Genomic DNA, 56,476 nt, shown 5'->3' with positions numbered 1-56,476 from the left:
TTGCGCGCAAAGAAAGTGACACCCCCCCGCGGTCGCGGAAATGACATCACCGGGAAAAGCAGGCCGCCGCTACAACCACCCCTTCTGCCGCGCCAGCCGATACGCCTCGATCCTGTTGGCCACGCCCAGCTTGCCGATGCATTCGGACAGGTAATTGCGCACTGTGCCGTGTGACAGCCCCAGCTGCTCGGCGATCTCGCTGGCGGTGCGGCCCTCGCCCGCCAGGCGCAGCACGCGGCGCTCGCGGTCGGTCAGCGGATCGGCCTGCGACCACGCATCCAGCGCCAACTGCGGGTCGATCGCGCGGATGCCCTGCTTCACCTTGCGCAGCGCCTCGGCCAGGTTCTCGGCCGGTGCATCCTTCAACAGATAGCCCAGCACGCCTGCTTCCAATGCACGGCGCAGGAAACCGGCGCGGGCGAAGGTGGTCACGATCACCACTTTGATCGGCAGTTCATGGCGGGCGATGCGCTGGGCCAGCTCCAGCCCGCTCAGCCCGGGCATTTCAATGTCGGTGACCAGGATGTCCGGCTGCAGCTGCTGCAGCATGCGCCACGCGGCTTCGCCGTCGGCTGCACTGCCCAGTACCTCGATATCCGGTTCCAAGCCCAGCAGCGCCGACAGCGCGCCACGCACCATCGCCTGATCCTCGGCCAGCAGGATGCGGATCATGCCGCGCCTCCCTGTGCCAGCGATGCCGGCGACAGCGGCGTAGTCGCGGCCACCAGGGGCACGCGCACGGTCAGCACCGTGCCTTCCCCGCGCGGCGACTGCAGCGTCAACTGGCCACCCAGCGCCGCTGCCCGCTCACGCATGCCACACAATCCATTGCCTTCGGCCTGCACGCCGCCACGGCCGTCATCGCGTATCTGCATCGCCAACTGTCGGTCCTCAAGCATGAAATCCACCTGCACCCGGGTCGCCTGCGCGTGGCGCACGATGTTGGTCGCCGCCTCGCGCAGCACCAGTGCCAGCCCACGCTCTACCTCCACCGGCATCGGCGGCGGCGGCATGTACTGCAGGTGTACCTGTTGGCATTCCAGCAGCAGGCGTGCCGAGGCCAGTTCGCCGGCCAGGTCGCTGGCGCGGATGCCGGTGACCGCACTGCGTACCTGTGCCAGCGCCTCGCGGGCAATGTCCTCGGCCTCGCCGATTTCCTGCCGGGCACGCGCGTCATCGCGGTCGTACAGCTTGCGCGCCAGTTCCAGCTTCAGCGTGATCAATGACAGCGTATGCCCCAGCAGGTCATGCAGATCACGGCCGATGCGCTCGCGCTCGGCGGTGGTCGCCAGGCGCCGCACCTCATCCTGGGACAGCTGAAGGGCGACGTCGCGCTGATGGCTCAAGGCCTCCACGTTCACCACCAGCCCGACAATGAACGACACCGCCGGCATCCACACCATGGCCTGCCACGGATAACCGAAGTAGAGCGCGGTGCTGCAGAACAGGAGATTCAGGCCAGTGAGCTGCAACAGGTACACCCACCAACCGCCGCGGCTGCTCATGCGGATCATCACGCAGCCGAACACGAAGTAGCTCAGTCCCGACGGATACCACGGCAGCAGTACAAGGGCCATCGCAATCATGGCCAGCGCGTAGCGCCAGGCGTGGTGCCGTGGCGCCAGCATCACCTTGGCATAGAACAGCAGGAACAACGGATAGCTGGCCAGCGTCAGCAACAACCAGCGCAGCGTGAAGCCATTGCCGAGCACCGGGGTGAGGAAGATCCAGACCGACCACAGCAGATGGATCGCACCACTCCAGGGCGACTTGCCCCGCCGCAGCAGTTCGGCCACCGCCGAATCCGGTGCGGGGCGCAGCAGGGACGCAAGCCAGCTCGGTGGCACGGAAGATTCCAGGCGGGGACGATCGCTGCCGATCATGCCAGTTCAGCCGACCCGGCGCAGGCGGCGACGCGCCAGCAGCAGTGCGACCGCACTCACACCCAGCAACACCAGCAGATGGCCAACGGTGCCGCCACGTGCCGGCTGGCCAAGAATGGGCAGGGCCAGCTGCGCCAAGTGCCAGGTCGGCCACAGCGGCGCCATCGTCGAAAACACCGTCGGCAACGCCGACAACGGTAGCCACAGCCCCGACAACAGTGCCAGCGGCAGGTAGACCAGGTTGACGATGGCCGGTGCCGCGCTGGCGCCGACATGGCTGCCGATCAGCAGGCCGATCGACCCCAGCGGCAATGCCGCAAACGCCGCCACGACCAGCAGCTGCAGTACCTGCACCGCCTGCAGCTGCACGCCGCCGAAGAGGCACGCCACCGCCATCAGCATCGCGGCGATCAGCACCGCGAACAGCAGGGCCATTGCCAGCCGCGCCAGCAGCGGCGCTGCGGCAGGCAGCGGCAGTGCGCGCTTGAGGGTCAGCAGACCACCTTCGCGGTCCAGCGCCAGCTGCACGCCGAAGCCAAACAGCGAGGGCGCCATCGCGCCGAACACGCAATAAGTCGCCAGCAGATAAACCGGCGCGTGGCCACGGCCCAGCAGTACGCCGAACAACAGGTAGAACAGCACCGGGAACAACAACGAGGGCAGCACGAACGACGGCGAGCGCCAGGCGCGACGCAGCTCGGCCAGCAGTTCGGCGCGATACGGACGCAGGGCACGCCAGACCGAGGGCGCGGCACCGGCGGCGGTGAGACGGGTCAAGGTGTTCATGCGGCCTCCCGGGTCAGGTCGAGGAAGGCGTCGGCCAGTGCCGCGCCCTGTACTTCCAGTTCTCGCAGCTGCGCATCGGCGGCCAGCAGGCGCGCCACCACCGGCTCGGCCGGGCTGGCCAGCACCTGCAGATGTTCGCCATCGCGCTGCACCTGCTGGACGCCGGGCCAGTGCTGCACCTCATCGGCGGCCAGCGTGCTGCGGCAGCGGATGCGTCGCGGGCGGTCGGCCAGGCGCAGTTCGGACAGCGGCGCATCGGCCACTACCCTGCCCTGCTCCAGCACCACCACCCGTTGCGCCAGCGCCTCGGCTTCTTCCAGGTAGTGGGTGGTCAGCAGCACACCGCAGCCTTCGGCCACCAGCTGCCGGATCGCCTGCCACATCGCCTGCCGCGCCTGGATGTCCAGGCCGGTGGTGGGCTCATCGAGGAACAGCACGCGCGGGCGGCCGCAGATGGCAATGGCGAACTGCACGCAGCGCTGCTGCCCGCCGGACAGCTGGCCATAGCGACGCCGGGCAAGGTCCTGCAGGCCCACACGCTGCAGTACGTCGCCCAGCGGCAGCGGATCCGGATAGCAGGCACTGGCCTGCGCCACCAGTTCATCCACCTGCAGCATCGGCGGCAGGCTGGTGCTCTGCAGCATCACGCCGAGGCCGAGCCGATGATCGCGTTGCTGCGGATCACCGCCCAGCAGCTCGACCTGGCCGGCGTCGGCGCGACGCAGGCCCAACAACACGCTGATCGCGGTACTCTTGCCGGCACCGTTGCGGCCCAGCAGGGCCAGTACCTGGCCAGCGCGGACCTGCAGGTCGATGCCGTGCAGGGCGGTATGGTCGCGGTAACGCACCTGCACCTGCTGCAGGCGGGCCAGCGACGGAGCGATCGGATCCATGGGCAGTACCGGTAGCGGGGACGTTGCCATCCTGTGCCGCCGTGGTCACATTTCGCAGTTGCCGCCGTCAATGACATCGGATGACAGCTGTCACTGCCATCGCCGATGCACCTGCCTTCATGCTGTGCCGCACGCTCCACCGCCGGAACCGCCGCTGCCTGCCCTTCCGGTCACACCCGCCCGAACGCCTGTGATGGAACGAATGAACGCTTCTGCCGAGCTGTTGAAGGAACTCCGTATTGACCGCAAATCGCCGCCGCCGGCCTCCAGTGGCGGCAGTGGTGGCCGCCGCTGGCTGTGGATCGCCGTGGTCGTGATCATCGTGCTGCTGGCCGGCGGTGCGTTCGCACTGTTCGGCCGCGCGCCCACCGTGGAAGTGGACACCGCGCCGGCCGTGGCCATCCAGCAGGGCAGCGCCAGCAGCTCGGTACTCGATGCCAGCGGCTACGTTGTCGCCCGGCGCATGGCCACGGTGTCGGCCAAGATCACCGGCAAGGTGCGCGAGGTGATGATCGAAGAAGGCATGCGGGTGGAACAGGGGCAGATCATGGCCACCCTGGACCCGATCGATGCCGACGCGCAGCGCAGCCTGTATGCCTCGCAGCTGCAGTCCGCGCGCAGCCAGGTGGCCGGCCTGGAAGCCCAGCAGAAGCAGGCCGCCGCCGAGGCCAGCCGCCTGCAGGCACTGGTCGGCCAGCAGCTGGTCTCGCGCTCACAGTACGACCAGGCTGTGGCCCAACGTGACAGCCTGCGTGCGCAGCTGGAAACCGCACGACGCAACGTCAAGGTTGCCAACGACCAGCTGTCCATCGCCGACCTCGGCGTGGACAACAACATCGTACGCGCGCCGTTCTCCGGCGTGGTCACCGCCAAGGCCGCGCAGCCCGGTGAGATCGTCTCGCCGCTGTCGGCCGGCGGTGGCTTCACCCGTACCGGCATCGGCACCATCGTCGACATGGAATCGCTGGAGATCGAAGTCGAGGTCGGTGAAGCCTTCATCGGCCGCGTGCAACCGAAGATGCCGGTGGAAGCCACGCTCAACGCGTACCCGGACTGGAAGATCCCGGCCGAGGTGATCGCCATCATTCCCACCGCTGATCGCGGCAAGGCCACGGTGAAGGTGCGGGTGGCACTGAAAGTGAAAGACCCGCGCATCGTGCCGGAGATGGGCGTGCGGGTCAGCTTCCTGGAACAGGCGCAGCCACAGGCGGCGACCAAGCCGCAGGGTGTTCGCGTGCCGGGCGGTGCCGTGGTCCAGCGCGAGGGCGCGTCGGTGGCCTTCGTGCTGGGCGACGAGAACCGCGTCCAGCAGCGCACGGTCGAAGCCGGCCAAGCGATGGGCAAGGACCGCCAGATCCTCAAGGGCGTGAGCGCGGGAGAGTCAGTGGTGGTCAACCCGCCGGACACCCTGCGCGATGGCGCCAAGGTGCAACAGAAACAAGCGCAGTAACGGCCTGGCGCCGACGGGCGCCGCCGGCAATACCGCTCGACGCACGCCCGCGGCCTCCGCCGGTGCGCTTCCCCGTTTCCCGCCTTTCGTGGAGAACCACCCATGTCGACCCTGGTTTCACTGCGCAACATCACCAAGACCTACCAGCGTGGCCCCGAGAAGGTGCAGGTGCTGCACGGCATCGACCTGGATATCGCCAGCGGCGATTTCGTCGCGCTGATGGGCCCGTCCGGTTCCGGCAAGACCACCCTGCTCAACCTGATCGGCGGCCTGGACAACCCCACGGGCGGCGAGATCAGCATCGAAGGCGAGCGCATCGACCAGATGAGCGGCGGCCAGCTGTCGACGTGGCGCAGCCATCACGTCGGCTTCGTGTTCCAGTTCTACAACCTGATGCCGATGCTGACCGCGCAGAAGAACGTGGAACTGCCGTTGCTGCTGACCCACCTCAGCGCGGCGCAGCGCAAGCGCAATGCCGAGATCGCGCTGACTCTGGTCGGCCTGGCCGACCGCCGCAGCCATCGCCCCAACGAACTGTCCGGCGGCCAGCAGCAGCGCGTGGCGATCGCCCGCGCGATCGTCTCCGACCCGACCTTCCTGATCTGCGACGAACCGACCGGCGATCTCGACCGCCAGTCCGCCGAGGAGATCCTGGGCCTGCTGCAGCAGCTCAACCGCGAACACGGCAAGACCATCATCATGGTCACCCATGACCCGAAGGCCGCCGAGTACGCCACCCACACGGTGCACCTGGACAAGGGCGAGCTGGCTGACGCCCCGCTGGCCCACTGACGGAGGCCACAGCGATGAAATACTTCTCGTTGGTCTGGGCGCAGCTGTTCCGCAGCCGCACCCGCACCCTGTTGACCCTGTTGTCGGTGGTGGCCGCGTTCCTGCTGTTCGGCATGCTCGACTCGGTACGCGTGGCGTTCTCTTCCGGCGGCAGTGTGGAAGGCGCCAACCGGTTGGTGACAGCCTCGCGCTTGTCGATCACCCAATCGCTGCCGATCCGCCTGGAAACGCAGATCCGCCAGGTCAGCGGCGTGCGCGATGTCACCTACGGCATGTGGTTCGGCGGCATCTACCAGGACCCGAAGAACTTCTTCCCCAACTTCTCGGTGGCGCCGAACTACTTCGATGTCTACCGCGAACTGCAGATCGATCCGGCGCAGCTGCAGGACTGGCAGCAGACCCGCACCGGCGCGATCGTCGGCGAGACGCTGGCCAAGCAGTTCGGCTGGAAGGTCGGCGACACCATCCCGCTGCAGGCCACCATCTTCCCGCGCGGCGGCAGCAACGACTGGCCGCTGGAACTGAAGGGCATCTACCGCTCGAAGGATCGCGCGTTGGCAGCCAACGAAGAACGCCAGTTGATGATGAACTGGAAATACTTCGATGAGTCCAACGACTACATCAAGAACCAGGTGAGCTGGTACACGGTGACGCTGGACAACCCGGATCAGTCTTCGCGGGTGGCGCAGGCCATCGATGCGATCTCGGCCAACTCCGACCACGAAACCAAGACCCAGACCGAGTCGGCGTTCCAGCAGGCGTTCGTCAAGCAGTTCGCCGACATCGGCATGATCGTCACCTCGATCATGGGTGCGGTGTTCTTCACACTGCTGCTGTTGACCGGCAACACCATGGCGCAGGCGGTGCGCGAGCGCGTTCCGGAACTGGCGACACTGAAGACGCTGGGCTTCAAGGACAGCACGGTGCTGACCCTGGTGATGGTCGAATCGGTGCTGCTGATCGGCCTCGGTGGACTGCTCGGCATGGGCCTGGCGGCGCTGATCCTGCCGGCCATCAGCCCGAAGAGCATGGGCATGCTGCCGCCGCACGTACCGACGCCGACCTGGCTGGTGGGCATCGTCCTGATCGTGGTGATCGGCATCGTGGTCGGGCTGCTGCCTGCACTGCGTGCCAAGCGCCTGAAGATCGTCGACGCGCTCGCCGGCCGCTGAAGAGGACACCGACATGAACAAGCTCAAGAAGTGGCTGGGAAACGCGGTGACCGTGCTGTTGCTGGCCGTCGGCCTGGCCGTGTGGATCGGCCTGCCGTGGATCGGCGTGCTGGCCATCGCGGTGCTGGTGGGGTTGTGGCTGGCGCTCACCCGCAGTGGACGGCTGGCGCTGGCCGCCACCCGCATCGGCATTGCCAGCCTGCCGCAACGCTGGGGTGCGTCCTCGGTGATCGTGGTCGGCATCGCCGGCGTGGTCGGCGTGCTGGTGGCGATGCTGGCGATGGGTGAAGGCTTCCAGGCCACGCTCAACAACACCGGCGATGACACCACCGCGATCGTGCTGCGCGGCGGTTCGCAGGCCGAGACCAACTCGGTCATCACCCGCGAACAGGTCCCTACGCTGTCCACCCTGCCCGGCATCACCCGCGATGCGCAGGGACGGCCGCTGCTGTCGCCGGAGCTGTCGCAGGTGGTCAACCTGGTGTCCAAGGCCGATGGTACCGACGTCAACGCGCAATTCCGCGGCGTCGGCCCGCAGGCGTGGGCCGTGCATGACAAGGTCAAGATCGTCGAAGGCCGCCGGTTCGCCGCCGGCCTGCGCGAGATCGTGGTCGGCCAGGGCGCGAAGAGCCAGTTCCGCGACATGGACGTTGGCAAGACGCTCACCCTGGGCAACCAGACCTGGACGGTGGTGGGCGTGTTCGCTACCGGCGATGCGCATGATTCGGAACTGTGGACCGACGCCGACACGCTGGCCACCACCTACCAGCGCAGTGCCTGGCAGTCGATCAGCGTGCGCACCGATGGCAAGGCCGGCTTCGAGCAGTTCAAGGCCGCCGTCGCCGCCGATCCGCGCCTGAAGCTGGACGTGGAAACCACCCGCGTCTACTACAGCAAGCAGGGTGGCGGGCTGACCAAGCTGATCGATATTCTCGGCAAGGTGATCGGCACCATCATGGCAGTGGGTGCGGTGTTCGGCGCGCTCAACACCATGTATGCCGCCGTGGCCACGCGCGCGAGAGAGATCGCCACGATGCGTGCGATCGGCTTTCGTGGCCTGCCGGTGGTGACTGCGGTGATGCTGGAAACCATGCTGCTGGCCCTGCTCGGTGGCCTGCTGGGGTGTGCGGTGGCGTGGCTGCTGTTCAACGGCTACAGCGTGTCCACCATCGGCAGCAACTTCAGCGCGGTGGTGTTCAAGTTCCATGTATCGCCGGAACTGCTGTGGAGTGGACTGAAGTGGGCGCTGGGTATCGGCCTGGTGGGCGGATTGTTCCCGGCGCTGCGCGCGGCACGGCTGCCGATCACCACGGCGCTGCGCGAGACCTGAGCACCAGGCATTGATTGAATGAGCGTTGCGCAGGGGACGGAGCGAAGGCTCCGTCCCTTTTTGTTTGCGCGCCATCCACGCATGGCGTGGATCTACTGCGGGCTATCCACGCATGGCGTGGATCTACTGCGGGCTATCCACGCATGGCGTGGATCTACTGTGCGGCTATCCACGCATGGCGTGGATCTACTGTGCGGCTATCCACGCATGGCGTGGATCTACTGTGGGGCCATCCACGCATGGCGTGGATCTACCGATGTGGCGCGTGCGGGATCCAGTAGATCCACGCCATGCGTGGATGGATGCATGCGCACTCGCATCGCTACAGATTGCGCGAACACCGCCGCTATCGATGCCTCTGCCCATCGCAGACACAACGCGCGTGACGTTGCGCACAGTGCACCTGTGGATTGTTGGTTGCGATTCATTTTCGCGGCGTTACAGCGCGCGCGGACAAACAGTTACCAATGAAAACACTCTAGAATCCGGCCCCCACGTTGGTTTGCAGCACCCCACGCGTCCATAGAACGGACGCATGTTTTTTCTGAAACACGAGATTTCACGGATGTCCCTGAAGACCACCCCGCTGCGCAACGCGATCGTCATCGCGCTGGCCGCCAGCTGCACCACGCCCGCCTTCGCACAGGAAGCCGGCGATACCCCCACCAACCTCGACCGCATCGAGATCACCGGCTCGCGCATCCGCCAGGCCAGTGTCGAGACCGCGCAGCCGGTGGTGGCAATCAACCGCGCCGACATCGAGAAGAAGGGCTACGTCAACGTCGCCGACATCCTGCAGGACGTCACGGCAGCCGGTGCACCGAGCCTGAGCCGTTCGTCCTCGCTGAGCTCCTCGCGCGATTTCGGCGGCATGTATGTCAGCCTGCGCAACCTCGGCCCGGAACGCAGCCTGGTGCTGATCGACGGCCGCCGCATGGGCGTCAGCGCCGGCGGCTATTCCGACCTGGCCTCGATTCCGTCCGCCATCGTCGAGCGCGTGGAAGTGCTGACCGACGGCGCTTCGGCGCTGTACGGCTCGGACGCCATCGCCGGCGTGGTCAACATCATCACCCGCAAGAACTTCGACGGTGGCGAAGCCAGCGTCTATGTCGGCCAGTACGGTGAAGGCGACGGCCAGAAGCGCTCCTACAGCGCCACCTTCGGCAAGACCTTCGACCGCGGCTGGTTCAGCGTCGGCGCCGAGCGCACCAAGGAAGACGAGATCCTCGGCGATGCGCGCGAGTTCAGCCGCTATCCGGGCGGCCCGCGCCACGCCGACGACGTCGACGCGCTGAGCCCGACCACCCAGTGGGGCACCGTCACCGTCGGTGGCAAGCCGCTGACCGTCGGCCCGGGCGGCGACCCAAGCAGCGCCGGCAACTTCCACACGCCGAACCCGGCCGACGGCGCCAACGCCAAGACCAACATGAGCCTGCTGAGCGGCCTGGAGCGCACCTCGGTGTTCGCCAACGGCGGCTTCTCGATCACCGACAACCTGCGCATCGTCGCCGACGCGCTGTACAGCAAGCGCGAGTCGACCAAGCACCTGGCCGGCTACCCGTACTCGGTCTCGGCTGCGCAGTCGCGCAACGGCACCCGCGCTGCCCTGTCCAAGGACAGCACCTTCAACAAGTGGGGCCAGGACGTGCTGTTCTCGCACCGCACCGAAGAGCTGCCGCGCGGTACCGAGAACACGCTGGAAACCAAGCGTGCCAGCCTCGGCCTGGAAGGCAGCTTCGAAACCGGTTCGCGTTACTGGGACTGGAACGTCAGCTACATGTACAACCGCAATGAAGGCGAGCGCGTTGGCACCGGCAGCATGTACCAGCCGCACGTCAACCTGGCCGTCGGCCCGTCCTTCATGGACGGCGGCGTTGCCCGCTGCGGTACGCCGGGTGCGGTGATCGCCGGCTGCGTGCCGTGGAATCCCGCTGCACCGATGGGCTACACCGGCCCGGGCTCGCTGGGCAACCAGGACGTGCAGGACTACCTGTTCACCCGCTTCGTCGACAAGATGCGCAGCACCACCAAGGTCGCCAGCGCCAACATCTCCGGCTCGCTGTTCACCCTGCCGGCCGGTGACATCATGGGTGCGATGGGCTTCGAGCACCGCAGCGAAGAAGCCAGCTACACCCCGGACCTGATGGTGCAGAAGGGCCAGATCGCCGGTACCACCGGCCAGCCGACCCGTGGCGATTACTCGCTCAACGAGGTCTACCTGGAAATGCAGGTGCCGCTGCTGGCCGACATGGCCTTCGCCCGCGAGCTGTCGCTGGACCTGGCCGGTCGCTACACCGACTACAACACCTTCGGTTCGACCACCAACAGCAAGTTCGGCCTGAAGTGGAAGCCGATCGACAGCCTGCTGGTGCGCGCCACCTACGGCACCGGCTTCCGTGCACCCACCGTGGACGATCTCTACGGCGGCGCGGTTTCCAGCCGCGATTCGTTCACCGACCCGTGCGATACGAAGTTCGGCATCGCCGCCAGCAGCCCGACCGTGGCAGCACGCTGCCAGGCGCTGAACGTGCCCGCCAACTTCCGTCAGCAGACCGGTTCGGACGGTAACCTTGCCAACCGCCCGGGCCAGCAGGCCACCTCCGATTTCAACTCAGGTTCCAACCCGGAACTGAAGCCGGAAACCGCCAAGACCTGGACCGTCGGCCTGGTCTACAGCCCGGAATTCGTGCAGGGCCTGGACGTCAGCCTGGACTGGTGGAAGATCCGCATCGACAACGCCATCGTCGGCGAGTCGGCCACCGACATCCTCAACCAGTGCTACGTGCAGGGCGTGGATTCGGCCTGCGGTCGCTTCACCCGTTCCACCGCTGCGGCCACCCGTGGCCAGGTCTCGGCGCTGGATCGCTCGCTGGTCAACGCCGGCTACCGCGAAACCGCCGGCTATGACATCGGCGTGCGTTACCGCCTGCCGGAAACCGCGTACGGCAAGTTCGCCATCAACTGGAACACCACCTACACCGACTACCTGGAGCAGCGCAACGACAGCGCCGCCACCACCCCGGTGGAGCAGCGCGTGGGCTGGGCGGGTGACTTCCGCGTGCGTTCGACCGTCAACCTGGATTGGCAGTACGGCAACCTGGGCATCGGCTGGACCGCCCGTTATTACTCGGGCATGAAGGAAGCCTGCTCGTACGATCTGGGCGGTGGCCCGGACTGCAACATGGCCGACTTCGTTTCGCCGTATACCGATGCACAGCCGAGCCGCAAGGTGGGTTCCAACACCTTCCACGACCTGCAGGTGCGTTACAGCCTGCCGTGGGATGGCACCGTGTCGCTGGGCCTGAACAACGTGTTCGACCACCAGGGTCCGATCATGTACAGCCAGCCGAACAGCAGCTTCACCTACTACGGTGGCTTCGATATCGGTCGTTTCATGTACATGAAGTACCAGCAGCGCTTCTAAGCCTGCAACCGCGTTCCCGCCCCGGCCAACTCTCTCCTGGCCGTGGATGGAAGCAGAACGGCGCCCCTCGGGGCGCCGTTCTTTTTTTGCGGGGTCGGACCCCTTCGCTCCGCGAAGGGCTCTGACCCATAGGTTCGCCGGGCATGGCCCGGCGCTACCGCTACCGCTTGGCGGCGCGCATCGCACGCACGTTGTCTGCGACGAACAGGATCAACCCGGCCCAGATCGCCGCAAAACCAATCGCCTTGCCGGTGTCGAAGGCCTCGTGGAAGAAGAACACGCCCAGCAGCAGCTGCAGGCTCGGTGCGATGTACTGCAGGATGCCAACCAGCGACAGCGGAATCCGCTTCACCCCGTAGGCGAAACCGATCAGCGGCACCGCCGTGACCACGCCACCGAAGATCAACAGCAGATCGTTGCCCCAGCCCCAGCCACCGAAGAAGCCGCCGCCATGGCCGTTCTCGGCCCACAGCGCAAAGCCCAGCGCCGGCAGGAACAGATACAGGCTTTCCACCCCCAGCCCCGCCACCGGATCGACTGACACCAGCTTGCGCAGCAGGCCGTACAGGCCGAACGAGCAGGCCAGGCCCAGCGCGATCCACGGCGGCGTACCCGCATCGATGGTCAACCAGGCCACGCCCACCGCAGCGATGGCCACCGCCACCCACTGCACGCGGCGCAGGCGCTCTTTCAGCACCAGCACGCCCAGCAGCACGTTCACCAGCGGGTTGATGAAGTAACCCAGGCTGGTCTCGATCACGTGACCGGCGTTGACCGCCCAGATGTACAGGCCCCAGTTGAAGGCGATGGTCAGGCTCGATACCGCCAGGATCGGCAGCGCGCGCGGTTGCGCGGCGATCTTCTTCCACCAGCCCAGCCGCGAGGCGATCAGCAGCCAGGCCACCACCAGCACCGTGCTCCAGATGATGCGGTGGGCGATGATCTGGAACGACGGCACCTCGTTCAGCAGGTGCCAGTAGACCGGCACCAGCCCCCACAGCACGAAGGTGGACGCGGTGACCAGCAGGCCGCGGCGTTGTTCTTTCTCGTCCATGCTCATCGCTTGCGTGTCCTTGCCATCGTCAGTACCACCACACCCAGAAGTATCACTGCCATGGCCAGGAAGTCGCGCCAGCCGAAACGTTCGCCGTTCAACGCCGCACCCAGCAGCACCGCGATCACCGGATTGACGTAGGCATAGCTGCCGGCCAGCGCCGGGCGTACGTTCTGCAGCAGCCAGACGTAGGCGGTGAACGCCACGATCGAACCGAACACGCACAGGTAGGCCATCGCCAGCAGGCCACCGGTATCGGGCAGCGTGGTTGGGCGCTCGCCGACGACCAGGCCGATCAGCACCAGCAGCACACCACCGCAGATCATCTGCCCGGCGGCCGTCATGAACGGGCCCGGCAGGTCCTGCCCGCGTGCCCACACCGAGCCGAACGCCCACCCGACCGGTGCGATCAGCAGCAGCACCAGCCCGGTGGGCGAGGCAGTCAGGCTGCTGCCCGCGTTGAGCCAGACCACGCCGACGAAGCCGACGGCGATGCCCAGCCATTCACCCTTGCTGGCGTGCTGGCCACGCAGGGCCGAGAACAACGCCATCCACAGCGGCACCGAGGCCACCGCCGTGGCGGCCAGGCCGGATGACACCTCGCGCTCGGCCAGCACCACCATGCCGTTGCCCAGCACCAGCATGGTCACGCCCATGATGGCCAGGTTGCGCCACTGCCGCAGGCTCGGCCGCGGCATCTTCCAGAACAGGCGCAGTGCCAGGTACATCACGCCGCCGGCAATGATGAACCGGCTGCCGGAGACCATCGTCAGCGGCAGCGCGCCGCCATGCAGGGCCTTGGCGATACCCAGGTAGGTCGAGCCCCAGACCACGTAGACCAGCAGCAGCGCCAACGCGACAAGGCCACCCCGGGGGGCAGCCGCAGACGGAACGGGGGGAGCCGACATGACACACCAGGGAGCCGGGGGAAAACGGATTTTAGGACGTTTTGGTTATGGTCCGGCAGCCCATGTGGTGGCACGCTGTCATCCATCCATGTCCCGCCCGCCCTTCCGGCACCCGGCGTTGACGTGGGACGCAGTACCCAGGAGGCTGGCCGGCAGCGCACTGCGCGCCCCTGGCACCGATCTTTCCCGCATGGACGCACCGCATCGAGGATTCCCACCCAGATGAGCACCACGTCCCAACCCGCCGTACCCGCCAGCGATGGCGCCGCCCTGCGGCGTTCCATCTCCAACACCCTCAAAGGCTCCGCCGGCAACCTGGTGGAGTGGTACGACGTCTACGTGTACTCGGTGTTCGCCGTGTACTTCGAATCGCAGTTCTTCTCGCCTGAAGACAAGAACTCCACCATGTACGTGTGGGCGATCTTCGCCGCGACGTTCCTGATGCGCCCGATCGGCGCGTGGTTCTTCGGCCGCTTCGCCGACCGTCATGGCCGTCGCCTGGCGTTGACCGTGTCGGTCACGCTGATGGCCTTCTGCTCGTTCATCATCGCCATCACCCCCACCGCTGCCAGCATCGGCATCTGGGCGGCGATCATCCTGCTGTTCGCGCGTCTGCTGCAGGGCTTCGCCACCGGTGGCGAGTACGGTGCCAGCGCCACGTACATGTCCGAGGCCGCCATTCCCGGCCGCCGCGGCTTCCTGTCCTCGTTCCACTACGTCACCCTGGTGGGCGGCCATGTGCTGGCCCAGCTGACCCTGTTCGTGATGCTGACGTTCTGGGCCAAGCCGGAAATCTCAGAGTGGGGCTGGCGCATCGCCTTCGGCATCGGTGGCATCGCCGCCGTGGTGGTGTTCTGGCTGCGCCGTGGCATGGACGAATCGCTGTCGGAATCCTCCATCGAAGCCGCGCGCGAGGGCAAGGACAAGAAGTCCGGCTCGATGTACGAACTGTTCGTGCACCAGTGGCGTCCGCTGCTGCTGTGCTTCCTGATCACCGCCGGTGGCACCATCGCCTTCTACACCTACTCGGTGAACGGCCCGAAGATGATCCAGAGTGCGTTCGCCGGCAACGATCCGATGACCGGCACGCTGATCAACCTGGGTGTGCTGGCCTTCCTGATGGTGTTGCAGCCGGTGGGCGGCTGGCTGTCTGACATCATCGGCCGCAAGAGCCTGCTGGTGTTCTTCGGCGTGGGCGGCGTGCTGTACAGCTGGTACCTGATCACCCAGCTGCCGCACCAGCACGATGCCACCCTCGCCTTCCTCACCCTGGCACTGGGCTTTGTCATCCTCACCGGCTACACCTCCATCAATGCCGTGGTGAAGGCAGAGCTGTTCCCCACCCACATCCGTGCGCTGGGCGTGGGCTTCGGCTATGCATTGGCCAACTCGCTGTTCGGCGGCACCGCGCCGCTGCTGTACCAGGGCGCGTTGAAGACCGGCCACGTGGACTGGTTCGCCATCTACGTCACCGCGACGATCGCGGTATCGTTGGTGGTCTATGTATTCTTCCTCACCAACAAGGGCCCCAACTGGCTCGACGGCACCCGCAAGTAAGCGCGCCGTAGTGATCGCGGCCACCGGTGCAATGCCGGTGGCCGCCGCTTCTCCTGCCACGCCGCTGGTGTGGCTTGCACTGGGTCTGGGCGCAGCAACCCTGCTGGCATGGCTGATCCGCCGGCCCGGCGCCCAGGCGAGTTGGCCACGTATCGGCTTCGGCATTGCCCTGCTGGCGTTCTGCGCTGCGCTGGTGCTGCAGCTGGCAGCGGATCTGGGCAGCGGTGCCAGCTCCCTGCATCTGCGTCTGAGCCGGGGTAGCAATCCTGCACCGGTGGCCGGCCTGCGCATGATGGTGGCCTGCTATCTGGCCGCGCTTGTGGCCGCCGGCTGGGGCGCCTGGAAGCTGCTGCGGAAGACGTGGTAATGCCGGCCGCTGGCCGGCACCTGCGCATCCCTTCGGAAGGTTCATGAGCTTGCCGGCCAGCGGCCGGCACTACCCGTGCGTTCAGAGGTTGTCGGCCAGCGGCCTGCATTGCCTTGCGTTCAGAGGTTGCCGGCCAGCAGAGGCCGGCATTGCCGTGCGCTTACCGGCGGGCGGCTTCGCTCTTCTCGCGGGCACCGTGGAATTCCGATTCCTTTTCCCACTGCGGCCAGCGACGGCTGTTGGCGAGCTCGACGCCCAGATCGTAGACCAGCAGGGTATCGGCTGCGTGACCCGCCGGATCCCAGCTCGGCGTCCACGCATCGCAGGCCTGGTGGTAGCAGTCGGCGAAGTACTTTTCGCGCAGCGCGCGGCCAGCGTCGACACCGCCGTCCAGCTTGTCCAGGCCCGGGCCGATGGTGATCGCCGGCACGCCCAGGCGGGCGAAGGCGAAGTGGTCGGCACGGTAGAAGAAGCCGGCTTCCAGGTTCGGATCCGGGCTGTAGCTGCGGCCACGGGCCTTGGCCACGCGTTCCAGGTCGCCTTCCAGCGACACCCGGCCCTTGCCCCACGACGCGATGTCACGGGTGGCACCATCCGGGCTGAACATCTCGATGTTCAGTACCGCAGCGGTCTTGTCCAGCGGCGCCAGCGGGTGCGCGGCGTAGTAGCTGGCGCCCAGCAGGCCCTTCTCTTCGGCCGTCAGGGCGACGAAGTACAGGGTGCGCTGCGGCTGCGGGCCAGCGGCGAACACACGGCCCAGTTCCAGCACGGTGGCCACACCGGTGGCGTTGTCGATCGCACCGCGGCGGATGCGGTCGCCCTTGGCATCGGCCTGGCCGATACCGAAGGCATCCCAATGTGCGGAGAAGATCACCGCCTCATCGGCGTGCTCGCCGCCGGGCAGCTTGGCCACCACGTTGCGGGTAACCACCTGCTCGCGCTTGAGCGCGAAATCGACGCTCAGCTTGGCGTTGTCCAGCGCGACCGGACGGAAGTCCGCGCTCATCGCCTTGCGCTTCTCGGCATCGAAATCCAGGCCGGCGTCGGCGAAGATCTGTTCGGCCAGCTCACGCTGCATCCAGCCACGCAGCGGCGTGTGCTGGGCCATCGCTTCGGCCTGGCCGCGCTCGATATCGAACAGCGGCGAGGTGCCCGAACTCTTCACCGTGGCCCAGCCGTAGGCGGCCGGTGCGGTTTCGTGCACGATCAGCACGCCTTCGGCACCACGGCGTGCGGCTTCCTCGAACTTGTAGGTCCAGCGGCCGTAGTAGGTCACCGCCTTGCCATCGAACGCACCCGGCGCATCGGCCTCGAAATCGGCGTCGTTGATCAGCATCACGGCGATCTTGCCGTGCAGGTCCACGTCCTTGTAGTCGTTCCAGTGGCGCTCGGGCGCGTCGATGCCGTAGCCGACGAACACCAACGGCGCATCCTTGATCTGCACGCGCTTGCGCGGCTGCAGGCTCTGCAGGGTCACGTCCACGCCATTGGCCAGCGCACGCTTGCCGCCCTTCAGGGCGAGACTGGCCTTGGCCGGGCCATCCAGCTGCGCGCGCACCAGCGGCACCGGCTGCACCCAGCTGCCATCCACACCACCCGGCTGCAGCCCGTAGCCGCGGAACTGCTCGATCAGGTACTGCACGGTGCGTTCTTCGCCTTCGGTGGCCGGTGCCCGGCCTTCGAATTCGTCCGATGCCAGCACGCGCACATGACGCGACAGCGCCTGCGGATCGATGCCGCCGCCGGGCAGGTCATTGGCCGCATGGGCCAGGCCACCGACGAACAGGCAGGACGACAGCAGCAACACGCGCATCGGGTTCACGGCAGTACCACGGCTAGCTTGGAAGTCACCAGAGTGTAACGTGGTCGTGACATCGCGGCGCAGCCTGGGCGCGCGTCATTCACGCGTGGCGTGGATCTACCGCGACGCGCGGTCCAGCCAGCAGGCCAGGCCCTGTGCGTTGAGTTCGATATCCATCGCCAGCACCTCGGTTACCGCAGCCAGGTCCAGTGCGCAGCCATGCTGCTGTGCACGCTCCAGGTACAGCGCCTGCAGCGCGGCCAGCAGGCAGCGATGACGGTCGGGACGGCCGTCGCACTGGCGGCCGATTGCCGCCATCGCATCGATCTGTTCGAACAGATCCTCAGCCAGCTTTTCGACCTGTTCAACACGACCGTAGTGGGTCAGGTACATCGCCTGCGGTGCGTAGCCGAGCATGCGCTGGATCGACGCCTTCATCGCTTCCGGATCGAACTGCACCGGCGATGAGGTGGGGAAGATGAAAGCGCCCTGCGCACTGTCCAGTTCGCGGTAGGAGATACCGAAGGTATCGCCGGTGAACCAGCTGCGGCTGCGCGCATCCCACACGCAGTAGTGGTGCAGCGCGTGGCCCGGGGTATGCAACAGCACCAGCTCGCGGCCTGCCAGGTCGATGCGCTGGCCGTCGTCAGCCACCACCACGCGATGCTCGGGAATCGCTTCGATGCGGCCATAGCTGCGCGCGATTTCCTCGGCACCATAGACGGCGGTGGCACCGGCGATCAGCCGGGTCGGATCGATCATGTGCGGCGCGCCGCGCGGATGCAGCACCGCACGCGCATTCGGCAGCTGCCGCATCAGCAGGCCAGCGCCGCCGGCATGATCCAGATGCACGTGGGTCAGCAGCAGCCAGTCCACCGCCTCCACGCCCAGCCCGTTGTCGGTCAAGGCCTGCAGCATCGCCGGCACCGACAGGCCGGTACCACAGTCGACGAACGCGGCACGGCCGTTTTCGATGATCAGGTAGGCGGCATCGAAATCAGGCCGTTGGAAACCGGTATCGATGGTGTGGATGCTGGGATCGGCGGTCATCGACGCGCACCTGGCAGGATCGGGAACAGAGGCCCATGGTAGGCGCGCCGGCATGGCGTGATCGATGCGGCTTTGGTCGGATGGTGCCGGCCGCTGGCCGGTAACCCCGTGGGGGCTATGGTGAATGCAATTGCCGGCCAGCGGCCGGCACTACCAATCAGCCTCAGCGCAATGCGAACCGCGGGCGCAGCAACAGGGCCATCACCAGCACCGCCAGGAACGCGCCATAGGCATACAGCACCGCCAGCACCTGTGGCCAGATCGGTCCGGCGCCCGGCTGAACCAGACCGATGTGGTGGCCCCACAGCATCGCCACGATGCTCAGGGCGAGCGCAAGCGCCAGGGTGGCGCCATCGAACAGGCGCCGCCGCGCGGTACGCGGCTGTCGCGGGAACAGCCAGTACAGGCTGCCCAGCAGAATGAACCAGGGCAGGAACAGCAGCAGCGACAACCAGGCCATCGCAGACTCCATGTCATCGCGCCGGAGGCGCGCGGACATCATGCCATGGCTGCAATGCACTGTAGAGCCGAGCCGATGCTCGGCTGCTTTTCCGCCAAGCCGAGCGTGGGCTCGGCTCTACAAAGGTGGTGCAGGTCAGGCCGCTTCGCGCAGCACGGCCAACGCCGCCAGCACCGCATCGACCTCGGCTTCCAGCTTGAACAGATCGCTCTGCAGCTGGTCGCCCTGCTCGGCCTGCTTCAGCACGGCGATCAGCTGGCCGGCATCGCGCGGCGAGTCGAAGCCTTCGCTCTGGATCAGCAGCGTGCCGTCACCTGCGGTCAGCTTGAAGTAGAAACGGCCATCCTTCTCGCGGTACTGCTTGAACAGCGGCGGTGCGGCGCGGGCTTCACCGGCATCTTCGCTGGCGATGTCGCCGGCATCGGACAGATCACGCAGGCCCACCGCATGGCGCAGCTCTTCCAGCAGCGGTGCCGCCAGCTGCTCACGCAGCTGCTGGCCACGGCGCTTGAGCAGCGCTTCGATCTTTTCCGGCTCGGCCATCAGCGCGTTGTAGCGCTCGCGCAGCGGCGACAACTCGCTGTCGATGCGCTCGAACAGCTGCTGCTTGGCATCGCCCCAGCTGATGCCGTCGGCGAAGGCCTTGGCGAATGCGGCGGTCTGTTCCGGGGTGGCGAATGCCTGGTACATCTGGAACAGCGCCGAACCTTCGGTGTCCTTCGGCTCGCCCGGTGCACGCGAGTCGGTCAGGATCGAGAACACCAGCTTCTTCAGCTCTTCGCGCGGCACGAACAGCGGAATGGTGTTGTGGTAACTCTTGCTCATCTTGCGGCCATCCAGGCCCGCCAGCGTTGCCACCTGCTCGTCGATCACCACGTCCGGCAGCGGGAAATACTCCTTGCCGTACACATGGTTGAAGCGCTGGGCGAAGTCGCGCGCCATCTCGATGTGCTGGATCTGGTCACGGCCCACCGGCACCTGGTTGGCCTTGAAGATCAGGATGTCGGCCGCCATCAGCACCGGGTACATGAACAGGCCGGCGCTGACACCTGCGTCCTCGTCCTGGCCTTCCTCACGGTTCTTGTCCACCGCCGCCTTGTAGGCATGGGCGCGGTTGAGGATGCCCTTGCTGGCGATGGCGGTCAGGAACCACATCAGCTCGGTGGTCTCGCGGATGTCGCTCTGGCGGTAGAACCACACGTGCTCCGGGTCCAGGCCGCAGGCCAGCCAGCTGGCAGCGATCTCCAGGGTCGCGCGCTGGGTGCGCTGCGGGTCCTGTGACTTGATCAGGCTGTGCAGATCGGCCAGGAAGAAGAAGCTCTCGATGTCCGGCGCGCGGCTGGCCGCGATGGCCGGGCGGATGGCGCCAACGTAGTTGCCCAGGTGGGGCGTGCCGGAGGGGGTGATGCCGGTAAGGACTCGGGTCGTCATGACTGCGTACGGAAACCTTCTATGAACGGAGCCAGTTTACCGTGCGCACGGTCAACCCCGTCAGGGCCCCCGGCACGTTCATTCACCCAACCCCGCTGGAGACGCCCGATGAAACGCCTGCTGCCCCTGCTGCTGATCCTGCCCCTGGCCGGCTTCCGCCCGGCCCCGCTGCCCCCGCCGATGCCGCAGGACGGCCCGGTGCGCGTGGCCCTGGTCGACCGCGACCGCGGCACCGAGCTGCGCAGCTACCCGGCCGACGGCCAGCGCTGGGTGGCCGGTGAGCGCGGCCACCGCTATGCGGTGCGCCTGTACAACGACAGCCCGCGCCGGGTGCTGGTGGTGCTGTCGGTGGACGGGGTCAACGCCATCTCCGGCGAAGATGCCGATCCCTCGCAGACCGGTTACGTGCTCAATCCCGGCCAGCGCGCCGACATCACCGGCTGGCGCAAGACCCAGGATGAAGTGGCCCAGTTCGTCTTCAGCAGCCCCAGCGGCAGCTACGCCAGCCGCACCGGCCGCCCCGACAACGTCGGCGTGGTCGGCGTAGCGGTGTTCGAAGAGGCGCGCCGCTGGTACCCGCGTCCGCAGCCGATCCTGCGTGATCGCGCCGGGCCGGCACCAGAGGCCGCCGAAGCCTCGGCGGCCGCCGATGCCAGTGCCAGCCGCATCGAAGGTTACTCGGCCAAGTCGCAGGCACCTGCGCTGGGCACCGGCCATGGTGCACGTGAGAGTTCCTCGGTGCGCGATACCGATTTCGAACGCGCCACCCGCAGCCCGGCACAGGTACTGCAGCTGCGCTACGACAGCGCCCGCAACCTGCGCGCGCGCGGCATCCTGCTCGATTCGCCGTCGCGCCTGGACCGCCAGCCGCAGGCGTTCCCCAACCGCTACGTGCCCGACCCGCCGGCGCGCTGATCGCCACACAGCGCAACGCCCGCACCTTCCGGCGCGGGCGTTGTCTGTGGGGGGCAGAAGGTGGGCGAGCGTGGCCCGGTTACTTGTAGTCCGGATAGTCCTTGCTCACGCTGTCCTGGAAATCGCGGACCTCTTTCTCAGCGCGGTCCTTGGCCCAGCCATAGCGCTCCTGCAGGCGGCCGGCGAGATACTCGGCATTGCCCTCGGCCACATCGAAATCGTCATTGGTCAGATCGCCCCACTTCGCCTGGGCCTTGCCCTTGAGCTGGGACCACTTGCCGGAAATGATGTCTTTGTTCATTGCTGAGGCTTCCTTGGAATGCAACGGCGTTGTTACCGTGGCTGCAGCATCGCGCAGTGCACGTTGAAGCACGGTCAACCAGCCATGAAAACGCTGCTCACCTGCTTGAATGGTTCACTACGCATCCACACGCGGCATCCACGCCCCGCAATCGTGCATGAAAAAAGGCCGGGAAGATCCCGGCCTTTTCCGTACTGCGCACCACCTCAGGCTCAGTTGCCCTTGGCAGCATCCTCAACCTTCTCACCAGCCTTCTGCACGTCCTTGCCGGCACCGGCAACGGTGTTGCAACCGGCCAGCAGGGCCACCGAGAACATCGACAACAGCATCAGGGCAACTACGCGCTTCATGGGCTTCTCCTTGGGTTTGCCGCTACACCGCTCAATCACGGGGTTCGGTTGTATTGATCGGGGCGGCAGGCTGGTTGAAGCCAACACTGCCGCGTGAGGTGCAATCTGGCGGCAGGGGCGTGGAGCGCGTGTGAACGGTTCGTCCAACCGTTCAGGCAAGACCCTCTCAGTCGCGCATCAGGGTCGACTTTCCGAACAGGCTTTCCACCAGATCCACGGCCAGTTCGGCAGTGCTGTTGTGGTTGTCCAGCAACGGATTGAGTTCGACGATATCCAGCGAGCCCATGCGGCCGCTGTCGGCGATCATCTCCATCACCAGCTGCGCTTCGCGGTAGTTCACCCCGCCCGGCACGGTGGTGCCCACGCCCGGGGCGATGCTCGGGTCAAGGAAATCGACATCGAAGCTGACGTGCAGGTGGGTGTTCTCATCGATGCCGGCCAGCGCCGCTTCCACGGTGCGCTTCATGCCGTTCTCGTCGATGTAGCGCATGTCGTAGACATCGACCTTGTGGGTCTTGATCAGGCGCTTCTCTTCCGGGTCCACCGAACGGATGCCGATCTGGTGCATCTGCGAAGGCTTGATGGCCGGCGAGGTGCCGCCCAGCTTGGTCAGTGCATCCGGACCGAGGCCGCACAGGCAGGCCACCGGCATGCCGTGGATGTTGCCCGACGGGGTCACATCGCTGGTGTTGAAATCCGAATGCGCATCCAGCCACAGCACGCGCAGGTCCTTGCCCTGCTCGCGGCACCAGCGCGCGACTGCAGTGATCGAACCAATGCCCAGGCAGTGGTCACCGCCGAGCATGATCGGCATGCGCCCGGCCTGCAGCTCGGCGTAGCTGGCTTCCATCAGCGCGTGGTTCCACGCCACCACTTCGTCCAGGTGACGGTAGCCCTGCACCGGCGCGGTCCACGGATTGCGCGGGCCGTCCAGGTTGCCGAGGTCGCGCACGTCCACGCCACGCGCTTCCAGTGCTTCAGGCAGGCCAGCCACGCGCAGGGCTTCTGGCCCCAGCCGCGCGCCGCGATGGCCCGCCCCGATGTCGGTGGGGACGCCGATCAGGGTAACGGCGGGATGATGGGCCATGGGTGCCTCCTGCGAACGAAAAAGAAGCACAGTCTAGCCAGACGCATGTGACACCACTCGCGGCGGTGCAGCAGGGGATGGCGCCGCCATGCCGCAAAGGGACGACGGGCAACCGCGCGTAGGGCTTCCCCGGCCTTGTGGATCAGAAGTTCTTCCGCCTGTGATGGGGTTCTCCACACTGACGGATACGGCTCTATCGCTTTCCCGTCGGCGCAGCGAAGGTGCTCGCCCCAAATTGGAGGCAAGGATGTTCCTGCGTTGAATCGAAGAAAAATCTCACCCAGCTTCCCGAGGCCACTCAGCAAGCGCTTGTGTATCGGCACGCTCACGGTGTTGACGGCGTCCTGCTCGGTATCCGGCGCCGACACCTCCTCGGCAGGGCACGCGTCACTTCTGGAGTTGGAGGGTGCGGCATCTACCCATGAAATGGCCGATCCGCGTACTGCAAGGACCGATGCACAGCGATCCACCGCGCCGGTCAATACGCACATCGCATTGGGACCCAAGGCGTTCCTGATCGACATCAAGAGCCCCGAGTACAAAGGAGATGCCACAAGCTACATCGACGAGAGAGTACAGCGATCAAAAACAGGCGACAGCCAGGCAAGCTACGAAATACACGCAAGGGTTGCCAGTTGCAAACGCGCCCTCGATCCCGGCGACGACGGTGAGTACAAGGTGTACTCATCCATGGGTCTTGCCGAGCAGTTCTCGAGGCGTATCGAAGAAGAAATCGAGAACTGCAAGGCGATTGCCGAACGGACCGACATCACGGGAGAAAACTGGCTTTCACTGGCAGCCGCCCAAGGGTCGATTGAAGCCAGACTGATGTACGCCCAGAACCCTCGTACTGCCATCGGCGATCTCACTGAAGTTTTGTCAGATCCCAGCAGGCTGATCGACTATCGCCGGAACGCTGTGGAATATCTAAGCGAATCTGTTTCCTCAGGGAACGTGGATTCGATCGAAGCTCTCGCAAACATCTATGACAGAGGAATAGTCGCCGAGCGCTCCTACACCAAGAGTCTCGGCCACTGGATGGCCCTGCAGCGCGTGCATCCAAGCCAATACTCCGCAGAATCGATAAGCCGCCTGTCCAGCAGCATGCAGACTGAGCAGATCATTAACGCGCAAGAGCTCTCAAGTGAAATCTACCGATCATGCTGCGAATGACTCTCGATTGATAATCCTACGAACCAAGAATAGACAGACGGCTTAATCATATGAAAACAAAGATACTTATTGCGGCAATCGCAGCCCTGGCAGCAGTCGTCGCACTTCCATTCGCGCATGCAACCTGGCCCTTCGGCAACGCTTCATCCGTATTCGGCCCAGCGTCCTGCACGCAGTGTCGTGGACAGATCCCACTTCCGGATACAGCGACGAAAGCATTTTTGACCAGATACGTGCAGGTAACGAACAAGAACAATTTTGGAAGCTACCAGGAATACATCCAACCAGGATCCAAAGTCATCATCTGCAACGCGTCCCACTGCGTGACCTACCAAATGACCGATAGCCAGGACTGGAATGGAACTTCGCGTGAACCCATTACGACGAGCCCTCCCGCTCGCGGCGGCGGCGGGAATGGCAATGGTGGCGGAGGCGGCGGCGGCGGTTACACCGGGCCCATCAGTGGCGGCAGCTATGGCGGCGGCGGCGGAGGGTCCGGCAAAGTCACAGTCGGCCCAGCCAAACCGTCCCGCCCCACCCACGAGGATTGACGGAGCTACGCGATAGCGTCATTGGCCTGCTTCTGCAGGCCAATTCACGCGCGAGCAGCCACATACCCGACTGCAAATCATGGGACACAGACTCAGCGCCGCTTGATCGGCGTAACGCTCTGCATCCGGCCGTCGTTGCGCATCATGCACAGGAAACGTCCATCGGGATAATCGATGATCAGTTCCTGGTAATCGGTTCCGACCGGCACCTGGGTCACCAGCGTGCCCTGTGCGCCTTTGCTCGCGTTGCACGCACCGAGCGCGGTATCGCCCGCTGGCGCGTTGGCTGCGGCCTTGGACATGTTGCGGAACGTCGCACGGCAACCACCGTTGACCCACACCGAATGCCGCGACAGGCCCCAGCTGCTGCCCTGCTCGCAACGGGTACGACTGAGCTGGCGCACGATCTCCACAGTGCCACGCGTGTCCATGTCGCAGGACACCTGGCGCTGATCGGTGGATTCGCAGGTCACTTCCCGTGGCAGCGCCGCATTGTCATCGCGATCCTGATCCCGGTGCTGCCTGCCCCCTTCTGCGGCCGCAGGGGAACCGACGCCGCTGACCTGGCAGATACCGTTGGCGCCGCCGCGCCCGGTGTAGCTGACCTGCGGTGTGCCGTCGTCGCCGGTGCTGATCGAAAGCGTGGTGCCGCTGTTGGCATCGCGCGCCTCGAAGTAGCGATCGTTGAAGCGCTTGAGTGTGGTCTCGCGGCCCTGCACGTAGACCGGCCCGCCATCGTCGGCGTGCACGTCGATGCCACCCGGGCAGCTGGCGTTGAAGAACGGCACAGCGGCCATTGCTGGAGCTGCGAAGGCGCTGGCGAGCAGCGCGATGGTCAACGACAGGCGGTGGTGGCGCATGGTCGACTTCCTGGCAAGAGGTGTGCGGTGGCCACCAGTATGGGGGCTGCCGGAGTTGCTCTGTCGTGAGGAACATCAAGCCACCGATCACCGGTCGCAGACCACCGCAATCGGGCCAGCGCTATCATCGGTGGCATCACACGGACGTCCGGTACACACACATGACCGCCCTGCCCTTCGACCACGCGCAGCAACAGCTGCTGGCGCTGCAGCAACGCATCCATGCGTTCAATCTGGACAGCGCGGCCGAGCATGAACTGGACATCCAGGACCCGGCAGGCCCGCTGTGGGCGGCGCTGCAGGAACGGGTGACCGTGGCGCCGTTCTACGGCGGCCTGCACGTGGAGTTCTTCGGCAACCCATGGGAGGAGCCATTCGCGTGGACGCTGGCCTGCCTGTCCGATCAGCGCGTGGCCGATGCGATCATGTCGCTGTCGTTCACCGGCCCGGACGAAGGGGCCAACGGCACGCGTGAGTGGGAGTTCACTGCCCTGCTGGACAGCGACGTGCGTTTCCCGCGCCTGCGCTCGTTGTCGATCTCCCCGACCGAACCGGCCGACCACAACATGTCGCTGGTGCAGCGCGCGGGCACCATCATGGAAGAAGACGGCGAGATCGCCCGCTTCGTTTCCAGGGCGCCGCACCTCAGCGAACTGGTGGTGCCGAATGCACCGGACGCCGCGTTCTTCGAGGTGCCGCTGCCACACCTGCACAGCCTGCATATCGGCGGTGGCTCGGACACCCAGCGCTTCATCGACAACCTCGCCGCATCACGCAACCTGCCTACGTTGGGCCTGCTGGATTTCAGTGAATCGACGGAACTGCAGTTCGTCTGGGCCGACGCGCGCGAGATTGATGCGGTCACGCCTTTCGCGGCCTATGAGCGCTTGTTCGCCAGCGACGCCTTCGCCGCCGTGCACACCTTTCGGCTGCGAAACAGCGCGCTGACGCTGGAACAGCTGCAGTCACTGCAGGCCATGCGCCCACGGTTGTCGTTCATGGTCATCCAGGCAGCGACGGGGGGCTATGTCAGCCATTTCGCCAAGGATGTGTTCCCGTGGCGGCACCTGGTGCCGGGTGATCCGGGGCAGCGTTGATCGCCCAGCTGGTGCGTATGATGGTTGAGTCGATCGCTTGGGGACGTGGTTAAGTTGGCTTGACACGCCGAGTTGACTTTGCGCCGCACGATAGCGGCGCCACGGCCTGTTTCAGGCTCCAATAGCACGCCGCGCAGAATGTCGTTTATGTCTTGTGATTGGCCACGACAAGCCAATTGCGATAATTCACTCTTCCTTTCAAACAGCGCGATGCCATCGGAATAATCGACTGGCAGCGCGTGATTCTGCGTGCGCATGATGAATTGCCATCGACAACGGATGGCCGGGGCTTCCAACCCTGAGTGCTTGATGTATTTACGCTTGCCAGCCGGCGTCGCTGCTTCTTGAACGGCGCCGGCTGGCAATCCGTCTGCTGCCTTATGGCGGGCGGTGCGTGGGGGCCTTGTGCCCGCCGGTTTCATCAAGCGCCGGATTGGAAACCACGCATCGCCCGCCACCCTCTGCCGGTGGCGCCTCTGCTGCACCCGAGGATGCCCACATGTCCGCTCCTGACTATCCCTACCTGACCGCCACGCTGGGCGACGCCGCCGAACGCCTACCCCCCGAGCTCGCGCAGCCACTGGAAGCCGCGTTCGCCTCCGCCGTCGATGTCCCGGACTCGATCACGTTGCAAGGCTGCCTGCAGCGCATCCGCAGCGGCGATGGTGCCGACGGTCAGCCGTGGCGCGGACCAACGCTGACACCCAGCCAGGGCATGGCCATGGCACGCGCCGACCGTGCAGCTACCGGGCTGACCACCTTGCTGGAAATATTCCACGCCGCCGAACGTGTGCGGGTGGATGGAGGCGACGAGCAGCAGATCGGCGACGGAACGCGCGAAGGGCTACTGCTGGCGTGTCGGGGATTGGCGGAATACGTGGAGCTGCAGCTGCATGCGGCGTAGGCACACAGGCACGAGACTGCCCCAGGCAACAAAGGGGCAATTGGAGTTAGCCGGGAGATGGTGCCGCTTATCCGAATCGAACGGATGACCTACTGTTTACAAGACAGTTGCTCTACCAACTGAGCTAAAGCGGCACGGGGTGAAACGCCGACGGCAGTGCCGTGGTTTGGGAATTCTAGCGCAGTCGCGTGCATTCCAGCGACCGTTGCTGCGCGGCGCCGCTGCGCTGCTGCGCCTGGGCCGGTTCGGCGGCAGCCGCCAGCTGCCCTTCCAGCCACCATTGGCCGGCATCACCACTGGCGACCAGCCGCGGCTGGAAGCCAGCGGCCTGTACCGCGGCCATGCGCCGTTCGGCGCCCTCGCGGTTGCGGTACTGGCCCAGTGCAATGGCGTTGGTCTCTTCGCCCTGGCTGATGATGTAGTAGTCGCTCAGCCCGGCGGCGACGATGCGCTTGACCGTGGCCTGCGCGTCATCACGGTTGGCGGCGGCGGGCAGCAGCACGCGGTAACGGGCGCTGCCACTGGCGGCGGGCTGCTCGCGCAGGCGCACCTGGCTCAGCAGGGTGCCGGCACGGCCTTGTGCGGCGGTGGCGGCGGCACGGTCGGCGAACGGGCCCAGTGCCAGGCAGCGCGGCGTTGCGGCCGGGGCTGCGGGCTTCTCGGCCACCGGTTCCAGCGCTGGCTTGGCGATGGCGGCGACCGGTTCGGCCGGCTTGCTGGATGCTGGGGGTATCGCCGGTGCCGGCGCAGGCGCAGCGGCCACTGCGGTAGCCGGCGCGGCCTCACGCTCCACCAATGCTTCTGTGGGTGCCGCTGCCGAGGCCTGTGCGGCCACGGCCGCATCGGTCCCGCCGGGCAGCCAACGCAGTTCGGCCACGCCGGTCGGGTGCGGCGGCAACGGCGCGCGCGCGGGCTCATCGCGCAGCAGCCACCAGGTGGCGACACCAAGATTGAGGATCGCCAGCACGACGATCAGGGCACGGGTCAGCATGCGCCGATACTAGCCTGCGGGCTGGTGCACCGCCCAGCGGGCGAGGCCATCCAGCACCAGCGACGGGTGGTAGTCGGCGCCGTCCAGCAGCGGCATCAGCGCGGGCGCGCCACCGCCATGCACCAGCAGCGACGGCATCACGCCCAGCAGCGCCTGCGCCTGGCGGGCACTGCGTTCGACCAATGCAACGGCAGCACCATCGCAGCCGGACGCCAACGCATCAGCGGTGTCGTTGGCGAATTCGCTGTAGTCACCACCGCTGGCCGGCAGCTGCACCGCGCGCGCGTGCAATGCCTCGCGCATGGTGGTCGGCGAGGCGGAAATGCGCCCGCCGTGATGTTGTCCATCGGCATCAAGCAGGTCGATGGTCAGGGCAGTGCCGACACCGACCACCAGCACCGGCCGTTGCGCCTTGGCGGCGGCAAGCAGGGCCAGGAAACGGTCGACACCGAATTTTTCCGGCTTTGCGTAGGCAATGCGTACGCCTGCACACTGGGCGCTGGTGCGCACCACATGCACGTGCTCGAAGCGGCGCTGCAGCTGATCCAGCATGGCGCTGGTCAGCGACGGCGCGGCGACGCTGGCGACAAACGCGGTTTCACCACTGGGCAGGCTGTGCGGCGGTTGCCCGGCCATGCCTTCGGCGCCGTGCGCCCAGGCCTGGACGTCGCCGGCGCGGTCGCCATGCAAGGGGGCAAACTTGAAACGCGAATTGCCCAGGTCGAACAACCAGTCGCTCATGCTTTTCTCACACTGACTTCGCCGGCATGCAGCAGGCGCTCGCGGCCATCGATGTCAACGCGCAGCGCGCCATCGTCGGCCAGACCGAGCGCGGTACCGTGCTGCCACTGTCCATCCAGCTGCACGCGCACTTCGCGACCGGCCAGCATGTCGAACGCTGCATAGCGCGGCAGGAACGGCGCCAGCCCTTCGCGATCGAATTCTTCCAGCGCCGGCAGCAGGCGTGCCAGCACCGCGGCCACCACCGTGTTGCGATCCACCGATGCGCCGGCCAGCGTGTCCAGGTCCACCCAGGGCTGGGTGATCTGTTCGGCGAAGGCCGGCGGCATGTGTACGTTGATGCCGATACCGATCACGGCGCGCGCCGGGCCGGCGTACTCGCCACCGCCCTCGGCCAGCAGGCCGACCAGCTTGCGGCCATCCACCAGCACATCGTTCGGCCATTTCAGCTGCGCCTGCGCGTAGCCCAGGTCATGCAGCGCTTCGGCCACGGCGACGCCAGCGACCAGGCTCAGGCCCGCCAGCCGGCCCAGGCCACCCTCGAACAGACGCAGCACCGACAGATACACATGCGCCGCCAATGGCGAGGCCCAGGTGCGGCCACGACGGCCACGGCCACCGGTCTGGCGCTCGGCCAGCAGGACGCTGACACCGCGCTGGGGCGCGCTGCACCGCAGCAATTCGGCGTTGGTGGAGTCCACCGTCCAGGCCACCTGCAGGTCGTGCAGCAGCGCGGCGGCGTCCTTGGGCAGGCCGGCGCGGATGGTCTTGGCCTCCAGCAGATCGACCGGCCGGGTCAGCCCGTAGCCCTCGCCTGCGCGCCCTTCCACCTCGACACCGGCGGCCCTAAGCCCTTGAATACGCTTCCAAATGGCGGCCCGGGTCTGGCCCAGCTCACGGGCCAGGGCGTCGCCGGACAGGCGACCGGCAGCGAGTTTGGCCAGCAGTTGGCGATCGTCCACGGCAGCTTCCACAAGGTCAGAACGGAATTATGCGGGAAAGCCGCCAGCGACGCCCGCCAGGCCCGGTTCCGGCGGGCTTCCAATCTGGCGCCGGGTTCGGGCTAGAATCGAGAGCTCACCCTCCCTTAACGTGGATGTCGTCAATGCGCCGTTATGCCCATTGCCTGATCCTGCTGACGATGCCCTTCGCGGCGTCTGCCACAGCAGCGCTTGATGACAGCCGTGGCGCCTGCGTCTATTCGGCAAGCGATGCGGCTTCGCAGCGCACACCGACCAGCGCGCCGGCCGCAGCCGCCGCCAAGCCGGCACCGGTGCGCCCGGCTGCTACCACCAGCAGCGGTGGCGGTGGTGACGACGATGTACTGCAGCGCATCCGCGCACCGAAGTGGCACAGCTACCTGCCGGGTATGTTCCGCTGATCAAGTCGTTGCTGCAGTGGCTGCGGCCCACGCCGCGGCCGATTGAAGACGCACACTGGAACGATGCCTGCCACCGCGCAGCATGGTTACGCGGCCTGGACAACGAACGGCGTACACGCCTGCGCGCGTTGACCACGCGCTTCCTGCATGAGAAGACCATCTCACCGATCGGCGACCTGCAACTGCAGCCGGCCGATGGCGTGTTGCTGGCCGCACTGTGCTGCCTGCCGCTGCTGGAGTTCGGCGAAGTGGGGCTGGAGGGTTGGTCGCAGCTGATCGTCTACCCCGATGCGTTCCGCGTGCATCGCAGCCACATGGATGCCGCCGGGGTACTGCACGAGTGGGATGACGAGCTGATCGGCGAGTCGTGGGACAGCGGCCCGTTGATTCTGTCGTGGGCCGATGTGCAGGCCGACCTGGCGGCACCGCATGAGGGCTACTGCGTGGCCGTACATGAGATGGTGCACAAGCTGGATGGGCTGGACGGTGCGATGGACGGCACGCCGCCGTTGCCGCGTGCATGGCAACGCGAGTGGGCTGCGGACTTCCAGAAATCGTACGACGCGTTCTGTGCGCAGGTGGATGCAGGCGTGGAAACGCTGATCGATCCCTACGCGGCGGAAGCACCGGAAGAGTTTTTTGCGGTGGCCAGCGAGTACCACTTCTCTGCGCCGGATCTGCTGGCGGAAGCGTTGCCGGAAGTGGCTGCGCATCTCAAGCGGTTCTACGGCGAGCCGCCGGTGATCGAAATACGGTAGTGCCGGCCGCTGGCCGGCAACCTGGCGATGCCACCGAAGATCATGAGGTTGCCGGCCAGCGGCCGGCACTACCGTTTGAAGGCGTCGGCCAGTGGCGGGCAGTACCGATTGCGGAGGCTTACGGCCCCGGCGGCAGCTGCACTTCGAAACGGGCGCCACCCAGTTCACTGGAACGGGACACCTGCAGCTCGCCGCGGTAATCCTTGATCAGGTCCTGCACGATCGACAGACCGATGCCGTGGCCCTGCACGCGCTCGTCGCCGCGCACGCCACGCTGCAGCACCTTGCCGATGTCTTCCGGGGCGATGCCCGGGCCATCGTCATCCACCGCCAGCAGCAGACCGGCGCGACGCGCGTTCGGCGCCGGCAGCGGCTGCGCGGTCAGCAGCACGCGGCGCTTGGCCCACTTGAACGCGTTCTCCAGCAGGTTGCCCAGCAGTTCCTGCAGGTCACCCGGTTCGCCGTGGAAGCGTGCGGCCGGGTCGATGTCGAATTCGCACAGCACGCCCTTCGACGCATAGACCTTCTCCAGGCCGCGAACGATTTCCTCGGCGTTGGATTCGATCGGCAACGGTGCCGAGAACAGCTTGTGGCCCGACGAGGCCGCACGTGCCAGCTGGTAGGACACCAGGTTGTTCATGCGCTGCAGCTGCACGTCCAGCTCTTCGCGCAGCGCGCCATCACCGGCACCGCTGTCCATCTGCGTGCGCAGCACCGCGATCGGCGTCTTCAGGCTGTGCGCCAGGTCGGCCAGGGTATTGCGCTGCCGCTCGAGGTTCTCACGCTCGCCCTCGATGAAGGCATTGATGCTGTCGGTCAACGGCTCCAGCTCGCGCGGGTGGCGCTCGCTCATGCGCTCGGTCTCGCCGCGCTGGACCTTGGTCAGCTCGGTGATCACCCGCCGCAACGGACGCAGGCTCCACTGCAGGATGACCGTCTGCAGCAGCAGCAGGATCAGGCCGATGCCGCCCAGGTAGAACCAGACCCGGCTGCGGAACACGCGCAGCTGTGCACCCAGCGCGCGCGAGTCTTCCATCACGTAGATGGTGTACGGGAATTCGGTAGCGGGGTCGGCGTCGGCATCCCACACCAGGCCCAGGCCATAGCGGTACACCGAGCCCTGGCTGCCGTCGATCTGGATCATCGGCAGCGGGCCTTCGAACACTTCCTGGCGCGGGGCCAGCAGGCCGCCACCGACGGTGGGCAGCATCGGGCCTTCGGCGGACATTGAATTGCCCTTGCCGTCGGGCATCACCACCTGCAGGTACAGGCCGCTGCCGGGCACGTCGAAACGCGGATCCGGCGGCTGCTCACGGATGTACAGCGAGCGATCGCGGGTGAAGTCGATGCCGGCCGCGTAGGAGGTGGCGTAGTTCTTCAGGCGCTCACGCAGGTTCGCCTTCGCCGTGTCGGCGAAGGCGGCATCGAGCGCGTAACCGGCCAGCGCCAGGAACGCGACCAGACCCACGGACGCGGCGAACATCTGGCGCGCCTGCAGAGAGCGCGGCCGCCAGCGTCGGAAGAACCACAGACGGCCGGACATCGTTTATCGCCTGCTGAAGGCCTCAGCCCTCGTTGCGTGGAATCGCGAAACGGTAACCACGACCGCGCACGGTCTCGATCGGCTTCAGTTCGCCATCCGGGTCCAGCTTCTTGCGCAGGCGGCCGATGAACACTTCCAGCACGTTCGAGTCACGATCGAAGTCCTGCTGGTAGATGTGCTCGGTGAGGTCGGCCTTGGAGACCAGTTCACCGGCATGCATCATCAGGTACTCCAGCACCTTGTACTCGTAGCTGGTGAGGTCGACATTGCTGCCGGCCACGCTGACGGTCTGCGCTGCCAGATCCAGGGCAACCGGGCCGCATTCCAGGGTCGGCTTGCTCCAGCCTGCGGCGCGGCGCAGCAGCGCGTTGACGCGGGCCAGCAGCTCTTCCACATGGAACGGCTTGACCAGGTAATCGTCGGCGCCCTGCTTCAGGCCCTCGACCTTGTCCTGCCAGCTCGAACGCGCGGTCAGGATCAGCACCGGGAACTTCTTGCCTTCGTCGCGCAGGGCCTTGATCAGCTCCATGCCCGACATCTTGGGCAGGCCAAGGTCGATGATGCCGACGTCGAACGGTACTTCGCGGCCCATGTACAGGCCTTCTTCGCCGTCCTGCGCTGCATCGACGGCAAAACCTTCGCGCTTGAGCCGGGCTGCCAGGGTCTCACGCAGCGGGGCTTCGTCTTCGACCAGAAGGATACGCATGAACTCTCCCTAGTGTGCTGGGTGCGGCCCGGAGGCCTGTGGGTACGGGTTGATAGCGACAACTATCCCTGTTCAGGGGTTATCGCCGCGTAGTGATGACATATCCGACCGCGGCGTGCGCGGCTGTGAACTTGCCGGGGCGGGGTCGTCCATGTAGCGGACCCGACCGCGGTCGTCCATGTATTTGACCCGGTTGATGTCACGACCATCGAACGGCACCCGCTCGGCGCCCAGGATGTGGCCGCCGGTGGTCCGCTGCACGCGGCGCACGGCATCGGACAGCGAGCGCTCGTTGTTGGCCGCCCGGCCACCGCGCTCCATCATTTCAGCGCGCCCCTGCTCCCGCTGCGGGTCCTGCGCCAGCGCCGAAGACAGCGGGGCAGCCGCCAGGACCACACAGGTGGCCAAGGCAAAACAGCGGTGGAAGGGAGCGGAAGACATCGATGCGATCCTAGCCGAGCACGGCGATTCGTTCAAAAGTCGTAAATCCGGGCACCGGAATGGAACCCGGCGTTTTACAAATCTTTTGCAAATTCTTGGTTTCGGGCGGTGAATCCGGTCTGAACTTTTCGGGATGCTCCGTCGTGTCGTTCAGCTAAGTGAACATTCGGAACGAATCCGCTCCGCTTGTCAAGTCAGGAATGTGACGACGATCACGCTGCAGCGCGATCAGCGCCACGATCGGTCACTTCCAGCGCCTGCTCGATCAGGGCCCAGCCGGCGCCCGGGCGGTGTGCGCCCTCGCTCAGTACCTGGCGGAATGCGCGGCCACCGGGTTGGCCGTGGAACAGGCCAAGGATGTGGCGGGTGATGTGCTTCAGGGCCAGGCCCTCGCCCAGGCGGGCTTCGATGTAAGGACGCAGGGCGCGCAGCAGTTCGCCGCGCGGTCGCAGCGGCGCGCCGGTGTGCAGGGCCTCCAGCTGATGCAGCAGATAGGGGTCGTGGTAGGCCGCGCGGCCGAGCATCACGCCATCGACGTGCGCGGCCTGCGCCTGCACCGCCTCGATGCTGGCCAGGCCGCCATTGAGCACCACCGGCAGCGCCGGGCGCTCCTGCTTCAGCCGATAGGCCCAGTCGTACTTCAGCGGAGGAACCTCGCGGTTCTCCTTCGGCGACAGGCCCTTCAACCAGGCATTGCGGGCGTGCACCACCACCATCGCGGCACCGGCATCGACCTGGCGGTCGACGAAGCTGGCGAATACGTCGTAGTTGTCGTCCTCGTCCACGCCCAGGCGGCACTTCACCGTCACCGGGATGTCCACCGCCTCGACCATGGCCGATACGCACTCGGCCACCAGCACCGGCTCGCGCATCAGGCAGGCACCGAAACGGCCGGCCTGCACGCGGTCGGACGGGCAGCCGCAGTTGAGATTGACCTCGTCATAGCCCCACTCGGCGGCGATGCGCGCGGCCTGTGCCAACAGGGCCGGATCGCTGCCACCGAGCTGCAGCGCCAGCGGTTGTTCGCTGGCGTCGAAACCAAGCAGGCGCTGGCGATCACCGTGGATCACCGCGTTGGCGTGCACCATTTCGGTGTACAGCCGCGCACCCGGCGCCAGCAGGCGGTGGAACACCCGGCAATGGCGGTCGGTCCAGTCCATCATCGGGGCGACGGACAGGCGCAGGGAATCAGCGTAACGGGCGGTGGCGGACGTCATCGGGCGGTTGATCGTGGAGACTGGCATTGCCAGTGAGATCAATAGTTTACACCGCCGGGCTGAACGGCGACGGCGGGCCCGGAGTTCTGCCCGGAGCCGGCGTAAGACCGGCCCCGGGAACCCACCGCGGCGACCTTACTGCGCGCGCCCCTTCACCTGCTCCTGCTGCTGTTCCTGCACGCGCTGGTTGAACTGGATATCCAGTTCCTCGGTCTGGCGGGTGCTGGCCTCGACCGACTGCGACACGGCCTGTCGTCTGTCGACGAAGGTGCGCTGCGCGGCCGGGTCGCCGACGTTGCCCTGCACGGCGAACAGACCGCTGCCATCCGGGCGCGCGACCACGTGGTCGATCTGGCGCATGCCGGCGACCTTGCTCTCGTAGGCCAGCTGGCCCGCAGCACGTTCGGTTTCCTGCGCGTTGGCGAACAGCGGGCAGAGCCCGGCCTGCACGCGCTGCTGTTGCAGCACCTGCAGTTTCTCCAGCGCCTGGTTGAAGCGCGGATTCTCGGCATGCGAAGGGTCACGCATGCTGGGAGCTGCCGGTGCGGTCGGCTCCGCCTTTGCCGGCGCAGCAGGCTGACCTGCGGCCTTCACTGCGGCCGGGTCATCCAATCGGCCCAGGGTCTGGCGGCCGGCCTTGCCATCCTGCTCGAGGCCGTTGTTGGCCTGGAACTGCTTGACCGCCGCAAAGGTGTCCTTGCCGTAGATGCCATCGGTCGCCAGCGGCTTGCCGTCGGCGCCCACGTGGCCCAGTGCTGCCAGCTTGCCCTGCAGCGCCTTGACCTCGTCACCGCGTTCGCCCTTCACCAGCATGCCATCGGCCATCGGCGCCTGCTGCGTGGTGCGTGCGGCCTGCGCGGCTTCGGGCCCCTGCGCTTGCACCTTGCCACCGAGGGTGATGCGGTCGTTGAGCATGTCGCCGAGGTAGCGCCGGAACTGCGCCGGCTCCACTTCGATATGCGCGTGCACCGCGCCGGGCGATCCCACATCGGACTGGCGCACCAGCGGCGCACCGTACTCGACGAAATCGCCGGTCTTGTACGGGATGGAGCCGACAGCGCCGTGCAACACCTGGCCCACCAGCTCACGGCGGGCATCGCCGACCGGATGGCTGTAGATGCTGATGGAATTGGTGCCGTCGTTGTTGAGCTTGACGTAGCCAGCCACCGGACTGGGAATCATCAGGCTGCGCCCGCCGGCACGGTCAGTCAGGATCAGGTCCTTCTGCACCAGCGGAATGCCGTTGATGTCCTCGCGCTTGCGCACGGCCTCCAGTTCGCCGTCAACCATGTCCGCGGTGCGGTCAACCTTGCTGGCATCGCCGGCGCGCACGGCGGCGGCATTGGTTTTGGGATGGTGGATCTTCAGCTCGCGGAACGCGTCCTCGCCGCTGATGCCATGGCGAAGGACGCGGTTGCTGCTGCCGTTGCCGAAGGGTTCCACCACGGAAATGCGCCCGCCACCGGGCGCTGCGGCGCCGGCAGGACCGGTGTGCTGCTGCGCTGCGGGTGGCGCAGCCCTCGTCGGTGCTGCCGGCGCAGTCGGGGCTGCCGGGGCTGCCGGGGCGGCAGGCGAAGGCGCAGCAGGGCGATGCTGTGCGGCCTCGGCATCGATGGCGCGGCGCGTCTGTGCGTCGGCCATGCCGGTGGCCGGCAGATGGTGCTGCTGCTGGAACACATTGATGGCGTGCTGGCTGCCAGCCCCCAGGTAGCCATCGGCGGTGATCGCTTTGCCATGCGCATCGGTCAGGCCCAGCGCGGCCATGTCACGTTGCAGCGCGCGCGCCTCGCGGTCGATCGCACCCAGCGTCGCAGGCCCCACCTTGCCATCGACCGGATTCAGACGGTGGTCGCGCTGGAAGGCTTCGACGGCCTGCCGGGTGCTGGCATCGAACTGGCGATCAGGGTGGATCGCCTGGGCGCCTGCACCGCCGTAACCCAAGGCATGCAGGTTGTGCTCCAGCTTCTCCACCGCGCGGCCGGTAGAACCCTCTTTCAGCACCTGCGGGCCAGCGCCACCGTTCTTGTGCGAGCGCGCCTGTTCCAGCGCTACGCGGATATCGGGATCGTTGCCTTCGTTGGCCGGCGCGAAGTCGCGGCGACCCACTTTCAGATGCGCGCGATCCATCTCCGCCGAGTGGCGGGGATAGGCCTCTTCATAGCCAGCGGCGACGTCAGCGGCCGCCAGGCCGGCATAGTATTTCTTGTCCTGGCGGATCTCGGCCGCCTTGTCGCGCAGGTCCTGGTAGTCGCCGCCCCGCTTCAGTACCGCTTCCAGCTGCGGCAGTGTCCCCGGCAACTGGTTGGCGGACTTGGCGATCAGCGCGATCGCTTCGAAACGCTTGTCTTCTGCAATGCCACTACCGTGCTTGTCCAGCATGGTCATGGCGATGCGGGTGGCGTTGCGCACCTGCGGGTAGTCCACGTGGGTGTGGATCCACTGCTTGCCTTCGGGCGACCCGGCCCAAGCGTTGATGCTGTCGCGGGTCGGGACATCGATGAAGCGGATCGAGGAGCGCTTGCCCTCGCCGTCGCCGTGGCTGAGCAGGTCCGCACGCAGGTCGGCGCGGTCGCTGGTGAAGGGCAGATGGTGCGCCTTGGCGTAGCTGCTGGCCTGCTGGATGACCGCGTCCACGTAGGTCGTCTCGCCGGGCTTCAGCGCACGCTCTTCGGTGGCGCCCAGCGGCCATTTGCCACGCTGGCCGAAGTCGACCTGGATGGTCCCCAGCGAATAGCCACTGTTGGCGGCCACCGCGCTGACCGTGCCCCACTTCGGCTCATCCAGTCCCTTGGTGATGCCGGCGATGCTGAGGTGGTACGACGATCCGCCACCTTCGGTGCCGCGTCCGACGGCGAAAAACACCGCGCCGGCGGTTGCGTCCAGGTTACGGGTATCGATGTTGTTTGGCATGGCTCACTTCCTGATCCGTGGAGGGATGACCGTGTTGCGGATTACGGACCGATCAGGCGCAGGTAGGTTTCCAGCTGATCGGCGCGCGCGCGCAGGCGCTCGGTGTCATTCAATTTCTGTTGCAGGTTGCCCGGCTGCGAATCGTCGTACAGCACGGTTTCCAGTTCGCCATCGCGTTGGCGCGACTGCAGCCACGCCCGTTGCGCGGCCAGCAGGTGGGTCTTGGCCGTGGCGTCGAGGCGTCCCTGCAACTGCTGGTACGCCTGGTTCAACCGGCGGTCCTGCCGGTCCGATTCGCTGGACAGGCAGGCGGCTTCTTCGATGGTGCCCTGCGCGCGGCCTGAGCACGCCTGGTAGGCCGCGCTCAGCGCGGACGCGGCATGCACCTGGCCGGTGCACAGCACCACCATCGCCGTCACCACAATGCTCAAGGTCCTGCTCGCCATGGTCTGCTTCCTACCGGTCAATGCTTCGATGCGCTGCACACGCCGGAGGCCCCGTCAGGGGGCCAGCATGCGCTTCTGCAGTTCCACTGCGCGGTTGGCGTAGCGGTTGATGCGGCACGACTGCGCGTCCAGCGCCTGACCCACGCTCTCCGTGGCCGCACTGCAGCGCTTGTCGGTGTCCTCGGCCCAGTTGGCCTGCTCGTCCATCCAGCGGTCCTTGGCCGGGCCGTCAGGGCTGTCCATCAGCCGCGCAACCTGTGCTTCCAGCAGTGCTTTGTGGTGGGCGAGCTCGGTCGTGTCGCAGACTTCCAGCTGGTCGTCCATGCCCCGGGCATCCTGCACGCAACGGGTGTATTCGGGCCGCAGCGTTGCCTGGGTATAGGAGGTATCCGGCGGCGCACTCTGCGCCAGCAATGCGTCAGCGCGGTTGGCCACGCGGAACAGGCGGCACTCCTGTGCCTTCTGCAGGTCATCCACCCCGGCATTGGCCGGAGCGGCGCAATGACGGTCGGTATCGCTGCGCCAGGTCGCCTGGGTGGCCAGGAACGCATTCTTCGCAGCAGCATCGAGCCCGGTCACGGCTTTGCTGGCACCCTCCTGCAGGCGCCCTTCCTGATAGGCCAGTTCGTCCTTGCCGCAGGCCTGCAGCTTGCCCGCATCCTCCACGCCATCCACGCACCAGCCATAAGCCGGGCGCAAGCGACCGTCCGTGTAGGACGCATCGGGGTACCCGGAGGAATCACCAGACGCTGGGTTGGGGGTCGCTGCCGGCGCGGCCGCGGCGAGCGGTGCCGGGGGGGGCGCCGCTTCGGCCGATGCAGGGGAAGAAGGTGCCTGGCACGCGGTGAGCGCCAGGCACAGGGCCAGCACCTTCCAGTACCGACGGCCGGAGGCGATCTGTTCATTGCCCCGACGGGCATCCATTGCCTGCATTGCTTGTATCTCCCTTGCGTGTCGCCAGCGGTCGCCGGCCGGGAGGGGCCGTCCATCGGCCCCATCACGGTGGCAATCCTACGACAGCGGCGGTTTCAGATGGCTGACTGGATTCAGCTTGCGCGGACGGCATCGCAGAAATCCGGCTTGCCAGACCGATGCCTGGATCCCGGCACAGGTTTGGACCGGGCGCGCGGTCAATGTGCGCCGCCGCGCCCTCCCACCCGTTCGATCAGCGTCTGGCTGGCGGCGTTGAGGCCGACAACGCTGACCTCGGCGCCGTGCGCGGCGAGCTTTTCCTGCGCGTGTTGCAGCGCTGCGACCGCGGTCAGATCCCACAGGTGGGCCTCGCGCAGGTCGATCTGCACCTTCGCTGCCACATGCTGGTAATCAAACGCCGCCCCGAGCTGTCCGGCCGAGGCGAAGAACACCTGGCCGCGTACACGGTAGACCTGCATGTCCGCAACGTCTTCGAGTTGCACGTCCAGCATGCGGCCCACCTTGCGGGCGAAGAACAGGGCGGACAACAACACGCCGCTGAGCACACCCTTGGCCAGGTCGTGGGTGGCCACGGTGACCACCACGGTCAGCAGCATCACCGCCGACGAACTGCGCGGATGCGTGCGCAGGTCACGCAGCGAGCGCCAGCTGAAGGTACCGATGCTGACCATGATCATCACCGCCACCAACGCCGCCATCGGAATCTGCTGCACCAGATCGCTGCCGTACACCACCAGCACCAGCAGCAGTACACCGGCCACCAGGCAGGACAGCCGGCCTCGACCGCCGGAGGTCACGTTGATGACCGACTGGCCGATCATCGCGCAGCCGGCCATGCCACCGAGGAAACCGGTGACCGTATTGGCCAGGCCCTGGCCGACGCATTCGCGGTTGCGTTCGCTGGGCGTCTCGGTGATGTCCTCGACAATCTGCAGGGTCATCATCGATTCGAGCAGCCCGACCACCGCCAGCGTCGCCGACACCGGCAGCAGGATGCGCAGGGTGTCCCACGTCATCGGCACGTCGGGGATGAAGAAGTGCGGCAGGCTGTCGGGCAGCCGGCCCATGTCGCCGACACTGCGTACGTCGATGCCGAACCCCATCACCACCGCTGTCAACACGGCAATGGCCACCAGCGGCGAAGGTACGGCGCGGGTAACCCGTGGCAGCAGGTAGATGATCGCCAGCGCGGCGGCGCACAGGACGTAGACGGTGGGGCCGCGGCCGATCAGTTCCGGCATCTGCGCCAGGAAGATCAGTATGGCCAGTGCGTTGACGAAGCCGGTGATGACCGAGCGCGAGACGAAGCGCATCAACGAACCGAGTTTGAACACGCCGGCCACTACCTGCAGCAGGCCGGCCAGGATGCTGGCGGCGAACAGGTACTGCAGGCCGTGATCACGAACGAGGTCGACCATCACCAATGCCATCGCACCGGTGGCAGCGGAAATCATGCCCGGCCGGCCACCGGCGATGGCGGTGATCACGGCGATGGAGAACGCGGCATACAGGCCGACCTTGGGGTCGACGCCCGCGATCAGCGAGAACGCGATGGCTTCAGGAATCAGCGCCAGGGCGACAACGGCACCGGACAGCAGATCACCACGGAGATTGCCGAGCCATTGCTGGCGCAGGGGATAGGACGTTTGCATGGAAAAGCTCCGCGCACACGCGGGCGGGGCCACGTGGCGCTGCAGTGGAAAGACACGGGTTCCTGAGCCGGATGGGCCGGCTGCCGAAGGGCGGCAAGGTTCAGGGTGGCGTGATCACTGCAGTGCGTCGTCTGGGAGCGTGGGAGGGGCGCAGTCTACGGGAAGGGACCGGGGGGCTCAAATGGCTCCCCCGGCTGCGCGGCCAAGGAAACCGCTGCCCGCCGCGCTAATAGCCCGTCACGTCGATCACGGCAAGAGCCGCGTTGTTCGAGGCATAGGTGAATCCGGCTGGCAAGGGACTCCCGTAGTAGGGGCCATAGGTACGCCGGCTCTTCTGCGTCATCCCGAAGGTTATGGTGCCACCATTTACCGCGCCTCCCGAGATGCTCACATCCTCGTATTGCAGATACTCCTGCGGATCACCCCAGCGCCGGAACGTATTGACCGAATCGAACGCATAGATCAGTGGCATCACTGCCCAGGCTCGCCCCGGATCGAATCCGGCGGTGCCCTGCCAGCCGGGCCGGCTCGAAGACGAACGCAACCCGGCAACGCGTGCAGCCTTCCTGCCCGCATCGAACGTCAACCGCCCTGTACCGTCGCGAATGATCAATCCGAAGTTGCTCGGTGGCTCCTGTGGCGGTGCGTAGACATACCACTCCACGACCGCTCCAGGCGGACCGAACAGGAATAGTCCTCGGGGATAGCCATCAATCTCGTTGAAGTACTGATAGCCCACAACTGACGTCGATCGCACCGCGACGGTGCCTGAATGATTGCCAATGTACCGGCTGCCCTCACTATCCAGCGTAGTGGTTCCCTGGGCGAGCATGGCAAGCGTGGGAAAGGTGTCGTCGATCAACACCGTACCCCAGTCATTGATGATCTTGATTCCTGCGGTCATGTCAGCGCGTCCATATTTCGACAGTGCCACCGTAGCGGCGGTTGAGAGGAACATTGACGTGTCGCCAGCTGATGGTGCCGGCAGCCATGTCGATGCTGAAGTCCGGGGCATACCAGCCGAGGGCTACCGGCGTCAGATCCGTATCCTCCGGTTGCCGGGAAAACGCGGCACTGCCATCGACCACGCTATATTGGATACGCGCAAGGACGCGGAACAGCCTGCCCCGAGGGTCGTAACCCAGGCTGCCGTCGGCATTGAATACTTGAATTCCTGCAGGCATCACCACACCCCCATCTGTACGCGCAGCGTTCCGGCTGCATCAAATACCTGGATGACGTTGTTAACGATGGTCAGATAGCCCCCGTTGTCCGGGCCTGTCATGGTCATCGCACCGCTCTTGTCCAACCGCCAACGCGGCAAGCCCTTGGCACCCACCGCGTTGGACTGGATGAAGTCACCGATCATCGCGTTCTGGATCCTGCCGTTGCCGATCAACGCCTGACTGATGAAGGTCTGCCCGTTCTCGACTACGAAGGGCGTGGTGATCTGCCCGTTCCTCTCATTGATCAGCGCGAAGCGGTCGGCCTGCATCAGGATCTGGCTCTGGTAGCTGCCATCAGGCTGCTGCTCCACGCCCAGGCCCATACCGGCCATGTAGATCTGCCCGGCGCTGGTGATCTGTGCCTTGACCGTATAGGTCGCGCTGACCTTGCCATCCAGGTTGACCACGGCCTGTGAGACCTGCTGCACGGCCGCGCTGACACCTTCAATCTTGCCAGGAACACCATCGATGGATGCCTCGACCGTATCCACCCGCTTGGCCAGCGCCGCGTCCTTCTCCGCCATTACGCTGTAGACGGTGATGGCACCGGCAGTAACGTCGTTCTCACCGACGTTGTAGTCCTCCTCGCCCGCGCTGTGGTCACTGACCTGGGCGAACAATCCGTCGACCTTCTGACCCTGTGCGGCCACCTTGCCATCAACCTCGGTGACGTCCATCTCAAGCTGGTCGACACGACCAACAACGGCGCCAGCGTCAGCGATGGCATCACCCACGTCCTTCCAGTGGGTACCGGGTGGCGTTTCGTTGCCCGCTGCGGTTCCCTGCCAGCTCCAGATCCGGCCGTCGTGGATGACGGTCTGGCCCGGACTGTACGAAGCAGCCGCGTCCCAGACCAGCGGCAATACCTCGGTGACACGCTCGATCTTGTGCTGCAACTGCTGACCCAAGGCGCTTTCGTTGATGCGGCCAGCGAAGTAGCTGTCGTAGTCGTCTGGGTTGCTGCTCGATTCGCCGATCACCCCGACATCCAGGGGATACCAGGGCCCGATGTTGCCGCTGCGGTCCACCAAGCGCCCCCAGAACCAGAACCGCACGCCTGCGGCCAGACCGTTCATCTGGTGCTGCGCCTGCGGATAGGCGAAGTCACCGAGCTTGATCGCGCTCTCACGGTTGGGACCGGTGCTGTACCAGAGTTCGGTACGCTCGGTGTCGGTTGCGCCTTCAGGGAAGCCCCAGGACAGTGCGATGCCGAAGGGGCGACTGGTACTGGTCAACGATGAGAGCGCAGGCGGTGGCGTGGTCTTGCCCTCAATCGTCGTCAGTGCGCTGACCATCGGCTGCGACACCGCACCCAGCGCATTGACCGCACGCACCCGGGCCAGGTACTGGCCGGCATACACGCCGCGCACCTCCAGGCTCTGCGTACCCACGCGACCGGCGCGTACCCAGTTGAGATCGCCACGACGCCATTCCACGTCATAGGCGATCGCCTTGTCTGCCGCATCCCACTCGATGGTAAGCATCGACGTGGCGATACCCTGATCGACCACGACATGCGAGGCCATCCGCACGTTGTTCGGCGGCGGCTGCACGCTGGGTGGCACGATGCTGATCGGCAGTTGCTCCAGGCGCGTACCATCGTCGATGGCAGCGTACTTGCCCGGCACATGCTTGAGCGCGGTGATCTGGTAGGTCAGCTCTTCGCCTTCACTGATCGACAGCACGCGGTACTGCTGTAGTGCCAGCTCCGGCGACTCCAATGCCCAGACCGACTGCGCGACCGGCACTGCCGACCACGGTGCAGTAACCATGACCGTATCGCCGTCAACCGACTGCACCGTGCGCGCTTCGGAATGGCCGTTGGGGAGGGTGGCGCGCAGGGTGTCACCGGCAACGACCTGTTCCGGCATGCGATCCAGCACCAGGCTGCGTGTACCTGCACTGCGGATGCGACCCGCGTTGCGGCGACCGGCGCGGTTCGGGTCGGCCACCTGGATCACGTCACCCGGCATGCAGCCCAGTGCATCGAGCCCCACGGAGAAGCTGATCGTCTCGGTCTCCAGCATCTCGGTATGCAGGATATGGTTGCCCACGCGCTGCGCCTGCGAGCGCGAATGGCAACCCACCGCCGTTACTTCAGTCTGGTTGATGCCATAGCGGGCAACACCAGGCAGATGCTGCACCACTTCAACCTTCTGCCGGCCGAAGTCATCCGGATCGATCCAGGACACCAGAGCGACGGTATGCCGCGCCGTACGGCTGCTGCCCGCATAGTGGAAGCGGCCTTCGATGACGTTGGCCTGGCTGTAGGTGAGCAGCGGGTCCTTGGGCATATCGGCCGAAGCCATGACCTGCCCGGCCGCATAGAAGCTGATGCCACGGAACATGGTGGCGATGTCCTGCAGCACTCTGTATGCCTCAGCGCGGGTCTGCAGATACAGGCTGCAGGTGAAGCGGGGTTCCTTGCCGCCTTGGCCGTTGCTGACCAGCTCGTCGCAGTAGCGGGCGATCTGGTACAGGCGCCACTTGTCCACCCAGTCCAGCGGGATGCGATGTCCCAGGCCGAAGCGATCGTTGGTGACGATGTCGAAGAACACCCACGCCGGGTTGTTGGTCCAGCCACTCTTGAAGGTGCCGTCCCACACGCCACTGTAGATGCGACTGAGCGGATCGTAGTTGGACGGGATGCGCACGATGCGCCCCCACAACTGATAGGAGCGGGTTGGAATGTTCTGGAACTGGCTGGCATCGACCTGCACCGCCGCCAACGCGCAGTTGGGATAGCGCAGCTTGGCATCGATGATCTCGGTCATCGACAGCACATTGACGGTGTCGGCGATGGTGCTGCTGTTGGCGTTCGCGGTCAGCCGGCGGATGCGCACCTGCCACTGGCTGCCCGCCGGAAGATCGATGCGGCGGCTGCGCTCGTACTGGCTGGTGGTCTTGCCACTGAAGGCATCGTTCAGCACGGTGCTGAACGGGCCACCATCGGTGGACAGGTCCACCGCATACATGATGCGGTAGCCCTCGGTATCACCGTTTTCGGTGTTGGTCTTCTGCAGCGCGGGCACCGCAAAACGGATACGGACCGCTGACAGATCGGCACCGGACACGGTGCGTACCACGGGCGCATCGCTGCGCAGTTCGACGTTGACGCCGACTTCGTTCTCGATCGAGGGGAAGCCGCTGATGTGCTCCTGGTCCTGGGTACCCGAACGCGTCTGCACGTCCACGCCGGAGAAGTTCAGCGTGCCGTCCGGATTCTCGATCGGCACCTGGTCCAGGTAGATGGACTGCTTGCCCGCTACCAGACCGCGGATCTCACCTTCACTGGCAAGATCGATGATGCGGGCAACCGCCATCGAGTGCAGGCTGTCTGGCGTTTCCACGGGTGTACGTGCGTTGCTGGAGCCTTTCTTTGCACCTGCCAGTACAGGCGGGGGTGCACCGCGCTCGCGCGGTTTGATTTGAATGATCTGGTTCAAAACTGGTCCTCCGCCAGGATGCCGCCGCTGATCACGGCCGAGCCGATGAACATGCCTTTCTTGTCATGCCCGCCGTAAGCGACGGGTACGGGATTGCCCTGCGCCTGGGTGTTGACGGTGCCGTTCATGCTGTAGCTGGGGGCGTTGTCGGGGCTGTCTTTTGCGCCCAGGCCTTTTGGCTGGGGGGAGAGCATTTGCACGACACCACCGGCAATCATGCTGGCGCCGGCGACGATGACGTTGGGTCCGTATGCTGCGGCAGGCGTGTAGAGCATGATCACACCTACTACAACCATGACGACGCCCATGATCGTCTGCAGCACACCACCCCGCTTGCTGCCCACCATCACCGGCGCGATGCGGATGTCATCCTGTCCCGGCGGATCGTGCAGCTGATCCCGCGACAGGTTCTGCTTGCCGTTGAACACGGCAAACTCCATGCCCTTGGACTTGGCGCCCATCAGGTACTGCTGGAAGCCGGGCACCAGCACGCACAACGCATGGATGGCCTCGGCCGGGCTGTTCACCGCCAGCCGGAACTTGCGCCCGAAGCGCGCACCCAGCTTGCCGTACAGGCGGATGGTACGAAGACGGTCAGTCATGGCGCACCTCGCGATGGCGGACGATGCAACGGGTGCGCTCGGCCCACATTCCGCCGTAGGGCACGGTTTCGGACAGGCGGCCATGCAGGTGATGCAGCATCTGCCCGTCGCCCAGGTAGACGCCGGCGTGATTGGTCACCGGCGAGCGGATCTGCATCAGGATCATGTCGCCCCGCCGCGGCTCGCCTTCGATCAGGTCGAAGCCTTCCGCATGCAGTCGCTCAAGGCTGTACAGGTCCTGGCCCTTGTCCCACCAGTCGTCGTCGCGGGTGTAGTCGGACAACGAAATGCCCAGTTCACGTTCGTGGAAGTCACGCACCAGGCTGTAGCAGTCCAGCACACCGTGGGCGAACTGGCGGCCGACCAGCGGCGCGACATAGCCAGCCGGATGGATGGTCTGCAGATCACCGCATTCGGGCGCCTCGCCGTCCACCTGACCGACGCTGACAATGTGCCAGGTCAGGCCACTGTGCTCGCACATCACCCGATCCGCGTCCGACGGTGTGGCCGCCGCGTCCGGATGGCTGTGCACCAGGGCCAGCACCTCGCCCTTGTCCTCGGCGACGGCATAGTCCTCGGCCGGCAGGCGGAAGTGTTCACTGGGCGTGCCCGCGAGGTTGCGGCACGGCAGATAGTGCTCGCGGCCTTCGATGGCCACGATCAGCCCGCAGCACTCGCGCGGGTACTCGGCCACGGCATGTGCCTGTATGGCCTGCAGGGTTGTTGGTTGCATGTTTCACCCAAAAAAATAGCCCGCGCGAGCGGGCCTGGAAGTGGAGAATCGGAAGCGCTGGATCAGGAGCGAAGCAGACCGGCCGCCGGGAAGCCACCATAGGGCAAAGGCTTGTCCTGGCCGAAGCGCATCTTGCAGCTGCGCACACGGCCGCCGCACTGGTCGCGGGCGGGATCGTCGGTGGCAACGTCGTCGCCATCGGCAACTGCGGGACCGTTGTAGCCGCAGTAAGGGCCGCGGTAGCCACCGCGTACCAGCCAACCACACATGCCGGCGATGATCTGCCGGCCGGGCAGCTGTTCGCCGTTGAGATCGATGGCTGTAGTCAGCTCGAACTCAACCGTCTGCTTGTCTTCGCCAATCTTGCGCTCGATGAACCAGACCTCGTCGGGGAAGTGCTCGGCGGGGTCGGCAGTCGGATTGACCTCTTCGAAGTTGGCAGTATCCAGGTACTTGGCCAGCGTCTGCCGGCGTATGACGCGGGCGCCGACCAGATCATCGAACAGCAGGCACATCGCGGTGATGCGGCCATCGATGTTGCTGACCCGAAGCTTCGGGTTCGGCGGCTGGTCGCTGGTTCGTTCAAAGCCGCTGGCTTCGATCGGCCAGGGGCCGTATTCCTGACCCTGCCAGGTGATCACACCGCTCTGCAGGTGTGCGTGGAAGAACAGCTGGTCGGCACCGAAACTGCTGGCGTCCAGTTCGAAGACGGTAATGCGGCCACCCGGCTCGAGTTGCTGGGCATCGGCGGTGATCATGAGTGGGTCTCCTGTGCGGCGACGGGAAGAGGTGGTAAGGGTTGGGCGGACGGGCCGCATGGCACGATGAGGTGGTGCCCGGGGCGCAGTGAGGCATTGGTGGTGAAGCAGGCGATGCGACCGGCTTCGGTGGTGGACTCGCTCATGGATCAGAGCTCCGCATCGGCGTACACAAGGATCTGCGATGTGGTTGACCACACCACCACAGCGCCCCACTGCTGCATGTTGTTGGACATCGACGACAGCACGGCCGCGTCCACGGTGGACTGCCAGCCGGGATTCCCGCCGTTGAAGTTGATGAGGCTGCCCTCGGAGCCGAAACCCACCAGATTGAGCGCCGTAGGTGGTGAGGCGGTAATGGGCGGCACCCGCTTGCGCACCTTGAACGGGATGCAGGCGCGTGAATCGCCGTTTGCCGTGTAGGTGATGCCCAGGATCCGGTTCACCTCGACCGTTTCGTAGTAGCGCTGGCACAACAGCAGTTCCAGTGCCTCCGGCCGGCGATCAAAGTCGGTCGCGGTATCGCCCTCCTCGATCTGTACTTCAGCCAGATAGACCACGCCACTCTTCTGCCCCGCCCCGAAGGCGCGGCCGGCGAAGGTGGCGCCGGCGTCAAGCCACAGGCTGAGCTGCAGGTAGTCGTTGGTTCCAAGGGTTCTGCCGGCGATGCCAGGGACATCCACGGTCAACTGATGCCAACGCCACATCGTATCGAGCGTGATCGCACCGCCAATACTGTCAGCGGCCGTCGATCCATTGGTGCCGAAGGATTGCTGGAACTCAAGACCGACCTTGAAATTGTCGACCGTGGCCCGCGCCTTGAAGCTGATCGTGACCCGTTTCCCGGCGAACGTCCGCACGTCCTCGATGCGCTGCTGGACCAGTGCCATGTTGTCCGCACCTGCAGCGCTTTCAACGGCGAGCTTCAGCATGTGCCTGGAGCCCGCAAGCAACCTTCCACCTGCACCGCCACCTGCGGCGATATCGTCGCGTGATGCCGAGATGGTGCTGCCCTGCGCATTCACCCGCCATCGATCTGCGGTGTAGCGCGCCCCTGTCGCAGCGGCGAAGGTGCTTCCACGTTGCCACACCCGGAAGTCGCCATTGATCAGGCGGTTACGGCCTGCCATGCGGCTGTCCAGGCTGTCGACCACTGCCTGGACCTCGTCCAGGCCCGCGTAGACGTCGGCGAAATTCTCGTTGACCTTGGTAAACGCCGGGCGCTGTGTTTCCCCTCGCTTACCATTCGCTTGAATGGTATCGAGGTCGATTGTCTTTCTAGCCATTGCTGTGTTCCCGTTTCTGGGCGATCCGCACTGCGGCTGGCCCTGGTGCTCTGGCCACTATGGCCAGCGCTGAGTGCCTCAGATCTCGGCCTCGAAGATGATGCTGATGCCACCGGATTTCGGCGCGACATAGCCCGAGGCACCTGGTGACATGCCACCTGTTGCAACGCCAGCTGTGATCGCCGCGCCCGATACCGAAACCGGGATGACGTTGAACGACGAGCCAGGAGCATTGCCACCGTTGATGCCAAATCCGGTCATGTTCACACCGCTGCCAAGGGTCCGCGCCGAGGGCTTGCTGCGCATCGGTTGAAATGCCAGCTGGCCTACGCAGTCGAACTGCCCCAGGGCCGTACACACCGAAAATGCGTCTCCCGCATTGATGTCGATGCGCTGCGCGTACCAGCCACACAGCGCTGCTTCATGGGAAAGAAGCCGGGTGTCATAGCCGGTCGCCGTGCCTCCCTCCTCCCACTGCAACTGCCCGAAGAACAGCTGCCCCGACTGTGCCCCGAGACCGGCGTTCCGCACGTCGAATCCGCTACCGGATGACAGCCACACGGCCACTGCCGCGTAGTGATTCGTGCTCGCCACTGTCTTGCCGGAGACCGACGGTAGCGTGGTCGTCTTGCTGATGTGGTTGATACCTACATCCAGGCTGAAGACCTCTGCGTTCAACCCCAGTATCGTCTCTGAGCCACCGGTACCGAAATTCTGCAGGAACTCAACCGCGATCTTTCGCCCAGGTGCCCCTGAGTTGTAGACGGTGAAGGACACAGTGCTGAGTACGCCAGCAAACGTGCGGACATTCTCAACCCGTTGTTCGAACACAAAGTAGTGCCCGAAGGCATCGCTGTTGTCGTTTGAATTGGCACCCATCGAGAGACGCGCATCACCGAATACACCGTCCCCTGGCACGTTGTTGTTTGCAAAAAGCCCAGCGTCGACCATCGATCCAATCTGAACGAACCACCGATCCGGACCATAGCCGGTCTGCGTCACCGGCGTTCCTCTTGTCCAGAAGTCGAAATTGCCATTGATGAGCCGGTTCTTGCCGGGAATGCGCCCATGAATGGCATTGTCAACAGCAGCTGGAAGCGTTCTGATGGCCGCTTGAACCTCCGCCTTTGCCTGGTCTGCTTCAGCCTGGATCTCCGTCTTCAGTTGCTCGACGTCTTCCACGATGGTCGCAACACTGCCCAAGGCGCCATACACCTCGGCGAAATTCTCGTTGATCTTGGTAAAGGCCGGGCGCTGTGTTTCACCCCGTTTACCATTCGCCTGAATGGTATCGAGGTCGATTATCCTTCTTGTCATGTTCTGGTCCTCGTTGCCTACGACATGCCTCAGGCACGATGGCAACAATGGCGTTTGTGGGTCACTAGGCAGCGTCCGCTGCTGGCCATTCGAATGCCTCGGGCTGTGGTAACAACACCTTCAGCTGCTCCCAGGTCTGCACTCCGTCCGTGCACTCGATCGCCATTCGCTGCAGGGCAATGCTCACCGCATCACGCCAGGCGACCATGGCGACAGCCTCCTGGGCAAAGCGCTGAACGGAGCTGTTGATGTAGCTGCAGCAACTCTCGATGGAGTCGTAGCCGCGCGCTTGAATGTGCGTCAGCATCCATTCCCACGCGTGCCCACGCAGCACCCGCTGATGTTCGGGCGAATTGACTGCGTAAGGAGGCGGAGCCGGCTGCGCTACATTTCCGGCCATCAGCCACTCCTGGTAGCCCCCCCACATCCAGTGTCCGCGAGGAATGAAGGTGCCGGTCTCCGTGCATTTGATGATGTCGGCTTGGTCGGTAAGTTGATACATGTCAGATCTCCGCGTCCGCCGTCCAATGGAAGGAAGAACCCCAGGTTCCCGCAGCCGAAACGTAATTGACCTGCGCGCCGGACTGGCCTGGATTGACGATCGCGGTAACTGTGCCAACGCCACCATCTGCACCCGCTATTCTTCCGGCCGCGCCGGTGACATCGCTGTAGACGGTGTAGGCCGGTGTCGCCCGCTTCAGCACCCGGCATCGGATATGCGATGTACTGCTTACACCGACCGACCGGTCATAGAACTGGTTGTCTCGACCGGCACCATCGGCAGTTCCCGGAGCAACGTCGACGTTGTAGCTCTTCTCGTAGTAACGCTGGCACAGAAGCAGCTCCTCCGAATCGTTGCGATGCTCGTACTCGGTTGCCACGGCGCCCTTCTGCAGCTGCATGCAGGTGAACGAGAAGGAGCCAGACTGAGCCGTGAGCGCACCTGCGTAGGCCGCCGGAGCGGCCAGGTCCACGATCACATGGAGCTTGCTGTTCGGCCCCACTTTCTTGCCTGTGATGCTCGGCAGATCAACAGTGAAGGAGCGTAGGGATGCTGCCGTTCCGATCTCCTGTGCCTGGGCGTGAATGATGACGTCGGTCGATCCATTCGTCCCGAAACTCTGGATGAAGCGCACACCGATCTTCTTCCCGGGCGTGCTCGCCCAGGTCTGCATGCTCAACGTCACCTTCGAGCCTGCCAGTGTCTGTACACCTTCTACCGGCTGGGTGAAGAACGCCTCGGTGGAGGCCGCCGATCCGGAGAGATCGCAGTTCATGTAGCTGGCTACACCGAACTCCGGTGTTGCAAATTCCTGCCGGCTTGCCGCTATCTGCCCGGCACCGGTGCACACGATCTGGAACCTGTCCGGAACATACACCGCAAGAGGGGAAACAACCGTCCGGCTCAACCCTCGCTGCCAGAAGCGGAAGGCACCATTGATCAGGCGGTTCCCCACTGAGATCCGCAGACCGGTGGCCCCATCCAACGTCTCTCGGATTACGTTCTGCACATCATCCAGACCGTCGTAAACCTCCGCAAAGTTCTCGTTGATCTTGGTGAACGCCGGGCGCTGTGTTTCACCTCGCTTTCCATTCGGCTGAACGGAATCAAGGTCGATCGTCTTTCTTGCCATTGCTGGTTTCCTGAAGTCCGGATGGCCGCTAGGTACAACGTCGTGGCCCTTGATGGGCTGGCCTTTTCTGATCAGAGCTCAGCGTCGGCCCACCAGTGCCACCACCCGCCCCATCGGCCTGGGTTGTTGGTCCAGCTCACTTCGTAGCCGGATGGAGATGCGTAGTTGACCAGGCAGGGAACGCGAGACACGTTGTCTTCGGCGATGTGTCCATCCTGCTGGGTGGTATCAGCGGAAATGATCATCACGTACGGATGGGCGCGCTTGCTGACCTGGAATCGCACGCTCTGGTAGTGGGCCGTCCCCTGGGTATTCAGCGAGAATGCCTCGCGGCCCTCGTTGTGCGGCGTATTGGGCTGGATCTCCAGGTTGTAGCTCTTCTCGTAATAGCGCTGACACAGGCCCAGTTCCACGCCGGGTGGTCGCCAATCGAATCGCGTCGCGGCACGCCCGGATTCGACCTGGAACTGGGTGAAACCGAATGAACCGTTCTGGCCTGCCAGTGCACCTCCGTAGCCACCGGCGCAGAGATCGAAGACCACGTAGATGTGGTCGTTGCCGTTGCTACCCAGCTGCTTGCCCTTGGTGCTCGGCAACGTAACGGTAAGCGACTGCCGCGTTGCCCCGGTGGTCAACGTCAGCACACCCGCCTCGGTGGACGTCTGTGCCGCAGGCGACCCACCGGTTCCGAAGTCCTGGATGACCCGCACCCCCACCTTGCGGCCGGCCACGTCGCCGTTCGCCCAGACCGAAATCGTGATTGCGCCGCCGGCACTGCGCACACCTTCGATCCTCTGCCCCATCCAGGCACCACTGCTGGCGACGGCCCCGGAGACCGTGCAGACAAGGATGGAGCGGGTGTCGTCCGGATAGCCGATCTGCTGGCCGTCATACACCACGCGCTGGATGTCCTGGCTGCAGTTCAACGCAGAGTTGGAGAAGCGATCGGCGAAGAATGTTTCCGCCCCGAGCGTTCCTGCCCCGCTGCCGACCCGGCCAGAGTTCCGGCGTTGCCAGAACTGCAGGCCACCGTTGATGAGGAGATTTCTTCCCGGGACGCGCTCAGTAATGGCATCGTCCACGGTCTCCGGGATCTTCGCCACGTCGACCAAGGCATCGTAGACCTCCGCGAAGTTCTCATTGATCTTGGTGAATGCCGGGCGCTGTGTTTCACCCCGCTTTCCGTTCGGCTGAACGGAATCGAGGTCGATGATTTTCCTTGCCATTGCCATCTCCTACGGCTGGTACGTCTGTTCGAACGTCGCGGTGATGCTGAACACCGATCCACCCAGATGGCTGTCGGTATAGGTGTCGCAGCCGTACAGACCGGTTCCCAGCGGGCCTCGCCAGAAGAAGCTCTGGCCCACATGGCCATCCAGGAAGGCCACGATCTCGCTGATCGTCCTGCGATTGCCGACGAACTGCAGCTGGTAGCTGCGCAGGCGGGCATTGAGCCCATCCGGCGCGGCCTGAGCGTATCCATCGCCGAACCGTGCACGCTTGACGGTGGCGGTGGTGGTGCCGGTGCTCTGACTGGTTGCTGCCCAGGTAAAGGTGTCGGTCATCGTGCTGCACTCCTGCTGAGGACGCCGCCAGCCTTCATGTCACGCATCTGCAGGTCGCGGTACTTGCGTTCCACGAACTGGCCGATCTCGTTGCCGAACTGCTGCAGCATGCTTTCGTTGCTGGTGACTTCCTTGCCGCCGTTGTTGTCGATGCGGATGTTGACTCCCACACCGCCACCGCCACCGTGTGCCGCCACTCCCAGGCGCCCGTCGGGCCCGCGCTGCAGCGGCATGATCGCTTCAGGCCCCGCTTCACCGAATACGCCTGCGCCCTTGGCGAAGGCGAACAACTGCGGGGTGTTGTAGATGCCACCGGAGTAAGCCGACAGGCTGGGCGATGCATAGACGCCGCCGAGTGCATTGGGTGTCATGTTGCCGCCGCTCAACCAGCCCGTGTTGTTGCCGAACCCGCTCGCAAAGCTGGAACTGGGTGCTGCGCTGGCTCCGCCAAAGAAGCTGGCGATGGTCTTCACCCCCCATACGATCGCCTGCTGCAGGGCGATGCGTTCGAGATCGGCAATGATGGCCTTGGTGAGGTCGCGGAAGCCGGACTTGCCCGTGGTCACGAACTTGTAGAGCGCCGTCTCGGCGCCGGCGAAGGCCTTGTCGAAGGCAGCCTTCGTCGTTGTCGCGGTGTCTTCAGCCTTGCTCAGATAGCTGTCAAATGCAGCCTCCACGCCTTTTCCTGCACCGGCAAAGCCCGTCTTCTTATCTGCTTCTTCAGTCGCTTCTTTCTTCTCGGGCGGAAGCAGGGGCACGCCGTTGAGCATTCCACTGCCGTACTTCCGCTGTTTTTCAACGAAGTCGGGTACGTTGATCGAAGCAAACGGCGCGACGCCCAGCGCACCCGTGCTCAGAGGGTTGGCCTGTCGGCTCTCGATAGCTGCCTGCGTGGCAGCCGCTTTCATTGCCGTCGCGGTCAGTTGCTGCACCAGTGTGCTCATCATGGAAACACTGCTGCTCATGACAGTATTCAGTGCCTGGTGCAGCACCGTGGCCTGGGTGAGCTGGACGGGCAGCTGCTGTGCAGCGGTGGCGAGCTGGCTCACGCTCTGCGTTGCCGCTTGTGCGGCGGAGGCGACGATCGCGCTGACCTTGACAGCGGCAGCCGAGTCACTGAGCGTTGTATCGCTCATGAAATTCTCCTGGCATGAAGGAGGCCCCGCGCGGTGGCGGGGCCATGATAGAGCCATCGGCAGGTGCCGATGGCGGCTTAGTGCTGTTGCATGTGCTCCAGAGCCGCGCGTTCGATGATGCGGATTCCCGCCATCACTTCATCGCGCTTGTCCGGCGCGAGTGCCTCGCGCTCCAGCTCCTGGTAGACCACGTTGTAGTCCAGCCCGATCGGGCCACCTGCGCCGACGCGCCACTGGGTGGCAACCCGCGAGAAAAGTTCGATGGGAAGCACGCACTCCGGCCACAACTCGACCTGTGGTGGCGGAAAGTGCTTTGCCTTCAATCCAAGCTGCATCAGCTCGGATTCGGTGGGGGCCCGCCAGTACAGGGCCCCCACCGCCTCGATCAGTTTCCCTTGCGTGCGACCTGCAGGGCCTGGGTGTAGCCACCGATGATCGCGCCATCGAGGCCGGCCTGCTGCTGCAGCGCCAGCTCGACGCCGGCGGTGTCCAGCGCCACATCGGCATCCCAATCCACCACGATGTCCAGGATCGCCTGTGCCACGCTCAGCTCGTCCTCGGCCAACCGCTCCAGCAGACTGGCGTAGTCAGCCACCGGCAGATGACGGTAGGTCAGGTTGAGCTTCTGCTCGCGACCGTGACCGATGATGGTCAGGGTGCTCCTGAAACTCTCCGGCGCCTTTACCTGGAACATCAGGCGCCCTCGACCAGGATGGAGTCAGCCAGCGCGGTGAAGGTCGCGGTGGTGCCCATCGGGGTGTTGGCGGCCATGGTCGGGTCGCCGTTGTAGCTCAGGTAGCCGTACCAGTACAGCACGTCGCCGCCGACCAGCTTGGCACGCAGGATCACCGGTTCGCCCTTGGCGTCGACGTTCTTCAGGGCCGAGTACCACGGCTTCTTCGGATCGTAGAACAGCGGCAGGGTGATGGTCTTGGCGTTCTTGAAGGTCGGCATCTGCACCTGGCGGCCGGTCGGGTCCTCCAGCAGCGTGCCGCTCCAGTACTGCTGCTCGCCACCGGCGGTGGTCGGGTCGCCCTGCTGGTCCAGGTCGACGAAGACACCGGCCTTGCGCAGCACGCCGGCACCGCTGGTGGCGGGGAACAGCACGTTGTCGGTGGTGTCGATGCCCAGCAGTTCAACGCTGCCGGTGGCTTCAGCACCGGCACGGGTCGCACGGTTGTTCAGGGCCGGCCAGCCCGGCAGTTCAATGACCACCACATCGCCGGTGTCGACGCTGTTGGCGGCGACGCTGGCCAGTGCCGGCGCGGCCTTGGAGATGGCGGTGGTAGCGATAGCGGTGGAGATGACCGGTGCGAAGCCGAACTGGGTGCCCTTGGGAAGCTTGAGTGCCATGGTGTATTTCCTCGTTGGATAAGAAAAACCCGGCGGTTGCCGGGTTGGGGTGTTGCACGGATGAAGCGGTTTACAGGTCGGCGTACCACAGGCCGAAATCGAGCC

The 56,476-nt window shown here is 65.4% G+C and carries 55 protein-coding genes and 1 tRNA gene (1 of these 56 running past the window's edge); 13 read left to right on the top strand and 43 right to left on the bottom strand.

What is annotated here, in order from left to right; genetic code table 11:
- Nucleotides 1-69: 69 nt before the first annotated feature.
- From CR156_RS21325 to CR156_RS21310, 4 genes are read right to left on the bottom strand one after another with little or no spacing between them, the layout of a single operon-like run.
- A complete protein-coding gene (locus CR156_RS21325) occupies nucleotides 70-672 on the bottom strand; it encodes a response regulator transcription factor (RefSeq protein ID WP_025878350.1) in 603 nt (200 codons plus the stop codon).
- Entirely contained in the window at nucleotides 669-1,883 is a 1,215-nt protein-coding gene (locus CR156_RS21320) for a sensor histidine kinase (protein ID WP_100554478.1), read from the bottom strand. The genes CR156_RS21325 and CR156_RS21320 overlap by 4 nt, the downstream gene beginning before the upstream one ends.
- 6 nt (nucleotides 1,884-1,889) lie before the next feature.
- A complete protein-coding gene (locus CR156_RS21315) occupies nucleotides 1,890-2,669 on the bottom strand; it encodes an ABC transporter permease (protein ID WP_100554477.1) in 780 nt (259 codons plus the stop codon).
- Nucleotides 2,666-3,562, bottom strand: a complete 897-nt coding sequence (locus CR156_RS21310) for an ABC transporter ATP-binding protein (RefSeq protein WP_100461924.1) — start codon at nucleotides 3,560-3,562, stop codon at nucleotides 2,666-2,668. Before CR156_RS21310 ends, CR156_RS21315 begins: the two co-directional genes overlap by 4 nt.
- A 202-nt stretch (nucleotides 3,563-3,764) precedes the next feature.
- Here CR156_RS21310 and CR156_RS21305 point away from each other — a divergent pair, with 202 nt between their 5' ends.
- The 5 genes from CR156_RS21305 to CR156_RS21285 all read left to right on the top strand — a co-directional run bounded on the left by CR156_RS21305 (nucleotide 3,765) and on the right by CR156_RS21285 (nucleotide 11,730).
- Nucleotides 3,765-5,012: an efflux RND transporter periplasmic adaptor subunit gene (locus CR156_RS21305; protein ID WP_100554476.1), complete on the top strand. Its 1,248-nt coding sequence runs from the start codon at nucleotides 3,765-3,767 to the stop codon at nucleotides 5,010-5,012.
- A 102-nt stretch (nucleotides 5,013-5,114) separates the two neighbouring features.
- Complete coding sequence (locus CR156_RS21300; RefSeq protein ID WP_025878346.1) at nucleotides 5,115-5,804, top strand: ABC transporter ATP-binding protein; 690 nt, start codon at nucleotides 5,115-5,117, stop codon at nucleotides 5,802-5,804.
- Nucleotides 5,805-5,818: 14 nt separating this feature from the next.
- On the top strand, nucleotides 5,819-6,976 hold the full coding sequence (locus CR156_RS21295; protein WP_100554475.1) for an ABC transporter permease: 1,158 nt from the start codon (nucleotides 5,819-5,821) through the stop codon (nucleotides 6,974-6,976).
- Nucleotides 6,977-6,989: 13 nt separating this feature from the next.
- Nucleotides 6,990-8,306 carry an ABC transporter permease gene (locus CR156_RS21290; RefSeq protein ID WP_089241407.1) on the top strand — a complete coding sequence of 439 codons (1,317 nt, stop codon included), beginning with the start codon at nucleotides 6,990-6,992 and terminating at the stop codon, nucleotides 8,304-8,306.
- 565 nt (nucleotides 8,307-8,871) lie between these two features.
- Entirely contained in the window at nucleotides 8,872-11,730 is a 2,859-nt protein-coding gene (locus tag CR156_RS21285; protein ID WP_100554474.1) for a TonB-dependent receptor, read from the top strand.
- A gap of 160 nt (nucleotides 11,731-11,890) precedes the next feature.
- On the opposite strand, the gene rarD is transcribed toward CR156_RS21285, so the two are convergent.
- Both rarD and yedA read right to left on the bottom strand, forming a co-directional pair.
- A complete protein-coding gene (gene rarD / locus CR156_RS21280) occupies nucleotides 11,891-12,790 on the bottom strand; it encodes an EamA family transporter RarD (RefSeq protein ID WP_100554473.1) in 900 nt (299 codons plus the stop codon).
- Nucleotides 12,787-13,692 carry a drug/metabolite exporter YedA gene (gene yedA / locus CR156_RS21275; RefSeq protein WP_100554472.1) on the bottom strand — a complete coding sequence of 302 codons (906 nt, stop codon included), beginning with the start codon at nucleotides 13,690-13,692 and terminating at the stop codon, nucleotides 12,787-12,789. The genes rarD and yedA overlap by 4 nt, the downstream gene beginning before the upstream one ends.
- A gap of 222 nt (nucleotides 13,693-13,914) precedes the next feature.
- Here yedA and CR156_RS21270 point away from each other — a divergent pair, with 222 nt between their 5' ends.
- Nucleotides 13,915-15,249: an MFS transporter gene (locus CR156_RS21270; RefSeq protein WP_099819627.1), complete on the top strand. Its 1,335-nt coding sequence runs from the start codon at nucleotides 13,915-13,917 to the stop codon at nucleotides 15,247-15,249.
- Between the two features lie 31 nt (nucleotides 15,250-15,280).
- A complete protein-coding gene (locus CR156_RS21265; RefSeq protein WP_100554524.1) occupies nucleotides 15,281-15,616 on the top strand; it encodes a hypothetical protein in 336 nt (111 codons plus the stop codon).
- A gap of 160 nt (nucleotides 15,617-15,776) precedes the next feature.
- Here the strand turns inward: CR156_RS21265 and CR156_RS21260 are convergent, their stop codons facing one another.
- The 4 genes from CR156_RS21260 to CR156_RS21245 all read right to left on the bottom strand — a co-directional run bounded on the left by CR156_RS21260 (nucleotide 15,777) and on the right by CR156_RS21245 (nucleotide 20,358).
- Nucleotides 15,777-17,429 (bottom strand): M28 family metallopeptidase, encoded by a 1,653-nt coding sequence (locus CR156_RS21260; RefSeq protein WP_100554471.1) that lies wholly within the window; start codon nucleotides 17,427-17,429, stop codon nucleotides 15,777-15,779.
- Between the two features lie 105 nt (nucleotides 17,430-17,534).
- Nucleotides 17,535-18,467, bottom strand: a complete 933-nt coding sequence (locus tag CR156_RS21255; RefSeq protein ID WP_100554470.1) for an MBL fold metallo-hydrolase — start codon at nucleotides 18,465-18,467, stop codon at nucleotides 17,535-17,537.
- 163 nt (nucleotides 18,468-18,630) lie between these two features.
- Complete coding sequence (locus CR156_RS21250) at nucleotides 18,631-18,927, bottom strand: hypothetical protein (protein WP_100554469.1); 297 nt, start codon at nucleotides 18,925-18,927, stop codon at nucleotides 18,631-18,633.
- 135 nt (nucleotides 18,928-19,062) lie between these two features.
- Nucleotides 19,063-20,358: a tryptophan--tRNA ligase gene (locus tag CR156_RS21245; RefSeq protein ID WP_099819623.1), complete on the bottom strand. Its 1,296-nt coding sequence runs from the start codon at nucleotides 20,356-20,358 to the stop codon at nucleotides 19,063-19,065.
- A gap of 108 nt (nucleotides 20,359-20,466) precedes the next feature.
- Between CR156_RS21245 and CR156_RS21240 the strand changes: the two genes are divergently transcribed.
- On the top strand, nucleotides 20,467-21,273 hold the full coding sequence (locus CR156_RS21240) for a hypothetical protein (protein WP_089241426.1): 807 nt from the start codon (nucleotides 20,467-20,469) through the stop codon (nucleotides 21,271-21,273).
- Between the two features lie 79 nt (nucleotides 21,274-21,352).
- Here CR156_RS21240 and CR156_RS21235 read toward each other — a convergent pair whose 3' ends face one another.
- The 3 genes from CR156_RS21235 to rocF all read right to left on the bottom strand — a co-directional run bounded on the left by CR156_RS21235 (nucleotide 21,353) and on the right by rocF (nucleotide 23,011).
- Entirely contained in the window at nucleotides 21,353-21,574 is a 222-nt protein-coding gene (locus tag CR156_RS21235; RefSeq protein WP_089241428.1) for a CsbD family protein, read from the bottom strand.
- Nucleotides 21,575-21,786: 212 nt separating this feature from the next.
- Entirely contained in the window at nucleotides 21,787-21,924 is a 138-nt protein-coding gene (locus tag CR156_RS21230) for an entericidin A/B family lipoprotein (protein ID WP_019661832.1), read from the bottom strand.
- 166 nt (nucleotides 21,925-22,090) lie between these two features.
- Nucleotides 22,091-23,011: an arginase gene (gene rocF, locus CR156_RS21225; protein ID WP_089241432.1), complete on the bottom strand. Its 921-nt coding sequence runs from the start codon at nucleotides 23,009-23,011 to the stop codon at nucleotides 22,091-22,093.
- Between the two features lie 309 nt (nucleotides 23,012-23,320).
- On the opposite strand from rocF, the gene CR156_RS21220 reads away from it, so the two are divergent.
- A complete protein-coding gene (locus CR156_RS21220) occupies nucleotides 23,321-24,184 on the top strand; it encodes an SEL1-like repeat protein (protein WP_133120127.1) in 864 nt (287 codons plus the stop codon).
- 643 nt (nucleotides 24,185-24,827) lie between these two features.
- Here the strand turns inward: CR156_RS21220 and CR156_RS21210 are convergent.
- Entirely contained in the window at nucleotides 24,828-25,595 is a 768-nt protein-coding gene (locus CR156_RS21210) for a DUF3011 domain-containing protein (protein WP_100554466.1), read from the bottom strand.
- A 161-nt stretch (nucleotides 25,596-25,756) separates the two neighbouring features.
- Between CR156_RS21210 and CR156_RS21205 the strand changes: the two genes are divergently transcribed.
- Nucleotides 25,757-26,692 carry a hypothetical protein gene (locus CR156_RS21205; RefSeq protein ID WP_100554465.1) on the top strand — a complete coding sequence of 312 codons (936 nt, stop codon included), beginning with the start codon at nucleotides 25,757-25,759 and terminating at the stop codon, nucleotides 26,690-26,692.
- 499 nt (nucleotides 26,693-27,191) lie between these two features.
- Entirely contained in the window at nucleotides 27,192-27,596 is a 405-nt protein-coding gene (locus CR156_RS21200; protein WP_100554464.1) for a hypothetical protein, read from the top strand.
- A gap of 58 nt (nucleotides 27,597-27,654) precedes the next feature.
- Here CR156_RS21200 and CR156_RS21195 read toward each other — a convergent pair.
- From CR156_RS21195 to birA, 4 genes are all read right to left on the bottom strand, one after another.
- Nucleotides 27,655-27,730 (bottom strand) — tRNA-Thr (locus tag CR156_RS21195).
- Between the two features lie 41 nt (nucleotides 27,731-27,771).
- Nucleotides 27,772-28,587, bottom strand: coding sequence for an SPOR domain-containing protein (locus CR156_RS21190; protein ID WP_100554463.1), 816 nt, complete (start codon nucleotides 28,585-28,587; stop codon nucleotides 27,772-27,774).
- Between the two features lie 9 nt (nucleotides 28,588-28,596).
- Entirely contained in the window at nucleotides 28,597-29,328 is a 732-nt protein-coding gene (locus tag CR156_RS21185; RefSeq protein WP_089241444.1) for a type III pantothenate kinase, read from the bottom strand.
- Complete coding sequence (birA, locus tag CR156_RS21180) at nucleotides 29,325-30,290, bottom strand: bifunctional biotin--[acetyl-CoA-carboxylase] ligase/biotin operon repressor BirA (protein WP_089242004.1); 966 nt, start codon at nucleotides 30,288-30,290, stop codon at nucleotides 29,325-29,327. Before birA ends, CR156_RS21185 begins: the two co-directional genes overlap by 4 nt.
- Nucleotides 30,291-30,433: 143 nt before the next feature.
- Between birA and CR156_RS21175 the strand changes: the two genes are divergently transcribed.
- Nucleotides 30,434-30,709, top strand: coding sequence for a hypothetical protein (locus CR156_RS21175; RefSeq protein WP_100554462.1), 276 nt, complete (start codon nucleotides 30,434-30,436; stop codon nucleotides 30,707-30,709).
- Nucleotides 30,676-31,467, top strand: coding sequence for a M90 family metallopeptidase (locus CR156_RS21170; protein ID WP_165781033.1), 792 nt, complete (start codon nucleotides 30,676-30,678; stop codon nucleotides 31,465-31,467). The genes CR156_RS21175 and CR156_RS21170 overlap by 34 nt, the downstream gene beginning before the upstream one ends.
- A 118-nt stretch (nucleotides 31,468-31,585) precedes the next feature.
- Here CR156_RS21170 and CR156_RS21160 read toward each other — a convergent pair whose 3' ends face one another.
- From CR156_RS21160 to gp17, 25 genes are all read right to left on the bottom strand, one after another.
- Complete coding sequence (locus CR156_RS21160; RefSeq protein ID WP_089241450.1) at nucleotides 31,586-33,010, bottom strand: ATP-binding protein; 1,425 nt, start codon at nucleotides 33,008-33,010, stop codon at nucleotides 31,586-31,588.
- A 22-nt stretch (nucleotides 33,011-33,032) separates the two neighbouring features.
- A complete protein-coding gene (locus CR156_RS21155) occupies nucleotides 33,033-33,716 on the bottom strand; it encodes a response regulator transcription factor (RefSeq protein WP_004136763.1) in 684 nt (227 codons plus the stop codon).
- A 72-nt stretch (nucleotides 33,717-33,788) separates the two neighbouring features.
- Complete coding sequence (locus CR156_RS21150) at nucleotides 33,789-34,157, bottom strand: hypothetical protein (RefSeq protein WP_100554459.1); 369 nt, start codon at nucleotides 34,155-34,157, stop codon at nucleotides 33,789-33,791.
- A 212-nt stretch (nucleotides 34,158-34,369) separates the two neighbouring features.
- The gene (gene dusA, locus CR156_RS21145; protein WP_100554458.1) at nucleotides 34,370-35,401 is read right to left on the bottom strand and encodes a tRNA dihydrouridine(20/20a) synthase DusA; all 1,032 of its coding nucleotides are present in this window, start codon (nucleotides 35,399-35,401) and stop codon (nucleotides 34,370-34,372) included.
- A 108-nt stretch (nucleotides 35,402-35,509) separates the two neighbouring features.
- Nucleotides 35,510-38,284, bottom strand: a complete 2,775-nt coding sequence (locus CR156_RS21140; protein ID WP_100554457.1) for a peptidoglycan-binding protein — start codon at nucleotides 38,282-38,284, stop codon at nucleotides 35,510-35,512.
- A gap of 41 nt (nucleotides 38,285-38,325) precedes the next feature.
- Nucleotides 38,326-38,730, bottom strand: coding sequence for a lysozyme inhibitor LprI family protein (locus tag CR156_RS21135; RefSeq protein WP_100554456.1), 405 nt, complete (start codon nucleotides 38,728-38,730; stop codon nucleotides 38,326-38,328).
- 54 nt (nucleotides 38,731-38,784) lie between these two features.
- The gene (locus CR156_RS21130; protein ID WP_100554455.1) at nucleotides 38,785-39,654 is read right to left on the bottom strand and encodes a DUF1311 domain-containing protein; all 870 of its coding nucleotides are present in this window, start codon (nucleotides 39,652-39,654) and stop codon (nucleotides 38,785-38,787) included.
- A gap of 206 nt (nucleotides 39,655-39,860) precedes the next feature.
- Entirely contained in the window at nucleotides 39,861-41,315 is a 1,455-nt protein-coding gene (locus CR156_RS21125) for a SulP family inorganic anion transporter (protein WP_100554454.1), read from the bottom strand.
- A gap of 226 nt (nucleotides 41,316-41,541) precedes the next feature.
- Nucleotides 41,542-42,219 (bottom strand): hypothetical protein, encoded by a 678-nt coding sequence (locus CR156_RS21120; protein WP_100554453.1) that lies wholly within the window; start codon nucleotides 42,217-42,219, stop codon nucleotides 41,542-41,544.
- A gap of 1 nt (nucleotide 42,220) precedes the next feature.
- The gene (locus CR156_RS21115; protein ID WP_100554452.1) at nucleotides 42,221-42,499 is read right to left on the bottom strand and encodes a hypothetical protein; all 279 of its coding nucleotides are present in this window, start codon (nucleotides 42,497-42,499) and stop codon (nucleotides 42,221-42,223) included.
- Complete coding sequence (locus CR156_RS21110) at nucleotides 42,499-45,891, bottom strand: TipJ family phage tail tip protein (protein WP_243382168.1); 3,393 nt, start codon at nucleotides 45,889-45,891, stop codon at nucleotides 42,499-42,501. The genes CR156_RS21115 and CR156_RS21110 overlap by 1 nt, the downstream gene beginning before the upstream one ends.
- 92 nt (nucleotides 45,892-45,983) lie before the next feature.
- A complete protein-coding gene (locus tag CR156_RS21105; RefSeq protein ID WP_100554450.1) occupies nucleotides 45,984-46,589 on the bottom strand; it encodes a tail assembly protein in 606 nt (201 codons plus the stop codon).
- Nucleotides 46,582-47,322 carry a C40 family peptidase gene (locus CR156_RS21100; RefSeq protein WP_100554449.1) on the bottom strand — a complete coding sequence of 247 codons (741 nt, stop codon included), beginning with the start codon at nucleotides 47,320-47,322 and terminating at the stop codon, nucleotides 46,582-46,584. Before CR156_RS21100 ends, CR156_RS21105 begins: the two co-directional genes overlap by 8 nt.
- 62 nt (nucleotides 47,323-47,384) lie before the next feature.
- A complete protein-coding gene (locus tag CR156_RS21095; RefSeq protein WP_100554448.1) occupies nucleotides 47,385-48,080 on the bottom strand; it encodes a phage minor tail protein L in 696 nt (231 codons plus the stop codon).
- 149 nt (nucleotides 48,081-48,229) lie between these two features.
- Complete coding sequence (locus CR156_RS21090; RefSeq protein WP_133120125.1) at nucleotides 48,230-49,366, bottom strand: hypothetical protein; 1,137 nt, start codon at nucleotides 49,364-49,366, stop codon at nucleotides 48,230-48,232.
- 78 nt (nucleotides 49,367-49,444) lie between these two features.
- Nucleotides 49,445-50,683, bottom strand: coding sequence for a hypothetical protein (locus tag CR156_RS21085; protein ID WP_100554446.1), 1,239 nt, complete (start codon nucleotides 50,681-50,683; stop codon nucleotides 49,445-49,447).
- Nucleotides 50,684-50,747: 64 nt separating this feature from the next.
- Nucleotides 50,748-51,185 carry a hypothetical protein gene (locus CR156_RS21080; RefSeq protein ID WP_100554445.1) on the bottom strand — a complete coding sequence of 146 codons (438 nt, stop codon included), beginning with the start codon at nucleotides 51,183-51,185 and terminating at the stop codon, nucleotides 50,748-50,750.
- A 1-nt stretch (nucleotide 51,186) separates the two neighbouring features.
- Nucleotides 51,187-52,317 (bottom strand): hypothetical protein, encoded by a 1,131-nt coding sequence (locus tag CR156_RS21075; protein ID WP_100554444.1) that lies wholly within the window; start codon nucleotides 52,315-52,317, stop codon nucleotides 51,187-51,189.
- A 71-nt stretch (nucleotides 52,318-52,388) separates the two neighbouring features.
- On the bottom strand, nucleotides 52,389-53,543 hold the full coding sequence (locus CR156_RS21070; protein WP_100554443.1) for a hypothetical protein: 1,155 nt from the start codon (nucleotides 53,541-53,543) through the stop codon (nucleotides 52,389-52,391).
- 9 nt (nucleotides 53,544-53,552) lie between these two features.
- Nucleotides 53,553-53,882 (bottom strand): phage tail protein, encoded by a 330-nt coding sequence (locus CR156_RS21065; RefSeq protein ID WP_100554442.1) that lies wholly within the window; start codon nucleotides 53,880-53,882, stop codon nucleotides 53,553-53,555.
- Complete coding sequence (locus tag CR156_RS21060) at nucleotides 53,879-54,931, bottom strand: phage tail tape measure protein (RefSeq protein ID WP_243382162.1); 1,053 nt, start codon at nucleotides 54,929-54,931, stop codon at nucleotides 53,879-53,881. Before CR156_RS21060 ends, CR156_RS21065 begins: the two co-directional genes overlap by 4 nt.
- Before the next feature lie 164 nt (nucleotides 54,932-55,095).
- Complete coding sequence (locus CR156_RS21055) at nucleotides 55,096-55,353, bottom strand: DUF1799 domain-containing protein (protein WP_100554523.1); 258 nt, start codon at nucleotides 55,351-55,353, stop codon at nucleotides 55,096-55,098.
- 50 nt (nucleotides 55,354-55,403) lie between these two features.
- A complete protein-coding gene (locus CR156_RS21050; RefSeq protein ID WP_100554440.1) occupies nucleotides 55,404-55,712 on the bottom strand; it encodes a phage tail assembly chaperone in 309 nt (102 codons plus the stop codon).
- On the bottom strand, nucleotides 55,712-56,371 hold the full coding sequence (locus tag CR156_RS21045; protein ID WP_100554439.1) for a phage tail protein: 660 nt from the start codon (nucleotides 56,369-56,371) through the stop codon (nucleotides 55,712-55,714). Before CR156_RS21045 ends, CR156_RS21050 begins: the two co-directional genes overlap by 1 nt.
- A gap of 70 nt (nucleotides 56,372-56,441) precedes the next feature.
- On the bottom strand, nucleotides 56,442-56,476 hold the final stretch of the coding sequence (gene gp17, locus CR156_RS21040; RefSeq protein WP_100554438.1) for a tail completion protein gp17. The gene runs 322 nt beyond the window's last position; the window shows 35 of its 357 coding nt (coding positions 323-357); its start codon lies beyond the right edge, outside the window; its stop codon occupies nucleotides 56,442-56,444.

Source organism: Stenotrophomonas lactitubi, assembly GCF_002803515.1.
Taxonomy (GTDB): Bacteria; Pseudomonadota; Gammaproteobacteria; order Xanthomonadales; family Xanthomonadaceae; genus Stenotrophomonas; species Stenotrophomonas lactitubi.
This window is presented reverse-complemented; position numbering and strand designations above follow the sequence as displayed.

Bases quoted from the DNA above. Each gene is read 5' to 3' on its own strand.
- CR156_RS21205 (WP_100554465.1), top strand. From the start codon at position 25,757: ATGACCGCCCTGCCCTTCGACCACGCGCAGCAACAGCTGCTGGCGCTG.
- CR156_RS21085 (WP_100554446.1), bottom strand. From the start codon at position 50,683: ATGACAAGAAGGATAATCGACCTCGATACCATTCAGGCGAATGGTAAA.
- CR156_RS21135 (WP_100554456.1), bottom strand. From the start codon at position 38,730: ATGGCGAGCAGGACCTTGAGCATTGTGGTGACGGCGATGGTGGTGCTG.
- CR156_RS21045 (WP_100554439.1), bottom strand. From the start codon at position 56,371: ATGGCACTCAAGCTTCCCAAGGGCACCCAGTTCGGCTTCGCACCGGTC.
- CR156_RS21070 (WP_100554443.1), bottom strand. From the start codon at position 53,543: ATGGCAAGGAAAATCATCGACCTCGATTCCGTTCAGCCGAACGGAAAG.
- CR156_RS21315 (WP_100554477.1), bottom strand. From the start codon at position 2,669: ATGAACACCTTGACCCGTCTCACCGCCGCCGGTGCCGCGCCCTCGGTC.
- CR156_RS21240 (WP_089241426.1), top strand. From the start codon at position 20,467: ATGAAACGCCTGCTGCCCCTGCTGCTGATCCTGCCCCTGGCCGGCTTC.
- CR156_RS21105 (WP_100554450.1), bottom strand. From the start codon at position 46,589: ATGACTGACCGTCTTCGTACCATCCGCCTGTACGGCAAGCTGGGTGCG.
- CR156_RS21190 (WP_100554463.1), bottom strand. From the start codon at position 28,587: ATGCTGACCCGTGCCCTGATCGTCGTGCTGGCGATCCTCAATCTTGGT.
- CR156_RS21285 (WP_100554474.1), top strand. From the start codon at position 8,872: ATGTCCCTGAAGACCACCCCGCTGCGCAACGCGATCGTCATCGCGCTG.
- rarD (WP_100554473.1), bottom strand. From the start codon at position 12,790: ATGAGCATGGACGAGAAAGAACAACGCCGCGGCCTGCTGGTCACCGCG.
- CR156_RS21290 (WP_089241407.1), top strand. From the start codon at position 6,990: ATGAACAAGCTCAAGAAGTGGCTGGGAAACGCGGTGACCGTGCTGTTG.
- CR156_RS21310 (WP_100461924.1), bottom strand. From the start codon at position 3,562: ATGGATCCGATCGCTCCGTCGCTGGCCCGCCTGCAGCAGGTGCAGGTG.
- CR156_RS21200 (WP_100554464.1), top strand. From the start codon at position 27,192: ATGTCCGCTCCTGACTATCCCTACCTGACCGCCACGCTGGGCGACGCC.
- CR156_RS21065 (WP_100554442.1), bottom strand. From the start codon at position 53,882: ATGACCGACACCTTTACCTGGGCAGCAACCAGTCAGAGCACCGGCACC.
- CR156_RS21140 (WP_100554457.1), bottom strand. From the start codon at position 38,284: ATGCCAAACAACATCGATACCCGTAACCTGGACGCAACCGCCGGCGCG.
- dusA (WP_100554458.1), bottom strand. From the start codon at position 35,401: ATGCCAGTCTCCACGATCAACCGCCCGATGACGTCCGCCACCGCCCGT.
- CR156_RS21185 (WP_089241444.1), bottom strand. From the start codon at position 29,328: ATGAGCGACTGGTTGTTCGACCTGGGCAATTCGCGTTTCAAGTTTGCC.
- CR156_RS21100 (WP_100554449.1), bottom strand. From the start codon at position 47,322: ATGCAACCAACAACCCTGCAGGCCATACAGGCACATGCCGTGGCCGAG.
- CR156_RS21125 (WP_100554454.1), bottom strand. From the start codon at position 41,315: ATGCAAACGTCCTATCCCCTGCGCCAGCAATGGCTCGGCAATCTCCGT.
- CR156_RS21295 (WP_100554475.1), top strand. From the start codon at position 5,819: ATGAAATACTTCTCGTTGGTCTGGGCGCAGCTGTTCCGCAGCCGCACC.
- CR156_RS21235 (WP_089241428.1), bottom strand. From the start codon at position 21,574: ATGAACAAAGACATCATTTCCGGCAAGTGGTCCCAGCTCAAGGGCAAG.
- CR156_RS21230 (WP_019661832.1), bottom strand. From the start codon at position 21,924: ATGAAGCGCGTAGTTGCCCTGATGCTGTTGTCGATGTTCTCGGTGGCC.
- CR156_RS21300 (WP_025878346.1), top strand. From the start codon at position 5,115: ATGTCGACCCTGGTTTCACTGCGCAACATCACCAAGACCTACCAGCGT.
- CR156_RS21305 (WP_100554476.1), top strand. From the start codon at position 3,765: ATGAACGCTTCTGCCGAGCTGTTGAAGGAACTCCGTATTGACCGCAAA.
- CR156_RS21130 (WP_100554455.1), bottom strand. From the start codon at position 39,654: ATGGATGCCCGTCGGGGCAATGAACAGATCGCCTCCGGCCGTCGGTAC.
- CR156_RS21055 (WP_100554523.1), bottom strand. From the start codon at position 55,353: ATGCAGCTTGGATTGAAGGCAAAGCACTTTCCGCCACCACAGGTCGAG.
- CR156_RS21115 (WP_100554452.1), bottom strand. From the start codon at position 42,499: ATGCCTGCAGGAATTCAAGTATTCAATGCCGACGGCAGCCTGGGTTAC.
- CR156_RS21075 (WP_100554444.1), bottom strand. From the start codon at position 52,317: ATGGCAAGAAAGACGATCGACCTTGATTCCGTTCAGCCGAATGGAAAG.
- CR156_RS21120 (WP_100554453.1), bottom strand. From the start codon at position 42,219: ATGACCGCAGGAATCAAGATCATCAATGACTGGGGTACGGTGTTGATC.
- CR156_RS21325 (WP_025878350.1), bottom strand. From the start codon at position 672: ATGATCCGCATCCTGCTGGCCGAGGATCAGGCGATGGTGCGTGGCGCG.
- CR156_RS21255 (WP_100554470.1), bottom strand. From the start codon at position 18,467: ATGACCGCCGATCCCAGCATCCACACCATCGATACCGGTTTCCAACGG.
- CR156_RS21090 (WP_133120125.1), bottom strand. From the start codon at position 49,366: ATGGCTAGAAAGACAATCGACCTCGATACCATTCAAGCGAATGGTAAG.
- CR156_RS21050 (WP_100554440.1), bottom strand. From the start codon at position 55,712: ATGTTCCAGGTAAAGGCGCCGGAGAGTTTCAGGAGCACCCTGACCATC.
- CR156_RS21175 (WP_100554462.1), top strand. From the start codon at position 30,434: ATGCGCCGTTATGCCCATTGCCTGATCCTGCTGACGATGCCCTTCGCG.
- CR156_RS21265 (WP_100554524.1), top strand. From the start codon at position 15,281: ATGCCGGTGGCCGCCGCTTCTCCTGCCACGCCGCTGGTGTGGCTTGCA.
- CR156_RS21150 (WP_100554459.1), bottom strand. From the start codon at position 34,157: ATGTCTTCCGCTCCCTTCCACCGCTGTTTTGCCTTGGCCACCTGTGTG.
- CR156_RS21270 (WP_099819627.1), top strand. From the start codon at position 13,915: ATGAGCACCACGTCCCAACCCGCCGTACCCGCCAGCGATGGCGCCGCC.
- CR156_RS21095 (WP_100554448.1), bottom strand. From the start codon at position 48,080: ATGATCACCGCCGATGCCCAGCAACTCGAGCCGGGTGGCCGCATTACC.
- CR156_RS21250 (WP_100554469.1), bottom strand. From the start codon at position 18,927: ATGGCCTGGTTGTCGCTGCTGCTGTTCCTGCCCTGGTTCATTCTGCTG.
- CR156_RS21260 (WP_100554471.1), bottom strand. From the start codon at position 17,429: ATGCGCGTGTTGCTGCTGTCGTCCTGCCTGTTCGTCGGTGGCCTGGCC.
- CR156_RS21245 (WP_099819623.1), bottom strand. From the start codon at position 20,358: ATGACGACCCGAGTCCTTACCGGCATCACCCCCTCCGGCACGCCCCAC.
- rocF (WP_089241432.1), bottom strand. From the start codon at position 23,011: ATGGCCCATCATCCCGCCGTTACCCTGATCGGCGTCCCCACCGACATC.
- CR156_RS21320 (WP_100554478.1), bottom strand. From the start codon at position 1,883: ATGATCGGCAGCGATCGTCCCCGCCTGGAATCTTCCGTGCCACCGAGC.
- yedA (WP_100554472.1), bottom strand. From the start codon at position 13,692: ATGTCGGCTCCCCCCGTTCCGTCTGCGGCTGCCCCCCGGGGTGGCCTT.
- CR156_RS21080 (WP_100554445.1), bottom strand. From the start codon at position 51,185: ATGTATCAACTTACCGACCAAGCCGACATCATCAAATGCACGGAGACC.
- CR156_RS21160 (WP_089241450.1), bottom strand. From the start codon at position 33,010: ATGTCCGGCCGTCTGTGGTTCTTCCGACGCTGGCGGCCGCGCTCTCTG.
- CR156_RS21210 (WP_100554466.1), bottom strand. From the start codon at position 25,595: ATGCGCCACCACCGCCTGTCGTTGACCATCGCGCTGCTCGCCAGCGCC.
- CR156_RS21155 (WP_004136763.1), bottom strand. From the start codon at position 33,716: ATGCGTATCCTTCTGGTCGAAGACGAAGCCCCGCTGCGTGAGACCCTG.